General features: G+C 62.7%; 53 protein-coding genes, 1 tRNA gene and 1 pseudogene (2 of these 55 only partly in view). 23 read left to right on the plus strand and 32 right to left on the minus strand.

The window, feature by feature from the left end:
• Window positions 1–181, plus strand: the end of a protein-coding gene (locus tag ICI42_RS14415) for a lytic transglycosylase domain-containing protein (RefSeq protein WP_188165281.1). The gene continues 1,853 nt to the left of window position 1, outside the view; only the last 181 of its 2,034 coding nucleotides appear in the window; its start codon lies beyond the left edge, outside the window; the stop codon is at window positions 179–181.
• A 38-nt stretch (window positions 182–219) separates the two neighbouring features.
• Window positions 220–1,113, plus strand: a complete 894-nt coding sequence (locus tag ICI42_RS14420) for an alpha/beta fold hydrolase (protein WP_188165282.1) — start codon at window positions 220–222, stop codon at window positions 1,111–1,113.
• 102 nt (window positions 1,114–1,215) lie between these two features.
• Here the strand turns inward: ICI42_RS14420 and ICI42_RS14425 are convergent, their stop codons facing one another.
• Window positions 1,216–2,310: a porin gene (locus ICI42_RS14425; RefSeq protein ID WP_188165283.1), complete on the minus strand. Its 1,095-nt coding sequence runs from the start codon at window positions 2,308–2,310 to the stop codon at window positions 1,216–1,218.
• Window positions 2,311–2,722: 412 nt separating this feature from the next.
• Here ICI42_RS14425 and ICI42_RS14430 point away from each other — a divergent pair.
• The 11 genes from ICI42_RS14430 (at window position 2,723) to ICI42_RS14480 (ending at window position 13,490) form a co-directional block, all read left to right on the plus strand.
• Window positions 2,723–2,813, plus strand: a tRNA-Ser gene (locus ICI42_RS14430).
• Window positions 2,814–3,190: 377 nt separating this feature from the next.
• Complete coding sequence (locus ICI42_RS14435; protein WP_188165284.1) at window positions 3,191–4,258, plus strand: porin; 1,068 nt, start codon at window positions 3,191–3,193, stop codon at window positions 4,256–4,258.
• Window positions 4,259–4,418: 160 nt separating this feature from the next.
• On the plus strand, window positions 4,419–5,528 hold the full coding sequence (locus ICI42_RS14440) for a pyridoxal phosphate-dependent aminotransferase (protein ID WP_407945170.1): 1,110 nt from the start codon (window positions 4,419–4,421) through the stop codon (window positions 5,526–5,528).
• Between the two features lie 129 nt (window positions 5,529–5,657).
• Window positions 5,658–6,305 (plus strand): TetR/AcrR family transcriptional regulator, encoded by a 648-nt coding sequence (locus tag ICI42_RS14445; RefSeq protein ID WP_188165286.1) that lies wholly within the window; start codon window positions 5,658–5,660, stop codon window positions 6,303–6,305.
• A complete protein-coding gene (locus ICI42_RS14450; protein ID WP_188165287.1) occupies window positions 6,271–7,431 on the plus strand; it encodes an isovaleryl-CoA dehydrogenase in 1,161 nt (386 codons plus the stop codon). The genes ICI42_RS14445 and ICI42_RS14450 overlap by 35 nt, the downstream gene beginning before the upstream one ends.
• A 78-nt stretch (window positions 7,432–7,509) precedes the next feature.
• Window positions 7,510–8,007 (plus strand): hypothetical protein, encoded by a 498-nt coding sequence (locus ICI42_RS14455; protein ID WP_188165288.1) that lies wholly within the window; start codon window positions 7,510–7,512, stop codon window positions 8,005–8,007.
• Window positions 8,000–8,383 carry a type II toxin-antitoxin system VapC family toxin gene (locus tag ICI42_RS14460; protein WP_188165289.1) on the plus strand — a complete coding sequence of 128 codons (384 nt, stop codon included), beginning with the start codon at window positions 8,000–8,002 and terminating at the stop codon, window positions 8,381–8,383. Before ICI42_RS14455 ends, ICI42_RS14460 begins: the two co-directional genes overlap by 8 nt.
• 8 nt (window positions 8,384–8,391) lie before the next feature.
• Complete coding sequence (locus tag ICI42_RS14465; RefSeq protein ID WP_188165290.1) at window positions 8,392–9,999, plus strand: carboxyl transferase domain-containing protein; 1,608 nt, start codon at window positions 8,392–8,394, stop codon at window positions 9,997–9,999.
• Window positions 10,000–10,059: 60 nt separating this feature from the next.
• Window positions 10,060–10,839 carry a VOC family protein gene (locus ICI42_RS14470; protein WP_188165291.1) on the plus strand — a complete coding sequence of 260 codons (780 nt, stop codon included), beginning with the start codon at window positions 10,060–10,062 and terminating at the stop codon, window positions 10,837–10,839.
• Window positions 10,840–10,891: 52 nt separating this feature from the next.
• Window positions 10,892–12,829: an acetyl-CoA carboxylase biotin carboxylase subunit gene (locus ICI42_RS14475; protein WP_188165292.1), complete on the plus strand. Its 1,938-nt coding sequence runs from the start codon at window positions 10,892–10,894 to the stop codon at window positions 12,827–12,829.
• Window positions 12,830–12,866: 37 nt separating this feature from the next.
• The gene (locus ICI42_RS14480) at window positions 12,867–13,490 is read left to right on the plus strand and encodes a YitT family protein (protein ID WP_188165293.1); all 624 of its coding nucleotides are present in this window, start codon (window positions 12,867–12,869) and stop codon (window positions 13,488–13,490) included.
• Between the two features lie 192 nt (window positions 13,491–13,682).
• On the opposite strand, the gene ICI42_RS14485 is transcribed toward ICI42_RS14480, so the two are convergent.
• Complete coding sequence (locus ICI42_RS14485; protein ID WP_188165294.1) at window positions 13,683–13,949, minus strand: sel1 repeat family protein; 267 nt, start codon at window positions 13,947–13,949, stop codon at window positions 13,683–13,685.
• Between the two features lie 432 nt (window positions 13,950–14,381).
• Here ICI42_RS14485 and ICI42_RS14490 point away from each other — a divergent pair, with 432 nt between their 5' ends.
• The 6 genes from ICI42_RS14490 (at window position 14,382) to ICI42_RS14515 (ending at window position 20,173) form a co-directional block, all read left to right on the plus strand.
• Window positions 14,382–14,726, plus strand: a complete 345-nt coding sequence (locus tag ICI42_RS14490) for a DUF2147 domain-containing protein (RefSeq protein ID WP_188165295.1) — start codon at window positions 14,382–14,384, stop codon at window positions 14,724–14,726.
• A gap of 205 nt (window positions 14,727–14,931) precedes the next feature.
• Window positions 14,932–15,120: a hypothetical protein gene (locus ICI42_RS14495; RefSeq protein WP_188165296.1), complete on the plus strand. Its 189-nt coding sequence runs from the start codon at window positions 14,932–14,934 to the stop codon at window positions 15,118–15,120.
• Window positions 15,121–15,175: 55 nt separating this feature from the next.
• On the plus strand, window positions 15,176–16,681 hold the full coding sequence (locus ICI42_RS14500) for an AMP nucleosidase (RefSeq protein ID WP_188165297.1): 1,506 nt from the start codon (window positions 15,176–15,178) through the stop codon (window positions 16,679–16,681).
• 55 nt (window positions 16,682–16,736) lie between these two features.
• On the plus strand, window positions 16,737–17,744 hold the full coding sequence (locus ICI42_RS14505) for an endonuclease/exonuclease/phosphatase family protein (protein WP_230980364.1): 1,008 nt from the start codon (window positions 16,737–16,739) through the stop codon (window positions 17,742–17,744).
• 144 nt (window positions 17,745–17,888) lie between these two features.
• The gene (locus ICI42_RS14510) at window positions 17,889–19,034 is read left to right on the plus strand and encodes an alpha-hydroxy acid oxidase (RefSeq protein ID WP_188165298.1); all 1,146 of its coding nucleotides are present in this window, start codon (window positions 17,889–17,891) and stop codon (window positions 19,032–19,034) included.
• A 65-nt stretch (window positions 19,035–19,099) separates the two neighbouring features.
• Complete coding sequence (locus ICI42_RS14515) at window positions 19,100–20,173, plus strand: D-alanine--D-alanine ligase family protein (protein WP_188165299.1); 1,074 nt, start codon at window positions 19,100–19,102, stop codon at window positions 20,171–20,173.
• A gap of 20 nt (window positions 20,174–20,193) precedes the next feature.
• Here ICI42_RS14515 and ICI42_RS14520 read toward each other — a convergent pair whose 3' ends face one another.
• Both ICI42_RS14520 and ICI42_RS14525 read right to left on the minus strand, forming a co-directional pair.
• A complete protein-coding gene (locus tag ICI42_RS14520; protein ID WP_188165300.1) occupies window positions 20,194–20,463 on the minus strand; it encodes a hypothetical protein in 270 nt (89 codons plus the stop codon).
• A 62-nt stretch (window positions 20,464–20,525) separates the two neighbouring features.
• The gene (locus tag ICI42_RS14525; protein ID WP_188165301.1) at window positions 20,526–22,205 is read right to left on the minus strand and encodes an electron transfer flavoprotein-ubiquinone oxidoreductase; all 1,680 of its coding nucleotides are present in this window, start codon (window positions 22,203–22,205) and stop codon (window positions 20,526–20,528) included.
• A 276-nt stretch (window positions 22,206–22,481) separates the two neighbouring features.
• Between ICI42_RS14525 and ICI42_RS14530 the strand changes: the two genes are divergently transcribed.
• Entirely contained in the window at window positions 22,482–23,063 is a 582-nt protein-coding gene (locus ICI42_RS14530; protein WP_188165302.1) for a hypothetical protein, read from the plus strand.
• A gap of 36 nt (window positions 23,064–23,099) precedes the next feature.
• The gene (locus tag ICI42_RS14535; protein ID WP_188165303.1) at window positions 23,100–23,957 is read left to right on the plus strand and encodes a uracil-DNA glycosylase; all 858 of its coding nucleotides are present in this window, start codon (window positions 23,100–23,102) and stop codon (window positions 23,955–23,957) included.
• A 43-nt stretch (window positions 23,958–24,000) separates the two neighbouring features.
• On the opposite strand, the gene ICI42_RS14540 is transcribed toward ICI42_RS14535, so the two are convergent.
• Window positions 24,001–24,945 carry a DMT family transporter gene (locus ICI42_RS14540; RefSeq protein WP_330999179.1) on the minus strand — a complete coding sequence of 315 codons (945 nt, stop codon included), beginning with the start codon at window positions 24,943–24,945 and terminating at the stop codon, window positions 24,001–24,003.
• Window positions 24,945–27,251: a xanthine dehydrogenase family protein molybdopterin-binding subunit gene (locus tag ICI42_RS14545; protein ID WP_188165304.1), complete on the minus strand. Its 2,307-nt coding sequence runs from the start codon at window positions 27,249–27,251 to the stop codon at window positions 24,945–24,947. The genes ICI42_RS14540 and ICI42_RS14545 overlap by 1 nt, the downstream gene beginning before the upstream one ends.
• Before the next feature lie 133 nt (window positions 27,252–27,384).
• Between ICI42_RS14545 and pepN the strand changes: the two genes are divergently transcribed.
• Both pepN and ICI42_RS14555 read left to right on the plus strand, forming a co-directional pair.
• Window positions 27,385–30,030 carry an aminopeptidase N gene (gene pepN / locus ICI42_RS14550; protein ID WP_188165305.1) on the plus strand — a complete coding sequence of 882 codons (2,646 nt, stop codon included), beginning with the start codon at window positions 27,385–27,387 and terminating at the stop codon, window positions 30,028–30,030.
• 155 nt (window positions 30,031–30,185) lie between these two features.
• Window positions 30,186–32,519: a PAS domain-containing sensor histidine kinase gene (locus ICI42_RS14555; RefSeq protein WP_188165306.1), complete on the plus strand. Its 2,334-nt coding sequence runs from the start codon at window positions 30,186–30,188 to the stop codon at window positions 32,517–32,519.
• Between the two features lie 27 nt (window positions 32,520–32,546).
• Here ICI42_RS14555 and ICI42_RS14560 read toward each other — a convergent pair whose 3' ends face one another.
• From ICI42_RS14560 to ICI42_RS14685, 26 genes and pseudogenes are all read right to left on the minus strand, one after another.
• The gene (locus tag ICI42_RS14560; protein ID WP_188165307.1) at window positions 32,547–33,758 is read right to left on the minus strand and encodes an alpha/beta hydrolase family protein; all 1,212 of its coding nucleotides are present in this window, start codon (window positions 33,756–33,758) and stop codon (window positions 32,547–32,549) included.
• 244 nt (window positions 33,759–34,002) lie between these two features.
• Window positions 34,003–34,419, minus strand: coding sequence for an EF-hand domain-containing protein (locus ICI42_RS14565; protein WP_188165308.1), 417 nt, complete (start codon window positions 34,417–34,419; stop codon window positions 34,003–34,005).
• Between the two features lie 62 nt (window positions 34,420–34,481).
• The gene (locus ICI42_RS14570) at window positions 34,482–37,448 is read right to left on the minus strand and encodes a bifunctional [glutamine synthetase] adenylyltransferase/[glutamine synthetase]-adenylyl-L-tyrosine phosphorylase (protein WP_188165309.1); all 2,967 of its coding nucleotides are present in this window, start codon (window positions 37,446–37,448) and stop codon (window positions 34,482–34,484) included.
• On the minus strand, window positions 37,449–38,894 hold the full coding sequence (locus tag ICI42_RS14575; protein ID WP_188165310.1) for a sensor histidine kinase: 1,446 nt from the start codon (window positions 38,892–38,894) through the stop codon (window positions 37,449–37,451).
• Window positions 38,894–39,568, minus strand: coding sequence for a response regulator transcription factor (locus ICI42_RS14580; protein ID WP_188165311.1), 675 nt, complete (start codon window positions 39,566–39,568; stop codon window positions 38,894–38,896). Before ICI42_RS14580 ends, ICI42_RS14575 begins: the two co-directional genes overlap by 1 nt.
• 194 nt (window positions 39,569–39,762) lie before the next feature.
• Complete coding sequence (locus ICI42_RS14585; RefSeq protein ID WP_188165312.1) at window positions 39,763–41,277, minus strand: Do family serine endopeptidase; 1,515 nt, start codon at window positions 41,275–41,277, stop codon at window positions 39,763–39,765.
• Between the two features lie 116 nt (window positions 41,278–41,393).
• Window positions 41,394–41,864, minus strand: a complete 471-nt coding sequence (locus ICI42_RS14590; RefSeq protein ID WP_188165313.1) for a cytochrome c-type biogenesis protein — start codon at window positions 41,862–41,864, stop codon at window positions 41,394–41,396.
• Window positions 41,861–43,840, minus strand: coding sequence for a heme lyase CcmF/NrfE family subunit (locus ICI42_RS14595; protein ID WP_188165314.1), 1,980 nt, complete (start codon window positions 43,838–43,840; stop codon window positions 41,861–41,863). Before ICI42_RS14595 ends, ICI42_RS14590 begins: the two co-directional genes overlap by 4 nt.
• Before the next feature lie 8 nt (window positions 43,841–43,848).
• A complete protein-coding gene (ccmE, locus tag ICI42_RS14600) occupies window positions 43,849–44,289 on the minus strand; it encodes a cytochrome c maturation protein CcmE (protein ID WP_188165315.1) in 441 nt (146 codons plus the stop codon).
• Window positions 44,290–44,295: 6 nt separating this feature from the next.
• Entirely contained in the window at window positions 44,296–45,426 is a 1,131-nt protein-coding gene (gene ccmI / locus ICI42_RS14605; RefSeq protein ID WP_188165316.1) for a c-type cytochrome biogenesis protein CcmI, read from the minus strand.
• Between the two features lie 102 nt (window positions 45,427–45,528).
• Window positions 45,529–45,978: a hypothetical protein gene (locus ICI42_RS14610; protein WP_188165317.1), complete on the minus strand. Its 450-nt coding sequence runs from the start codon at window positions 45,976–45,978 to the stop codon at window positions 45,529–45,531.
• A 360-nt stretch (window positions 45,979–46,338) separates the two neighbouring features.
• Complete coding sequence (locus tag ICI42_RS14615) at window positions 46,339–47,730, minus strand: ATP-binding protein (RefSeq protein ID WP_188165318.1); 1,392 nt, start codon at window positions 47,728–47,730, stop codon at window positions 46,339–46,341.
• 13 nt (window positions 47,731–47,743) lie between these two features.
• Window positions 47,744–48,409 (minus strand): response regulator transcription factor, encoded by a 666-nt coding sequence (locus ICI42_RS14620; protein WP_188165319.1) that lies wholly within the window; start codon window positions 48,407–48,409, stop codon window positions 47,744–47,746.
• Between the two features lie 46 nt (window positions 48,410–48,455).
• The gene (locus ICI42_RS14625; protein WP_188165320.1) at window positions 48,456–48,758 is read right to left on the minus strand and encodes a hypothetical protein; all 303 of its coding nucleotides are present in this window, start codon (window positions 48,756–48,758) and stop codon (window positions 48,456–48,458) included.
• Window positions 48,759–48,833: 75 nt separating this feature from the next.
• Window positions 48,834–49,040: a hypothetical protein gene (locus tag ICI42_RS14630; RefSeq protein WP_188165321.1), complete on the minus strand. Its 207-nt coding sequence runs from the start codon at window positions 49,038–49,040 to the stop codon at window positions 48,834–48,836.
• A 17-nt stretch (window positions 49,041–49,057) separates the two neighbouring features.
• Window positions 49,058–52,890, minus strand: a pseudogene (locus tag ICI42_RS24330) (baseplate multidomain protein megatron).
• A gap of 2 nt (window positions 52,891–52,892) precedes the next feature.
• Complete coding sequence (locus ICI42_RS14640; RefSeq protein WP_188165322.1) at window positions 52,893–53,342, minus strand: NlpC/P60 family protein; 450 nt, start codon at window positions 53,340–53,342, stop codon at window positions 52,893–52,895.
• Window positions 53,339–54,229 (minus strand): DUF2163 domain-containing protein, encoded by an 891-nt coding sequence (locus tag ICI42_RS14645; protein ID WP_188165323.1) that lies wholly within the window; start codon window positions 54,227–54,229, stop codon window positions 53,339–53,341. Before ICI42_RS14645 ends, ICI42_RS14640 begins: the two co-directional genes overlap by 4 nt.
• Complete coding sequence (locus tag ICI42_RS14650) at window positions 54,226–54,873, minus strand: DUF2460 domain-containing protein (RefSeq protein WP_188165324.1); 648 nt, start codon at window positions 54,871–54,873, stop codon at window positions 54,226–54,228. Before ICI42_RS14650 ends, ICI42_RS14645 begins: the two co-directional genes overlap by 4 nt.
• Complete coding sequence (locus tag ICI42_RS14655; RefSeq protein WP_188165325.1) at window positions 54,874–55,404, minus strand: phage tail tape measure protein; 531 nt, start codon at window positions 55,402–55,404, stop codon at window positions 54,874–54,876.
• Window positions 55,397–55,576 (minus strand): phage tail assembly chaperone, encoded by a 180-nt coding sequence (locus ICI42_RS14660; RefSeq protein WP_407945165.1) that lies wholly within the window; start codon window positions 55,574–55,576, stop codon window positions 55,397–55,399. Before ICI42_RS14660 ends, ICI42_RS14655 begins: the two co-directional genes overlap by 8 nt.
• Before the next feature lie 44 nt (window positions 55,577–55,620).
• The gene (locus ICI42_RS14665; protein ID WP_188165327.1) at window positions 55,621–55,950 is read right to left on the minus strand and encodes a gene transfer agent family protein; all 330 of its coding nucleotides are present in this window, start codon (window positions 55,948–55,950) and stop codon (window positions 55,621–55,623) included.
• Window positions 55,947–56,357: a phage major tail protein, TP901-1 family gene (locus tag ICI42_RS14670; protein WP_188165328.1), complete on the minus strand. Its 411-nt coding sequence runs from the start codon at window positions 56,355–56,357 to the stop codon at window positions 55,947–55,949. Before ICI42_RS14670 ends, ICI42_RS14665 begins: the two co-directional genes overlap by 4 nt.
• A 24-nt stretch (window positions 56,358–56,381) precedes the next feature.
• Entirely contained in the window at window positions 56,382–56,792 is a 411-nt protein-coding gene (locus tag ICI42_RS14675) for a DUF3168 domain-containing protein (RefSeq protein ID WP_188165329.1), read from the minus strand.
• Complete coding sequence (locus ICI42_RS14680; protein WP_188165330.1) at window positions 56,773–56,958, minus strand: hypothetical protein; 186 nt, start codon at window positions 56,956–56,958, stop codon at window positions 56,773–56,775. The genes ICI42_RS14675 and ICI42_RS14680 overlap by 20 nt, the downstream gene beginning before the upstream one ends.
• 8 nt (window positions 56,959–56,966) lie before the next feature.
• Window positions 56,967–57,179 carry the 3' portion of a phage head closure protein gene (locus tag ICI42_RS14685; RefSeq protein ID WP_188165331.1) on the minus strand. It continues 123 nt past the right edge of the window, so 213 of the gene's 336 nt are visible here — the last part of the coding sequence; the start codon falls outside the window, past its right edge — the gene reads right to left on this strand; it ends in the stop codon at window positions 56,967–56,969.

The following is a 57,179-nucleotide window of genomic DNA, read 5'->3' on the forward strand; positions in this document are numbered from 1 at the left end:
GGTGCAGCGCTATGGCGACCCGCGCGGCAAGCCGATCGAAACCGTCGTCGACTGGATCGAACGTATTCCCTTCGCCGAAACGCGCAGCTACGTTCAGCGCGTGATGGAAAACTATCAGGTCTACAAGATGCGGCTGTCAGGCAGCGTCGATATTGCGGGCGACCTCGTCAACGGGCGGTGACCCGTTCCTCTTAGACGCTGTTGCCGATCGGAGGGACAATGACCGGCGAGCAACAGGATTTCTCGGACTTTTTCTACAAGTCCGACGATGGGTTGAGGCTTCACGCGCGGCTCTATGGCGGCGCGGCCGATGGCAGGCTGCCCGCCATCGTCTGCCTGCCTGGCCTCACTCGCAATGCGCGCGACTTTCATCACCTCGCGCTGCACCTTGCCAATGATCCCACGACCCCTCGTCTGGTCGTTGCCTTCGACTATCGCGGCCGCGGACTGTCCGATTACAGTCCCGATCCCGCCACCTATTCGGTCGCGGTCGAGGCGCGGGATATCGTCACTGGTCTGAATGAACTGGGCGTTGAGCAGGCTCAGTTCATCGGCACATCGCGCGGCGGGCTGATCATGCACATTCTCGCCGCGACGAATCCGGACCTGATGAGTGCTGCCGTGTTCAACGATGTCGGCCCCGCCCTCGAGGTCGAGGGCCTCAGGCAGATTCGGGACTATCTCGACGGCAGCCGGACGCCCAAATCCTTCGGCGAGGCAGTCGACATCCAGCGCGGCATCCATGGGGCGGCGTTTCCGGCGCTGCGATCGGAAGATTGGGAGCGATTCGTCCGCGCCATCTATCGCGACGAATCGGGCGTTCCAGTCCTGGACTACGACCCGAAGCTTGTCGCCCTGTTCAAGGCCATGACATTGGAAGGGCCGCTGCCGACGCTATGGGAGCAGTTCGACCTCATGGCCGGCATTCCTATGATGGTGATTCGCGGAGAAAATTCGCGGCTGTTGTCGGTAGAGACCGTGGCAGAGATGGAAAGAAGGCATCCAGGACTGATCGCGATCACCGCAGCCGGTCAGGGCCATGCGCCGCTGCTGGAAATGGCCAGTCATCCGGAGACTATCGGGCGATTCCTCAGAAACGCTGCGAAACTGTAGCTGTCTGTGAACTACGAATGCACCAACGACGTCGCGACAACTGGCCAAAGAAAAACCCGGCAGTTGCCTGCCGGGTTTCCGTATTCCGATCAGATGAACTGATTAGAACGAAGCGTCAAGACGGAGGAAGCCGCTGAAAACGCCATCACCATCGTTATATTCGTCGTAGGTGTCGCCATCATTGTAGTTGAGAGCGAGCTTAGCGTCGAGGTTCTCGACGATCTTGTAGTCGACGACAGCGCCGACGACCCAGTCATTGTTGCCACCAACGTCTGCGATGCCGTCAAGCAAACCATTGCTATGAGCGTCGGCGAAATACTGACCACCGGCGCCAATAGCAAGCTTTTCGTTGACCTGATACATCAGGTAACCACCAGCCGACCATTCGTAACCATCATACGGGCTGCTGATGCCAACGATTGGGTTACCAAAGCCCCAGTAGGTCGGGCCAGACTCGTAGGCTGCGAGCAGTTCGATCGTAAGAGCTTCTGTCGCCTTGATCTTGGCAATGCCCTTCAGAGCGAACTCTTCATAAGCGTTGTCATAACCAGCGAAGAGGTCAACCGAGCCCCAGCCCTGAGCGATCGAGACTTTACCAACGATGAGCGGAACGTAGTCGTAATCGTTAGACTCTTCTTCCAAGCCGAGCGAAACAGCAATGCCATTGCCGGCATCGAAGGTGTAACGGATCTGGTTGACGCGCTCACCACCGCCGGTATCAAACTCACCCGACAGATCGCCATCGAACAGGGTATCTGTGTGACCGACAAGGAGACCGCCGAGTTCGAAATAAGCATGACGCAGAGCCGTGCCGCTTTCATCGGAAGCGCCGGTCCAGTAGTCGACACCGTCTTCTTCAACCCAGCCACGCGCGTTTGCCGAGGCCTGGAACTCGATGTAACGACGGAACGTGCCGTATTCGGTTTCCGAACGCGCATCGATCTTGAGGCGCATCAGCGCTTCCTTGCGCCAGCCGTCGTCATTGTCAGCCCAGTTGATCTGGTAGCGAACGAGACCGCCGATCTTCAAGCAGGTTTCGGTACCGGGGATGTAGTAGAAGCCGGCGCCGTAGACGTCGCAAATGCGAACGTATTCCATGGGTTCCGGTTCGGCGACGACGATAGCGTCGGCAGCGCGAGCGCCGGATACTGCGAGCAGGGCCGCAGCGGAGCCGAGAAGAAGGCTCTTAATGTTCATTTTCTGACCTCCAGTCAAAAGTTCAAAATAAGGGTCCGGATAGTTCGAAATCTAAAGCCCGTCCCGGCGCCCCAAAGCCCGAGGAAAAGACAGGGAGGTGTCTCTTCCTTGAGTTCAACTTTATCCGCCCCGACCAAACGAACAACCGAAAAGCGTTGGATCGGAACCGTCGAGACCTGCTATGGAAAATCGCTGTTGCGGAAATGACACGTTTTGATGGGCCGGCTTAATCCTCTGTTAACCCTGAAGCTCCAGCGCGGTAATTTCCCGGCAAATTGATGCTCCAAGAGGAAGCTTGGCCAACCGAACGTTGCTCCTTGTTCTATTCGAACAGGAATCAGCACCGTTTTTCAGAAAACGCCGGAAACGATGTTGCTTGTGGCTCAGCTTTTCTTTATCGAGCGGACGCGACGGAGAGGTGGCCGAGTGGTCGAAGGCGCTCCCCTGCTAAGGGAGTAGAGGTCAAAAGCTTCTCGTGGGTTCGAATCCCATCCTCTCCGCCATTATTTCACTCACGTCACTCTCGCGTTGCTCAACGCCCCCACCCCAGGGACTCGGACGTGCAGTCGCGTTCCAGACTTCTCAGCAAATCGCACACCGCAAAAAACATAGCCTCCCGCCGCCGCTCATCGACCTGTTCGTAAACGCCTGGTTAACGCCACATCTCACATCGTGCTTTTTCTGCAACACAGGGCAAATAGATAGGCATCCTATCCGACTTCACGGCCGTGTGAGCATTGCGTGAAAAATGCTGGTCTGTATTCTCATCATAGGAAACGAGGGGACGCCTAGTTTGCTTTTTTCCGGCGGGGGTGTGGGACAACGCTGCCTTCAGCCAAACTGCCCAACCCTGAATTAAACTTTGACTGGAGGTCAGAAAATGAACATTAAGAGCCTGCTTCTCGGCTCCGCTGCGGCCCTGTTCGCAGTATCCGGCGCTCGCGCTGCCGACGCTATCGTCGTCGCCGAACCGGAACCCATGGAATACGTTCGCATTTGCGACGTCTACGGCGCCGGCTTCTACTACATCCCCGGTACCGAAACCTGCTTGAAGATCGGCGGTCTCGTTCGCTACCAGATCAACTGGGACGACAATGACGACGGCTGGCGCAAGGAAGCGCTGATGCGCCTCAAGATCGATGCGCGTTCGGAAACCGAATACGGCACGTTCCGTCGTTACATCGAGTTCCAGGCCTCGGCAAACGCGCGTGGCTGGGTTGAAGAAGACGGTGTCGACTACTGGACCGGCGCTTCCGATGAAAGCGGCACGGCTCTGCGTCATGCTTATTTCGAACTCGGCGGTCTCCTTGTTGGTCACACAGATACCCTGTTCGATGGCGATCTGTCCGGTGAATTCGATGATGGCGGCGGCGAACGCGTCAACCAGATCCGTTACACCTTCGATGCCGGCAATGGCGTGGCGCTTACGGTCGGTTTGGAAGAAGAGTCCAACGACTACGACTATGTTCCGCTGATCACGGGTAAGGTTGCGATCGCCCAGGGTTGGGGTACCGTCAACATCTATGGCGGTTATGACAACGCTTATGAAGAGTTCGCTCTGAAGGCCATCGCCAAGATCAAGGCGACCGATGCCCTGACCGTTGAACTGCTCGGAGCTTACGAGTCCGGCCCGACCTACTGGAGCCTGGGTTCGCCTTACAACGGCTACAAGTGGTCCGCTGGTGGTTACCTGAAGTATCAGGTCAACGAAAAGCTGGCTATTGGTGCTGGTGGTCAGTACTATGGCGACGCTCATGAGAACAATCTCAGCGCAGTCCTTTGGGAAGGCGAGAACAACTGGGCTGTTGGCGCTGTCGTCGATTACAAGATCGTCGAGAACCTCGACGCTAAGCTCGCTCTCAACTACTTCGATGGCGACACCTGGGATCGCGTAAATGATGGTGACGGCTCGTTCGCTGGCTTCCTCCGTCTCGACGCTTCGTTCTAATCAGTTCATCTGATCGGAATACGGAAACCCGGCAGGCAACTGCCGGGTTTTTCGTTTCTGGAGGACATGTTGACAGGTTAGCGTCTGTTGCAAAGATTCTCCTCTTGTAAGAGAGAGAAATCATCGCGTGCACGAGTTCTCCGCTCCAGAGTTGCCTATGATTCTCCGCCCAAAGCTCGCCCCCATCATTGACGCCTTGCCCTCCACCGTTCCGTTCGTCGGCCCCGAAGCGCAGGAGCGAGCGAGAGGCGACGTTTTCCGCGCGCGGATCGGTGCCAATGAGAGCAGTTTTGGACCGGCGCCCAGCGTGATCGCGCGTATGGCGGAAGCCGCGCCCGAGATGTGGAAATACTGCGACCCCGACAATTACGATCTCAAGGCAGCACTTGCCGCGCATCTGGGGATTTCGCTGAGCAATGTGGTCGTCGGCGAAGGCATAGACGGGCTGCTCGGGCTCATCGTCCGAATGTATGCGGGGCCAAATACGCCGGTCGTGACCTCGCGGGGCGCTTATCCTACCTTCAATTTCCATGTTGCGGGTGTCGGCGCACGGCTCGTGCCGGTACCTTTCAGGGATGACCGCGAGGATCGCGAAGGGCTTCTGGAGGCGGTGAAGCGCGAGAACGCGCCGCTGGTCTATCTGTCCAATCCAGACAATCCGATGGGGACCTGGTGGGAAGCGGCCGACATCCAGCGTTTCGCCGACTCGCTGCCGGAAACGACGATGCTGATTCTCGACGAGGCCTATGGCGAGTTGGCGCCCGAATCGGCACGACTTCCGCTCCAGGTTACTCGGCCCAATCTCGTCGTGATGCGGACATTCTCGAAGGCCTACGGGCTTGCCGGCATCCGTTGCGGCTACGCGATCGGCGAGGAAACGGTAATCGCTGCTTTCGAACGGATCCGGAATCACTATGGCGTCAGCAAAATGGCGCAAATCGCTGGCGAGGCCGCACTGGCCGACCAGGACTATCTGCGATCGGTCGTGGATCGGGTCATGGCCGGCAGAGCGCGAATCACCGCCATTGCCGAAGCCAATGGACTGACCGCCCTGCCCTCGGCGACAAATTTCGTCACCATCGACTGCTGCGGCGGGGCGGATTTCGCTGGAGCCGTCATGCAAACCCTGCTGTCTCGCGGTGTTTTCATCCGCAAGCCGATGGTGCCCGTGCTCGACCGCTGCATCCGAATCAGCATCGGTCTCGACCGCGAGCTCGACATCTTCGCGGAAGAACTGCCCGCTGCACTCAAGGCGGCGCGCGGCGGTTGAACGCCGTCAACACGGCTTTTTCTGAGTCGCCATGGCGTCCGAGAAGCGGCTGCCGCTTTGGTGCGGGTTCAAAGCTTGGGTCTTGAATGAATTGAACGTTCGTTTTATTAATGACCCAGGAGGACAAGGATGGCGCGGACGGCGGGTTCCGATGGCAGCCGAACCGAAGCGGCGATTCGCGATGCGGCGGTCGAGTTGATCGCGCGTCATGGCCACGAGGCCGTGACCATGCGGCAGCTCGCGGCACGGGTCGGTGTCCAGCCAGCAGCCCTCTACCGCTATTTCCCCACCAAGGAAGATCTGCTGTTCACGCTGATGCGCGAACATATGCAGGCACTGATCGCTGCATGGCGAAGTGCGCGTCCAAACAACGACGCTGATTCGATTGCCGCGCTTACCGCTTTCATCACGAATCATATCCGCTTTCATCTCGAACGCCGGCATGCGACGCATGTGTCGAACATGGAACTGCGCAGCCTCTCCGCCGACAGGCTCGAGACGATCCTTGCCTTGCGCAATACTTATGAGACCGCTTTGCGGCACATCCTGCGCCAGGGCGCGGATGCGGGGCTGTTCGTAATCGAAGACACCGCACTGACGGCGATGGCGATCATCCAGATGATCACCGGCGTCATCGTCTGGTTCCGTCCCGATGAGCGGCTTTCGGTCGACGAGATCACCCAGAACTATCTTGCAATGACTTTGCGCCTGACGGGAGCGGGCGCACCAGGGAGCAACATCTATGTACGACAGGACGCTGAATTTCGGACTGGGTGAGGATATCGACGGTCTGCGCGAGATGGTGCGCCGGTTCGCCGCCGAGCGCATCGCGCCGCTGGCCGCCGAGATCGACCGCACGAATGACTTCCCTGCCCCTCTGTGGCGCGAACTGGGCGAACTCGGCTTGCTGGGAATCACCGCCGATCCGGATTTCGGCGGCAGCGGCATGGGCTATCTGGCGCATGTGGTGGCGATGGAGGAAATGTCGCGGGCTTCCGCCTCTGTCGGCCTGTCCTTCGGGGCGCATTCCAATCTTTGCGTCAACCAGATCAACCGCTGGGGCACGTCGGCGCAGAAAGAAAAATACTTGCCTGCGCTGTGCTCGGGCGAAACTGTCGGCGCCCTGGCGATGTCGGAGCCGGGCTCCGGCTCAGATGTCGTTTCGATGCGGCTGAAGGCGGAAAAGCGCAACGACCGATTCGTGCTGAACGGCACCAAGATGTGGATCACCAACGGTCCGGAGGCCGGCACGCTGGTGGTCTATGCCAAGACAGATCCGGAGCGGAAGTCGCGCGGCATCACGGCCTTCATCGTCGAAAAGGAGATGCAAGGGTTTTCGGTGGCGCAGAAGCTCGACAAGCTCGGCATGCGCGGCTCCAACACCGGCGAACTGGTGTTCGAAGATGTCGAAGTGCCGTTTGAGAACATTCTGGGTGAAGAGGGCCGCGGCGTCGAGGTGCTGATGTCAGGCCTGGATTATGAGCGCACAGTGCTGGCCGGCGGGCCGCTCGGCATCATGGCGGCATGCCTGGACGCGGCTATGCCTTATGTGCACGAGCGCCAGCAGTTCGGCCAAGCAATTGGCGAGTTCCAGCTCGTGCAGGGCAAACTGGCCGACATGTATACGACGATGAACGCCTGCCGCGCCTATGTCTATGCCGTCGCCGCCTCCTGCGACCGCCAGGAGACGACACGCAAGGACGCGGCCGGCTGCATTCTATACGCTGCGGAAAAGGCAACTCTGATGGCGCTCGACGCCATCCAGCTTCTGGGCGGCAATGGCTACATCAACGATTATCCAACCGGGCGCCTGCTGCGCGACGCCAAGCTCTACGAGATCGGCGCCGGCACCAGCGAAATCCGCCGCTGGCTGATCGGGCGCGAGATGATGAATAAATCATAATGTATTTTACGTTTTACATTTGACTTTATGATTTTCTCATATTACCCATTCCATATCAATTTTGTTATGGAGGCGACAATGAATATGCTTCATAAATCGGTACGCTCAGGGTCGGCAAAAGCCCGCATCTGGCAGATTTGCGATGAGTTGATGTCCAAGAACGGCGTCATGCCTTCGGGACGCGAGGTTGTGGATATTTATATTGCCGAAGGCGGCAACGAAGGCACCGGATTCACACAGTATTCACATTGGAAGAAAGAGATGGTCGTACGGAGCGCCGATGCAGCGTCTTATGAGGACGCGTCGGATGCCGAACCCGGGTCAGCAGCTTTCCGACCCATGACCATTTCCGCAGACGGTCATCTGGTTCTGTCGCCCGAATTGCGGCGTGCGATGCTCCTGGATTCGGATGGGCGCGTCACGGTCAGTGTCGTCGATGGCGAACTCAGGGTGATTTCCCCAATGTCGGCTGTGCGGCAGCTTCAACGCCGTGCGTCCAGTCTGGTGCCGAAAGGTACGCTGGTCTCCGATGAACTGATCGCGGAGCGACATGCGGAAGCCGAACTCAATGGCTGAGGTCGTTTTTGACGCCTCCGCCGTTCTGGCAATCGCATTTCAGGAACCGGGGGCGGAGGTCGCGATAGGCAAGATGTCGGGTGCGGTCATCTCCTCCGTCAACTACTCGGAAGCCGGAGCAAAACTCATCGACAAGGGCTTTGGGGCCGACGAAGCTTTCCGCTGGCTGGCAGCGCTGCGGCTCGACGTCATCACCTTCGACGAAACGCATGCAAGGCAGGCAGCGGTGCTCCGGTCGACGACGAAGGCGCGGCGGCTTTCTTTCGCTGATCGGGCCTGCATCGCGCTGACGATCGAACGCCACGCGACCGTAGTGACTACCGATCGCGCATGGGCTGAACTCGACCTGCCTTGCGCCATAGAACTCATTCGCTAGGAACCGTAATGCCTGTCATCACATCCAGCATCCAGCCCGCCTCCGACGCATTTCGCGCCAATGCCGAGCGCATGAAGGCGCTTGTTGCCGATATCGCAGCCAAGGCGGCGAAGATCGAGCGCGGCGGTTCGGAAGAGGCGCGGGAGCGGCATGTCTCGCGCGGAAAGCTCCTGCCGCGAGAGCGGTTGGCTCAACTGCTGGATACGGGCTCGCCGTTTCTTGAGATCGGCCAGTTCGCGGCCTGGGACATGTATGGCGAGGACATTGCCGCGGCCGGAATGATCGCCGGCATCGGCCGCGTCGAAGGAACCGAGGTGATGGTGGTGGTCAACGACGCCACGGTCAAAGGCGGGACCTATTATCCGCTGACGGTGAAGAAGCATCTGCGCGCGCAAGAGATTGCCGCACAGAACAACCTACCCTGCATCTATCTGGTGGATTCGGGCGGCGCCAACCTGCCCAACCAGGATGAGGTGTTTCCCGACCGCGACCATTTCGGCCGCATCTTCTTCAACCAGGCCAACATGTCTGCGGCCGGCATTCCGCAGATTGCCTGCGTGATGGGCTCATGCACAGCGGGCGGCGCCTATGTGCCGGCGATGGCTGACGAGTCGATCATGGTACGCAACCAGGCGACCATCTTCCTCGGCGGCCCGCCCTTGGTGAAGGCGGCGACCGGCGAAGAGGTGTCGGCGGAGGATTTGGGCGGCGCGGAAGTGCACACGCGACAGTCCGGCGTAGCCGATCACTATGCGATGGACGACGAGCACGCCCTCGCCATCGTGCGCAGGATCGTCAAGAATCTGAATCGAAAGAAGGAGATAGGGCTAGCTTTGAACGATCCGATTCCGCCGCTTTATGCAGCGGATGAGATTTACGGCGTGGTCCCGCAGGACACACGGCAGCCATACGACGTGCGAGAGATCATTGCGCGCGTGGTCGATGGCTCCGAGTTCGACGAGTTCAAGCAGAACTACGGCACCACTTTGGTGACAGGCTTTGCGCGCCTTCATGGCATGCCAGTGGGCATCATCGCCAACAATGGTGTGCTGTTTTCCGAAAGCGCGCTGAAGGGCGCGCATTTCATCGAGCTGTGCTGCCAGCGCAAAATCCCGCTGATCTTCCTGCAGAACATCACCGGCTTCATGGTCGGCCGCAAATACGAGGCCGGCGGCATTGCCAAGGACGGCGCCAAGCTGGTGACAGCGGTGGCAACCGCACAGGTGCCGAAGGTGACGATGATCATCGGCGGCTCGTTCGGTGCCGGCAATTACGGCATGTGCGGCCGCGCCTACTCGCCGCGCTTTTTATGGATGTGGCCGAATGCGCGCATCTCGGTGATGGGCGGCGACCAGGCGGCAACGGTGCTGGCGATGGTCAAGCGCGACGGCATCGAACGCAAGGGCGGCACATGGAGCGCGTCCGACGAAGCTGAGTTCCGCGCGCCGATCCTGGAGAAATATGAGCGCGAGGGCCACCCGCTCTATTCTTCGGCGCGGCTCTGGGACGACGGCATCATAGACCCGGCGCGCACCCGCGAGGTGCTTGCTCTAAGCCTCTCAGCCGCCCTAAACGCACCGGTTGCGGAGACGAAATTCGGTGTTTTCAGGATGTAGCACTCGTCACAACCGAAGCGTACCATCCTTCACTTGCATCAAGAACGGGAGGAACAAGCCATGACTTCAACTCAAAGCAAATTCTTCTGGTACGAATTGATGACCTCGGACATGGATGCCGCCGAGGCATTCTACAAAGCAGTGGTCGGCTGGCAGACCGAGCCATTCCCCGCATCGGACTTCAAATATGTGATCTTCAAGCCGAGTGACGCGCCCAAATCCGGAGTTGCCGGGCTTATGGCGCTGCCGGAAGAAGCCGCGGCGAGCGGCATGCGCCCGGCATGGCTCGGCTATATCCATGCGACAGATGTCGACGCGGCAACCGAATCCCTGCGCAAGGCCGGCGGCACAGTGCACCGCGAGCCCAGCGACATCCCGGAAGTCGGCCGTTTTTCCGTGGTCGCGGATCCGCAAGGCGCAATGTTCATGCTTATGACGCCCAATGGCGAAGGTGGCGAGCCGGCGCCACCCATGACACCCGGCCATATCGGCTGGCATGAGCTCTTTGCCGGCGAGTGGTCGGCGGCCTTCGACTTCTATGCCGGCCAGTATGGCTGGACCAAGGGCGAACCGATGGATATGGGCCCGATGGGCATCTACCAGATCTTCAACATCGATGGCGAGATGGCCGGCGGGATCATGACGAAAACCGCCGACATGCCGCATCCGTTCTGGCTGTTCTATTTCATCGTCAGCGACATCGACGACGCCGCGAAACGCGTGACCGACAATGGCGGCAAGGTGCTGATGGGGCCGATGGAGGTTCCCGGCGGCGCGTGGGTCGTCCAGTGCATGGATCCGCAGGGCGCGATGTTCGCTTTGGTCGGTTTCCGCAACTAGCAAGGACTCCGCGCCAGCGACAACGCTGGCGCGGATTTCCCGAGGAGCAAATATGTTCGCCAAGATTCTGATCGCCAATCGCGGTGAAATTGCCTGCCGCATCATTCGCACCGCGCGCCGCATGGGCGTTGGCACGGTGGCCGTTTACTCCGACGCCGATGCCAAGGCGCTGCATGTCGCGATGGCGGACGAGGCGGTGCATATCGGCGCGTCCCCCGTCGGCGAAAGCTATCTAGGTGGCGATCGCATCATCGAGGCGGCGAGAGCCACGGGTGCGGAAGCCATTCATCCCGGCTACGGTTTCCTGTCGGAAAATCCAGGCTTTGTCGACGCGGTGGTCGCAGCGGGGCTGGTCTTTATCGGTCCATCGGCGGAGTCGATCCGCGCCATGGGTCTCAAGGATGCGGCCAAGCGGCTGATGGAAAAGGCCGGCGTGCCGGTTGTGCCCGGCTATCATGGCGAGGCGCAGGAGATCGTCATCCTGGCCAGCAAAGCGCGCGAGATCGGCTATCCCGTGCTGATCAAGGCGCGGGCGGGCGGCGGCGGCAAGGGCATGCGCCGTGTCGACAGCCCCGAAGACTTTTCGGACGCGCTTTCGGGGGCGCGGCGCGAGGCCAAGGCCGCCTTTGGCGACGACCGGGTGCTGGTGGAGAAATATGTCGACAAGCCGCGCCATATCGAAGTGCAAGTGTTCGGCGATAATTTAGGCCATGCCGTCCATCTGTTCGAGCGCGATTGCTCCGCGCAGCGACGCCACCAGAAGGTGATCGAAGAGGCCCCTGCCCCCGGCATGACGCCTGAACTGCGCAAGGCAATGACCGACGCAGCGGTCAAGGCGGCCAAGGCAATCGGCTATTCCGGCGCGGGAACCATCGAGTTCATCGTCGATGCATCGCAGGGGCTGAAGGCCGACAGGTTCTGGTTCATGGAGATGAACACGCGCCTGCAGGTCGAGCACCCCGTGACGGAGATGGTGACGGGCATCGATCTGGTGGAATGGCAATTGCGCGTGGCGGCCGGCGAGCCTCTGCCGAAGAAGCAGTCCGAGATCAAGCTGGACGGCCACGCCTTCGAGGCTCGCCTTTATGCGGAAGACCCGGCCAAGGGCTTTCTGCCAGCCATCGGCACGCTGCATCATCTAAGCTTTCCGGAAGGCGCTGGGATCCGCATCGAAACCGGCGTGCGGCAGGGCGACGCCATTTCTCCCTATTACGACCCGATGATCGCCAAGGTCGTTACCCATGGCCAGGACCGGCAGGAAGCGCTCGGCAGGCTGGTGGATGCCCTGCTGGCGACGAAGGTCGCCGGTTCGATCACCAATGCGCGCTTTCTTGCAGCGCTTGCCAGCGACGAGGATTTCGCCGCCGGCGATGTCGACACCGGCCTGATCGGACGCAAGCAGGAGGCACTGACCGTCTCGGCCTCACCCAGCCGCGGAACGGTGGCGCGGGCGGTGGCGACGGCGGCGGCGAATCGTTCGCTCAAGTCCGACGACCCATGGTCGGGGCTTGCGGGCTATACCCATTTTCATCCCATCGCGCGCAAAGTCGGGCTCAAGCATGGCGAGCAAGCGATCGACGCGCGCTTCACCGTCCGCCGCGATGGCAGGCTGGAGGTCGCCATATCAGACGCAGCGCCCATAGTGCTGCGCGCCGAAGAAGCATCTGACGACGCAGTGGCGCGGTGGCCGGGGCACGTCACCCTGTTCGAGGAAGGGTATTCCTTCGATTTCTCGGTCAGCGATCCGTTCGCGCGGGCGGCAGACGCGGGAGACAGCGCGTCGAGCATGCGCGCGCCGATGCCCGGCCTCGTGAAAGTCGTGCGGGCGGCCAAAGGGGATATGGTGCGGAAGGGACAGCCGCTGCTGGTGCTGGAGGCGATGAAGATGGAACACTCCATCGCCGCCAGCCATGACGGCGTCATAGACGACATTGCGGTCGAAGGTTCGCAGGTCACCGACGGGACGGTTCTGGTGCGCTTCGCGGAATAGTGCAAACTCGCACTTTGCAGCGCACAAAGGGACCACGATGCAGCCAGCCAGTCAAAACACAACCGTTGCGCGGCATCGGTTCTATGAGGACGTGCTCGCCATTTTCATGGGGACGCTGCTGGCCGCACTCGGGCTCGCTCTCTACACCCATGCCGGATTGATCACCGGCGGCTCGGTCGGGCTGGCGCTGCTGCTCAACTATGCCAGCAGCTACCCATTCGGCGTTATCTTCTTCCTGATCAACCTGCCTTTCTATTACCTCGCCATGCGACGGATGGGCTGGCCCTTCACGATCCGGACCTTCGTAGCCGTGGCTGTCCTGTCGGTCCTGTCACGCCTGACGCCGCAGTGGATCAGTTTCGGCACATTGGAGCCCATCTACGCAGCGGTTGCCGGCGGGGCGCTGATGGGAATGGGGCTTCTGGTGCTGTTCCGGCACCGAGCCGGGCTCGGCGGCTTCAACATCCTGGCACTTTACATGCAGGATCGAAACATCATGCGCGCCGGCTATTTCCAGCTCAGCCTCGACCTCGCCATCCTCGTCGTTTCGCTGTTCTACCTCGACTGGCACAAGGTGGCGCTGTCGGTGCTCGGTGCCGCCGTCCTGAACATGGTCCTGGCGATCAATCACAAGCCCGGGCGCTATGCCGGCATGAGCTGATGCAAAAAGGCCGCGCCGATCTGTTCCGACCGGTCGCGGCTCTTTTCGTTGAAGTTCTCGGGGCGCGCCCCCCGCTCCCCAAATTGCCTGCCCTGCCTGTCTTCGCGCGGCTGCTCTTGTCGGCGCCGTCGTCTTGGTCTTGGGACCGCCGTCTTCCGCGGCTTGCGTCCTTTGCTTCCCTGTTGGAAGAAATCAGTGCGCGGTCATCCATTCGCGGGCTTCGCGCAGCGCCTTGGCGATGTCGGCCTTGGACATGGTCGTGGACAGTTCGGAGCGCAGCTCCGCGGCCCGGGCAGAGCCCTTGATCGCGGCGATGTTGAGCCACTTGTGAGCAGACACCACATCGGCCTCGCAGTCGCGACCTGCCGCATACATCATGCCGAGTTCCAAAAGGACGTCTGCCTGAGCGGTGGTTCCCATGACGCCGGAACCGGCATCGAGCATTTCAAAACGTGCCATTTTCAATCCCCTGTTAGCATCCTGAGAGCGCCCCGTTTTTCGCCTTGAGGTCTGCTCGTTCGATGGTTCGAGAATGCACCAGCCGCTTGAATCCGGCGTTAAATGGCGTGCTTAACGTCAAGAAAACAAAGTACAAACAATGGGTAAAGCAAGGAATTCATTAAGGATGGAGTCCCTTGGCCACGCTGGAAACTTCAGAAGATTCGACGAAAATTTCAGCGCGGCGCGTCAATGCTTCGCTAACCACGCCGCAAGCAGATCGAGAAAGCCGGCCGACTGAATTCTGAAAAAGGAGGCGTTCCGCGCGGAGACATTTAACCGCCTCCTACCCCGCCGTACCGCTTTCGCTTTGGCCAAAGCTGGATTACGCTTACGTTTGCGTAAGGAATGGCGGCGTGCCCGCCACGCGATGCAGCTCTGGGAGGACACACTATGCTTCGCATTTTGACGATGACTTTCGCGGCTAGCCTGTTGATGGCAGGAGCGGCCCTGGCTGATCCTATCGAAGGCAATTGGAAGACGGATTCGGGCGCTACCGCCGCGATTACCACCTGCGGCAGCAGCTTCTGCATCACGCTGAAGGACGGCAAGCACGCGGGCAAGCGCATCGGCACCTTCAACGCCGACGGCGCCAACGCCTATTCGGGCAAGATCACCGATCCCGCCAACGACAAGACCTATAACGGCAAGGCCTCGCTTTCCGGCAGCACGCTGAAAATGAGCGGCTGCGTGCTGGGCGGCCTGATCTGCCGCGGGCAGAACTGGAAGAAGATCTGAGCGAGTAGCGAGTAGCGAGTAGCGAGTAGCGAGTAGCGAGTAGCGAAGGATCGACGACGGCTCCTTCGGTCAACCTAAATCCCTACTCCCTATCGGCTGCTCGCTATTCGCCCCCTTAACCAATTTGAACCCCACATGAACGGCCCCCTCAGAGCCGGTTCAGTCGCACAGGAGCATTGTGGCGAACATCGAAGGAGACAACACGATGTTCGCCCGCCCCGTTCCACTGACAACCCTTCTGCCCCGCGCTCTGCTGATCGTCCTGGCCTTGGCGGCACCGGTGCTGGCCATGCCGCATCTGGGCCGCGGCGGCGGACCGGTCACGATCGAGGCGCCGACGATGAAGAAGACCGGCATGGGTTTCGTTCTTCTCGTCAGCCTGCAGCGGAACTGAAGCGAAAGCGTTCGTCCCCCCTCCCAAGCGGCGCTGCGACCCACTATATTGGGCCATGGAAAAGCGAATCTATCCGACACCCATCAAATCCGTCGTCTCACCCGAGCGTCTTGCGCCGCAGACTTTTACAGATGCGAAGGAAGCCGTTCAGGCGCTGAAGACGCTTTACGAGCGTAACACGGCCTTTCTACGCCATGCCTTCTCCGAACTGGCGCATGGACGTGGCGACAAGGAAAAGCGCTATCGCGCCTTCTACCCCGAGGTCGGCGTGACGACGACGTCTTATTCCCAGGTCGATTCCCGGCAGGCCTATGGCCACATGCCGATCCCCGGTCATTTCACCACGACAATCACCCGCCCGGATTTGTTCGAAAGCTATCTGGTCGAGCAGCTCAGCCTGATCATGCGCAATCACGGCGTTGCGATCATCGTGGGCGAGTCCGGCACTCCCATCCCTGTGCATTTCGCCTTTCTCGAGGGCACCCATGTCGACGGCGCGGCGGCGGACCGCATCAACCGGCCGATCCGCGATCTGTTCGATGTGCCGGATCTCGACGGCACCGACGACCACATCGCCAATGGCACATTCGAATTCATCCCTGGCGAGGCGCGGCCGCTCGCGCCCTTCACCGCCCAGCGCATCGACTATTCGCTGCACCGGCTGGCGCACTACACCGCCACCAGCCCGCAGCATTTCCAGAATTTCGTGCTGTTCACCAACTACCAGTTCTACATCGACGAGTTCTGCGTCTACGCCCGCAACCTCATGGCCAATGGCGGCGAAGGCTATGAGGCCTTCATCGAACCCGGCAACATGATCACGCGCGCCGGCGACGAAGGCCCTTCGGTGGGTACCACGCCACCGCGCCTGCCGCAGATGCCGGCCTACCACCTGCACAAGCCGGGCCATGGCGGCATCACCATGGTCAATATCGGCGTAGGCCCCTCCAACGCCAAGACCATCACTGACCATATCGCGGTCCTGCGCCCGCATGCCTGGTTGATGCTGGGGCATTGTGCCGGACTGCGCAACACGCAGGCCCTGGGCGATTACGTGCTGGCGCATGCCTATATGCGCGAGGATCACGTGCTCGACGACGATCTTCCCGTCTGGGTGCCGATCCCGCCGCTGGCCGAGGTGCAGGTGGCGTTGCAGGAGGCCGTCGCCGAGGTGACGGGGCTGTCCGGCTACGACCTCAAGCGCATCATGCGCACGGGCACGGTGGCGACCATCGACAACCGCAACTGGGAATTGCGCGACCAGCGCGGACCGGTGCAGCGGCTGTCGCAGTCGCGCGCCATCGCGCTCGACATGGAATCGGCCACCATCGCCGCAAATGGCTTTCGCTTCCGCGTGCCCTACGGCACCTTGCTGTGCGTTTCCGACAAGCCGCTTCACGGCGAGCTGAAACTGCCGGGCATGGCGACCGACTTTTACAAGCGCCAGGTGGCCCAGCATCTGACCATCGGCATCAAGGCGATGGAGAAGCTGGCTGAGATGCCGATGGAGAGGCTGCATTCCCGCAAGCTGCGCAGCTTCGCCGAAACCGCCTTCCAGTAATCGGGATGCGATCAGCACACGGAACCGTCGGCGACGACTGCGGAAGACGACCTTCATGAGGTTGCTCCGCAATCTCTGCTTCCTGGCGATGATGGTGGCGTCGCTGCCGCTGGTCGCGGGCTTCTTCGGCTCCCTGCATCCAGCCTTCGACTCGTTTGCCCACTTCCGGATTCACCTCGCCGCGGTCATGATCCTGTGCGCGCTGCCCCTCTTGCTCAGCGCGCTTCGCACGGAAGCGTTGATGGCGCTGGCCTTCGGCGTCGCAGCGCTTGCGACCGTGCGCGAGGACTTTACCTTCACCGGCGCATTCCCGGCTGAGGACATAAGCTCCCAGCCCGTCTATCGGCTGATGCAGCTCAACCTGCGCTACGACAATGCAGCGGTTCAGAACGTGATGAATCTGATCGAACGGGTCCAGCCTGACGTGATCACGCTTCAGGAGGTTTCCGCAGTCTGGCGCGGCAATCTCGGGCCGCTTTCGGAAACCTATCCCTACAACCTGATCTGTCCCGCCCCGCATGGCGTGTTCGGCGTGGCAATCTTCTCACGCCAGGCTTTCACGGAAGGTGCCGAAAAACGGTGTCTGGACTACGGCCGCATGGCGGTTGCGTCTTTCGATTTTGCCGGGCGCAGCACGGATGTGGTTTCGCTGCATCTGGATTGGCCATGGCCGGCCGCTCAGTCCAGCGAAATCGACGGGCTGGTGCCCGTGCTGTCCGCGCTGGGCGAGACCGCCCTGCTCGGCGGGGATTTCAACGCCACCCCATGGAGCGCCGCAGTGCATCGCGTGGGGGTGGCCGGCGGTCTGACAACGATGCCCTCACCCGGCCCGACATGGCTTTATCGAGCCCTTCCGCCCGTCATCGACAAGCTTGGGCTTCCCATCGACCAGGTGATGAGCAAAGGCGACCTGCGCATCCGTTCGGCGCGGCTTGGGCCACGCGTCGGCTCCGACCATCTGCCTGTTCTCGTCGAATTTTCATTCGTGCCGGGATCGGCGGTACCTGCCGAGCAGGAGACATCGACCGCCACCTTCCGTCAATCCGCGGCATTGCGGAGATGACGCGTTCTTAACAGCTGCACAGCACGACGATTTCGCGATACAGACGATGGATATCGCATCGCATATTGCCTCCCAGCCGCTGCTTCCCAACAGATCGCCCGGAGACTGCGCGCGATGCGCTGGTTTGACGATTGAGAGATAAAGATGCGCCTGCAGAACTGCCACAACTTCCATGACTTCCGTCGTCTGGCCAAGCGGCGGCTGCCGGGCCCTATCTTCAACTATATCGACGGCGCGGCCGACGACGAGGTGACTTATCGCCGGAACACGACGTCCTTCGAGAGTTGCGACCTGCTGCCCAGCGTGCTGCGCGGCGTCAGCACGGTCGACATGTCGGTGACGGTGATGGGCCAGAAGCTGGCGATGCCGGTCTATTGCTCGCCGACCGCCTTGCAGCGACTGTTCCACCATCAGGGCGAGCGCGCAGTGGCGGCAGCGGCGGGCAAATATGGGACGATGTTCGGCGTCTCCTCGCTCGGCACCGTCAGCCTCGAAGAGGCGCGCAAGATCAGCAAGGGCCCGCAGGTCTATCAGTTCTATTTCCACAAGGACCGTGGACTGAATCGCGAGATGATGGCGCGGGCCAAGCAGGCCGGCGTCGAGGTGATGATGCTGACGGTGGACAGCATCACCGGCGGCAACCGCGAGCGCGATAAACGCACCGGCTTCGCCATTCCGTTCAAGCTGAACCTCGCGGGCATGGCGCAATTCGCGATGAAGCCTGCCTGGGCGATCAACTATTTCACCCATGAGAGCTTCAAGCTGCCGCAGCTCGACAGCCATGTCGACATGGGCGGCGGCACCATGTCGATCAGCCGCTATTTCACCGACATGCTCGACCCCTCCATGACCTGGGACGACGTGGCCGAGATGGTCAAGCATTGGGGCGGGCAGTTCTGCCTGAAGGGCATCATGACGGCGGAAGACGCCCGCCGCGCGGTCGATATCGGCTGCACCGGCATCGTGCTCTCCAACCATGGCGGACGCCAGCTTGACGGCTCGCGCAGTGGCTTCGACCAGCTGGCCGAGATCGTCGACGCCGTGGGCGACAAGATCGACGTCATCATGGATGGCGGCGTGCAGCGCGGCACGCATGTGCTCAAGGCGCTGTCGTTGGGCGCCAAGGCCGTCGGCGTCGGCCGCTACTATCTCTTTCCGCTTGCCGCCGCCGGCCAGGCCGGCGTGGAGCGCGCGCTGGAGCAGATGAAGGTCGAGATCGAACGCGGCATGAAGCTGATGGGCTGCACGACCGTCGATCAGCTGTCACGGGCGAACCTGCGGTTTCGCTGAGGGCAGCCATAATTAAGCCGTCCTGGTTTCCGGTCTTGGAAAGAGGATCATCACTGGAGTTTTGAATGGCACCTTCTTCGAGCAGACTGCGCATCGCCGTGCTTTTCGGCGGGCGCTCCTCCGAGCACGACGTCTCCGTCATGTCGGCGACCAATGTCATCGCCGCGCTCGATCCCGACCGATACGATGCGGTGCCCATCTTCGTCACCCGCGAAGGTCAGTGGCTGCTCAGTCATCTCAACGATGGCGAGTTGGTGCAACCCACATCCGGAACCGAGATCTGCCTCGTGCCGGGAGGACAGGGGCGGATCATGGCGATACCAGAGCATGGCGACCCCCATGACCTGCCCGGGATCGACGCGCTGTTTCCGGTTCTGCATGGCCTGCATGGCGAGGATGGCTCTGTCCAAGGCCTCGCCGCGGTGGCTCGCGTGGCACTGGTTGGCTGCGACATTCTCGGCTCAGCAACAGCGCTCGACAAGGACATCGCCAAGCGGCTTCTGATAGAGGGTGGCGTGCCCACTGCGCGGTCGGCCACCATTCACCAAGGTTCCGCGCCAGACTTCGCAGAGTTGGAAACCGCGCTCGGGCTACCGCTCTTCATCAAGCCGGCGCGCCAGGGTTCGTCCGTCGGTGTCAGCAAGGTTGCGACCCGGCAGGACTACGATGCAGCGCTCACGGAAGGCTTCAGGCACGACCGCAAGCTTCTGGCGGAAGAATTCATCCAAGGACGGGAGATCGAGTTCAGCGTGCTGGAGGACATCGAAGGCGGGCTCTATGTTTCGCGTCCCGGCGAGATCGTGCCGGCCGAAAGCCACGGCTTCTACACTTATGACGCCAAATATATCGATGAGGCCGGCGCGGCCTTGAAAGTGCCGGCCGAACTGCCTCGGGAGGTCGAGGACGCCATGCGCGAGATGGCGGCGAAAGCCTTTCGCGTCGTCGGCTGCGACGCCATGGCAAGGGTCGACTTTTTCCTGACCCCCGACATGCGGTTTCTGATCAACGAACTCAACACGATCCCCGGATTCACCGACATCAGCATGTATTCCAAGGCGATGGCGGCAAGTGGGGTCAGCTATGCCGAAATCATCGACAGGTTGGTGGAACACGGGCTGGCGCGGGCCGGACGGGAGTGACGATGGCCGAGGTCAAACCGTCAGTTTTCTGACCCGCTGCGGTCTGCCAACCGGCCGAGATGCACAACAGCTGCCGCCAGCGCAATCAGAATTGCCGGTTGGAATAATGCACCTCCTAAAAGATTGGAAAGCATGATCAGCGTATCGTCCAGTTCAAAGGAGTTGCCTATGCCAAAGCTCCGGAAGCTGGCGGTTAATGCCGTTATCACGTTAACAATCATGACAAGAATCGCCGAGACGAATAAAAAGCTTGGCGCCAGTTCGATCAACTTGGCTTCGACCTGTTTCATCGTGACCCGCATTGTTCACACGCTCTCAAAAAGAAGCCCGCTCAATGGCGGCCTTTTTGCTTTTACATGTTGACGTAGACAGGCCCTTCGCCACCTTGCGGCGGCACCCAGTTGATGTTCTGGTTGGGGTCCTTGATGTCGCAGGTCTTGCAGTGCACGCAGTTCTGCGCGTTGATGACGAAGCGCACGTCCTTGGCGTCCGGGTCGGCGGCCGCATTTCCATCCTTGTCGACCCACTCGTAGACCCCCGCCGGGCAATAACGGGTCGAGGGGCCTGCGAAGACGTCGTGCTCCGACCGCTTCTGCAGTTCCATATCCTTGACCTGCAGATGGACCGGCTGGTCTTCCTCGTGGTTTGTCGAGGACAGGAACACCGACGACAGGCGGTCGAAGGTCAGGACGCCATCCGGCTTGGGATAGGCGATCTTCTTGTGCTTGGCGGCCGGCTCGAGCGACTGTGCGTCGGTTTTGCCATGTTTGAGCGTACCGAAGGGCGAGAAGCCGAACAGCGTGTTGAGCCACATGTCCAGGCCGCCCAAGCCGATGCCGAGCAGCGTGCCGAAGCGCGACCAGAGCGGCTTGACGTTGCGGACTTTCTTGAGGTCCTTGCCGATGTCGCTGTCGCGCCAAGCGTTTTCGTAACCGACGAGTTCGTCGTTGGCGCGGCCGGCTGCAACGGCTTCCGCCACATGGTCAGCCGCCATGATGCCCGACAGCACGGCGTTGTGGCTGCCCTTGATGCGCGGCACGTTGACCAGTCCAGCCGAGCAGCCCATCAGGAGACCGCCGGGGAAAGAGAGCTTGGGCACCGACTGCCAGCCGCCTTCCGTGATGGCGCGCGCGCCATAGCCGATGCGCTTGGCGCCCTCGAAGGTATTGCGAATGGCGGGATGCGTCTTGAAGCGCTGGAACTCCTCGAACGGCGCCAGATAGGGATTCTTGTAGTTGAGGTGCAGCACGAAGCCGACCGCGACCATATTGTCTTCGAGGTGATACAGGAACGAGCCGCCGCCGGTCTTCAAGTCCAGCGGCCAGCCGAAGGAGTGCTGGACGAGGCCGGGCTTGTGGTGCTCCGGCTTGACCTGCCAGAGCTCCTTCAGGCCGATTCCGTATTTGGCAGGCTCGCGGCCTGCGGCAAGATCGTATTTCTGAATCAGCTGCTTGGCGAGCGAGCCGCGCGCGCCCTCGCCGATCAGCACATATTTGCCCATCAGCGCCATGCCGGGCGCGAAGTTGGGACCGTGCGAGCCGTCGCGTTCGACACCCATGTCGCCGGTGATCACGCCGGTAACGGCGCCCTCGTCGTTGTAGACGACTTCGGCGGCAGCAAAACCAGGATAAATCTCGACGCCGAGCGCCTCAGCCCGACCGGCGAGCCAGCGGCAGACATTGCCCAGCGAAACGATGTAGTTGCCGTGATTGTTCATCAGCGGCGGCATCAGGAAGTTCGGCAGGCGGACGGAGCCGGCAGGCCCGAGCACCAGGAAATGGTCGGCGGTGACCGGCGTCTTGAACGGGTGGTCGCTGTCCTCGCGCCAATCCGGCAGAAGCTTGTCGATGCCGATGGGATCCACCACTGCGCCAGACAGGATGTGGGCTCCGACCTCGCCACCTTTTTCAAGCACCACGACGGAAAGATCGGCGTTCAATTGTTTCAGGCGAATGGCTGCGGCAAGCCCTGCAGGTCCTGCTCCGACGATGACTACATCGAACTCCATGCTTTCGCGTTCGATTTCGCTCATGCAATTCCTCCGCACTGGCTGGCCCGGCCGGGCATCTCGCTGGCTACGCTTCAAGTATAAACAGGGCGACAGCGCAAGACATCAACGCGTCGTTTTCCATTGAAGGCCGTAATTTCGCATCCATGTCGTTCAGGAGATAGCGGCTTCGGTCAATGCGGCGGACTGTCCCAAGCAACGCAGTTTTCGATATTCGCCAGCGCCAAACTGGGCAATACTTGGAAAATGAGCCGGCTTCTCGCCAGAAAATCAGCATGTCAGTGCCCCTGGCGGAACGCCATGCGGTTGTTGGGTTTTGCCGGATTTCTCGCGGGCGCATCCGCCGCTCATGCCGAGGAAGCGCACCGGATCGTCGCCGGCGCCTATTCCTTTTCCGACGAGCTCGGCGGCTTTCGCTTGCTCTCGGTCACCGGTGACGGAACGGTAGAAAGCCCTTTTGTCATCCGCCAGGAACTGGTTTCAGCGTCTCCGGTAACGCTGACGATCAGGGCGGAACGGCCGATCCGCGCTTTCGACACCTCCGGCAGATATGCCAACGGTTTCATGCATATGCGCGTCGAACTTCTCAACAACAGCGGCCATTCCTGGATCGAGTTCGAGTTCGAACTGCAGGAGGCTGAAGGCGTGCCGAGCACCTTCGGCGACGGGCTCTCGTTCGACCAGCGACAGCGCGACGGCAGCACGATCGGCTCGGAGACCTTCGCCCGCTTCAACCGTGCCTTCGAGCCCTATGACCAGTTGCGCTTCTCGCAAGGCAAGGTCGATCCGCTGGAGAGTGCCGGGTTCCGCTTCCTGGTCACCGACTACACCCCGCGTTGGACGTTCTATCTGGTGCAGGATCCACGCATACCGTCCTCATGAGCTTGCAATGACCTGCCATCGGATCGTAAATGCGGCATGACCGACGGCTCGGCTCCTTCCTATGATCTCCGCGAACTCCTCGCCTTCTATGCTGCGGCGGGCGTAGACGATGCGTTGTGCGACGAGCCCGTCGACCGTTTCGCCGAAAACGCCCAGCCCGCTCCGGCCCCTGCGCGCAGCGAGCCGCAAATGCGTGCCGAACCCCAGAACTCCGAACGACCGAAGGCTCTGCCACCGCAGCCGGCGCCGCCGCCAAGGATGCCGCAGCGCCCCGCTGTTCCGGATGAAGGCCAGGCGGCACTGGCGCGCGAACTTGCGGCGAAGGCGTCCAGCCTCGAGGAACTGCGCGAGATTGTTTCTGGCTTCGACGGTTGCAACCTGAAATTCACCGCCAAGAACACCGTTTTCGCCGATGGCAATCCCGAGGCCGACCTGATGCTGGTCGGCGAGGCGCCGGGCCGCGACGAGGACATCGAAGGCCGGCCTTTCGTCGGCCGCTCGGGCCAGCTTCTCGACCGGATCCTTGCGGCGATCGGGCGGGATCGCACCCAGGTCTACATCTCCAACGTCATTCCCTGGCGGCCGCCCGGCAATCGCACGCCGACGCCGCATGAGACCGAGATTTGCCGGCCATTCATCGAACGCCACATCGCCTTGGTCAAGCCGAAAGTCCTTGTGACGCTTGGCGGGTCATCGGCAAAGGTGCTGCTGAATACCAGCGAAGGCGTGCTCAGGCTGCGCGGCAACTGGCGGCAGCATGTGACCGCCGAGAATGTCACCATCCCGGCGATGCCGACTCTGCACCCCGCCTATCTTCTGCGGAACCCGGCGCATAAGAAGCTGACCTGGCGCGACTTTCTTGAGGTCAAGGCCAGGCTGCGTGCCGCTGTCTGACTGCTGGAACAGAGATCGGCTTTGATCTAACGCGATCCGCGCCTCAGGGCGTGGAGGCTCGCTTGGCCGCGGTGCGGTTCTTGAGCCCGAGTTGTTGCTCGCGCCAGACAATGAAGATGCCGGCGCCGATGACGATTACCCCGCCGACGAGCATGTTGAGGGTCGGAACGTCGCCGAAGAGGAAGTATCCTGCCACGATGCCGACGATCATCGAGGAATATTCGAACGGCGCTACGGTGGATGCCTCGGCGTAACGATAGGTCTCGGTCATCAGGATCTGTGCGATGCCGCCGAGGATTCCCGCCGACACAAGACATGCCACTTGTTCAAAAGACATCGGCGCCCAGCCGAAGGGGATCGTCAAAAGGCCTGCGACGCTGGAAGTGATCGAGAAATAGAAGACGATGGTCGAGCTGCGTTCGGAATGAACCAGGCTGCGCACGAGAAGGACCGCCCATGCGGTGAGCGCAGTGGCCGAAAGCGCTGCCACAGTGCCGAGCGCTTCGCCGCTTTCCATGGTGCCGCTGGTGAACAGCGTCAGGTTCGGCCAGGAAATGATCAGGACACCGAACAGGCCGATGCCCACCGCCGACCAACGGTAGATCCGAACGACCTCGCCCATGAAGACGGCACTGAACACCACGATCAGGAGCGGCTGGGCATAGCTCAGCGTGATTGCCTCCGGCAGCGGCAGACGCAGAAGTGCAAAGAAGCTCAGCATCATGCTGGAGACGCCGACGACACCTCGTATCACATGGCTGAGCGGACGCTCCGTTTTAAACGCGTAGCGAAGCTCGCCGGCCCACCACAGAAACACCAGCACCGGCAGCGTGGCAAAGAAGGAGCGAAAGAACACCACCTGCCCGACCGGAATATCGCCCGCCGCCTTGATCAGAGACGCCATGCCGACAAAAAACAGAACCGAGGCCAGTTTAAAGCATATTCCGATAAGAGGCTGCTCAAGCTGCGGGGCCTTGATATGTTTCACTATCCCGTTGCCGTCCTGATGGCATTCCAGACACGCGCAGGCGTTGCAGGCATCTCGATATGATCGATTCCGTAGCTTCGATAGAGAGCGTCGGTGATGGCGTTCATCACAGCCGGCGTGGAACCAATCGTGCCGGCCTCCCCCGCTCCCTTTATGCCCAGCGCGTTCGTGGTGGAAGGCACATTACGCGTCTCGAAGTGAAAAAACGGGAACAGGTCAGCCCTCGGCATGGCGTAGTCCATGAAGGAGGCGGTCAGCAATTGCCCGTCCTCGCCATAGACAGTGTCCTCCGACAGCGCCTGTCCGGCGCCCTGGACCACACCGCCATGAACCTGGCCGGCAAGCAGGATCGGGTTCACCGTCGCGCCGAAGTCGTCGACGATGGTGTAGCGCTCAATGCTGGTCGCCCCGGTGGCGGGATCGATCTCGACCTCGCAGATATGCGTGCCGTTGGGATAGGTCGCTTCCTCCTGCACGAACTCGCCCACCGCCGAAAGGTCCTCGGCGTTCTTGGCGGCGCGGGCGATGGCAGCGAAATCCATGGCGCGGTCAGTGCCAACGATCCTGGCCTCGCCGTCGACCAGTTCGATGTCGGCCGCTGACGCTTCGAGTTCGTCGGCTGCGATCCGTTTGAGCTTTTCCCCAAGCGCCTCGCTCGCCCTCGAGGCGGACACGCCGCCAAGCGGGATGGAACGCGAGCCGCCGGTGCCGCCGCCGCTCGCAAGCTCATCGGTATCACCCTGGTGGACGTTGATCTGCGACAGGTCGAGGCCGAGTTTTTCGGAAACGAACTGCGCATAGGCGGTGGCATGGCCCTGACCGTTCGACTGGGTGCCGATGAACAGCGTCACGGTGCCGTCTTCGTTGAGCTTCGCATGGGCCGGCTCCGATCCGGCAAAGGCACAGGCTTCGACATAGGTCGCCATGCCAATGCCGCGCACCTTGCCGGCGTTGCGGGAGGCCTCCAGCCGTTCGTCGAAGCTTTCCCACCCCGCCCGCTCCATGGCCAGGGTCATATGGCCATCGAACTCGCCGACATCGTAAAGCCGGCCGGTGGCGGTGCGGTAGGGAAACTGGTCCGGCGGGATGAAATTGCGGCGGCGGATCTCATCCGGCGGCATGCCGAGCTTTCGCGCGCAGGCATCGACCAGCTTTTCAAGCAGGAAGGCTGCTTCGGGACGCCCGGCACCGCGATAGGCATCGACCGGGCAGGTGTTGGTATAGACGCCGGTGATCGAGACATCGAGATCGGGAATGTCGTAGACCCCGGTGGACATGGACGCCCCGATATAGGGAATGAAGGGGCCGTATTGGGAGTTGTAGGCGCCCATATTGGCCAGCATCCGCACACGAAGAGCCAGGAACCGTCCCTCCGCGTTCAACGCCATTTCCGCCTTGACGACATTGTCGCGGCCCTGGGCATCCGTCAGGAAATGCTCCGTGCGGTCGCCCGTCCATTTCACCGGCTGCCCCAGCCGTCTGGCTGCTTCGAGAACCAGCGCATATTCGCGATAGACGAACGACTTCGGGCCAAATCCCCCACCCACGTCGGGTGTGATGACGCGAAGCTTGTCCTTCGCGATGCCGAAGACCTGCTTGGTCAGAATCTTCTGCATGGAGTGAACGCCCTGCGAACCGGTGGTCAGGACGAATCGATCTTCGTCGGCCTTCCATTCGCCGATGGCCGCGCGCGGCTCCATGTAGTTGCACACCAGACGGTTGTTGAAGAACTCGATGCTCACCACCTGATCGGCTTCGAGGAAGGCCACCGTCGCCTGCTCGGCATCGCCGATCTGGTACTGGAACGCGCGGTTGCTGCCCAGATCGGGCCAGACAAGCGGCGTTTCGGGGTCGAGCGCGGACGCCGTGGCGGCAGCCGCCGGCTCGTCCTCATAGTTCACTTCGATCAGATCCGCGGCGTCATGCGCCAGTTCTCGGCTGTAGGCGACGATGAAGGCGACGGCATCGCCGACATAATGCACGCGATCTCGGCACAGAATGGGAATGTCGCGCGTCGGAGCCTCGGAGCTATCCGACTGCGCCAGTGTTACTTCGGTCTTCAGATCGCCGAGATTGGCTAGGTCTGCGCCGGTCAGTACGAGATGCACGCCTGGAGCTGACTTGGCCGCCTCCGTGTCGATGTTTGCAATCCGCGCATTGGCGACCGGTGAGCGCAGGACATAGCCGTGCAGTACGCCCTCGGGCGCTATATCGTCGGTGTAGCGACCTCCTCCGGTGATGAAGCTTTTGTCTTCGACCCGAAGCACGGAAGCGCCCATGCCGAACTTTGGAGTGGCTATCGTCACGGAATCCTCCCGGTGACCTTGCGTGGACCGCTATGAAATACGGGCACAGCACGTTTTGTCGAGCCCCGCTTTGGTGCTAAAGCTGGCCACGGACGAAATTCAGCATGCTCCAGAGACGGGAATATCCATCATAATGCGCACAGACACCGGCCAGACCTTCCGGCTGGAAGACTATCGCCCCAGCGACTACCTGATTCCCGAGACGAAGCTGGATTTCACTCTGTCGGAACACGCGACGCGTGTCGTTGCGGAACTGACCGTCTCCCGGCGCGAAGGTGTTTCCCCTACCGCGCCCTTGGTGCTGGACGGCGATGGGCTCGTGCTGAAACGGCTGGAGATCGACGGCAAACCCGTCTCCGCCGACAGCTACCACGCAACGCCCGATTCGCTTACCCTTCGCGCGATACCTGCGGCAGATCGGTTCGTTCTCACCATCGAGACCGAGCTTGCGCCGGCCAGCAACGCCGCGCTGATGGGACTGTACCGTTCCAACGGCGTCTATTGCACACAGTGCGAGGCGGAGGGCTTTCGCCGAATCACCTATTTTCTCGACCGTCCCGACGTGCTTTCGGTCTACACCGTGCGCATCGAGGCGGATCAGGCAGAAGCGCCGCTGCTTCTGTCCAACGGCAATCCGGTTGATAGCGGCTCGTTGGAAAAGGGCAGGCATTTCGCCGTCTGGCACGATCCGTTTCCTAAGCCTTCCTACCTCTTCGCCCTGGTCGCCGGCGATCTTGGCTGCGTCAAGGACAGCTACACCACCACCTCCGGACGCTCCGTCGAACTCGGCATCTATATCGAACATGGCAAGGAGAACCAGGCTGGCTATGCGATGGACGCGCTGCGCCGTTCGATGCGCTGGGACGAAGAGGTATTCGGGCGTGAATACGATCTCGACGTGTTCAACCTCGTCGCCGTGTCTGATTTCAACATGGGCGCGATGGAGAACAAGGGCCTCAACATCTTCAACGACAAATATGTCTTGGCTGCCGAGGAGACCGCGACGGACGCGGATTTCGCCAATATCGAGGCTATCGTCGCGCATGAGTATTTCCACAATTGGACAGGCAACAGAATCACTTGCCGCGACTGGTTCCAGCTCTGCCTCAAGGAAGGGCTGACGGTTTTCCGAGACCACGAATTCTCCGCCGACCAGCGCTCGCGCGCCGTCAAGCGCATTGCCGAGGTGCGGACGTTGCGCGCCCACCAGTTTCCGGAAGATCAGGGCCCGCTTGCCCATCCGGTCCGGCCGCGCCGCTATCGCGAGATCAACAACTTCTACACCGCAACCGTCTATGAAAAGGGTTCGGAAGTGGTGCGGATGATCCGCACCATCCTCGGCGCCGAGCTGTTCCGAAAAGGCATGGACCTTTATTTCGAGCGCCACGATGGCGATGCGGCGACCATCGAGGACTTCCTGACAGTATTCGAGGATGTCTCCGGGCGGGATCTGTCGCAATTCGCGCTCTGGTATCACCAAGCGGGCACGCCCAATCTGAGCGTCAGCGCCTCGCACAATCCCTCGACCGCGGAGCTGACGGTCGAAATCGAGCAGTCGGTGCCGCCGACGCCTTCGGAAAGCCGCAAGCGGCTGATGCATATCCCGCTCGCCTTCGGCCTTGTCGGCCACGACGGAAAAGACATCGCCTATGCGAGCGTCGAGGGCGCCACAGTCGAAAACGGCGTGCTGCACGTCCGCAAGCGCAGTCATACGGTGCGCTTCACGGGCGTCGAGGAAAGGCCGGTTCTGTCGTTGAACCGTGGCTTCTCCGCCCCGGTCAGTCTGTCGGTCGAGCACAAGCCCGAGGATCTGTTCTTCCTGGCTTCGCACGACAGCGACGAGTTCTCGCGCTGGCAGGCCTTCAACACGCTGCTGACGAACGCCGTCATCGCCGCGTATCGCAATACGCTCGGCGACAAGCCGCTGCATTTCGAGGAGGGGCTGCTGGAGCTGGCCGGACGCATCGCCCAGGACGAGCGGCTTGAACATGCCTTCCGCGCCTTGGCGCTGACACTGCCGGCGGAATCGGACGTTGCCCGCGACATCAGCCATAACATCGATCCCGATGCCGTCCATGCCGGCCGGGATGCTCTTGCGCTGCGCATTGCGGAAGCAAACAGCGGAGTCTTTTCAAAGCTCTACGACGACTTGCGCATGTCGGATGCCTTCACCCCCGATGCCGCAAGTGCGGGGCGCAGGGCGCTCCGCAACACGCTGCTCGACTTCCTCTCATTGCTGCCGGGCGGCGCGGTCAAGGCGCTGGACCATTTCCAGGCCGCCACCAACATGACCGACCGGGCAGCGGCCCTCGCCGTTCTCGTCCACCGCCATGGCGGCAGCGAACAAGCCCGCGAGGCGCTGGCGGCGTTCGAAGCGCGGCATGGCGCCGACCCGCTGGTCATGGACAAGTGGTTCATGATCCAGGCGACCGCCCCCGGAACTGGCACGCTGGATGCCGTTCGCGGCCTGATGAAACACGCAGCCTTCTCCATCGGCAATCCCAACCGCGTGCGCTCGCTCATCGGCAGCTTTGCCAGCGCCAACCAGACCGGTTTCCACCGTGCGGATGGAACAGGCTACGCCTTCTTCGTCGAAACCGTGCTGGAGGTGGAGAAGCGGAACCCGCAGGTGGCGGCACGGCTGGCGACGGCGATGCGGTCTTGGCGTTCGCTGGAGCTGACACGACAGGAATTGGCGCGGCAGGCCCTGCTCGCGATCCAATCCCAGGACGGCCTGTCGGCTGACTTGCGGGACATAATCGAGCGCACGCTGGCCTGAGTCTCTCTGCGGCGCTTCGACTCACGACGGGCCGATTTCGGCTCATTTGCCGAAAGACACTGGACAAGGCGAATCACATTTGATTCTTTGTTAACGAATCGGAAGTTCGGCGTTCCCGGTTCGTTAAAGCAAACTGTCGTTGAGGGAGCCACACGATGGCACAGGCGGACGCGTGGGACGCGCCCGGGGGAACGTCTGCTGCCCGCAGGAAGCGGGAGAAGAATGGCGGACTTTCCGGCAGCGCCCGCCTCATCGCGGAGCCGGCCTATCGTAAGCTTCTCGCCGCCGAGCCGCTTCTGCGCCGCTCCATCCCTTCGCTCATCATCTTCTTCCTCATTGCGGTTGCGATCGTCGGCTCGATGTCGCTGATGGCTTGGCGCGAAGAGGTCGAACGCAATGCCAAGGCCATCCTCGCTCTGTCCTCGGGCGAACTGGCTAACGGGCTGTCGGCCATCGCCAACAGCGGCACGGACCCCTTCGCCGCCAGCACCGACATGCTGGAACGCATCAGCCAGCATGGTGTGCTCAACCGCAGCCAGGTGCTCGCGGTCACCGATGCCAATTTCAAGATCATCGCCGCGAGCCCCCACTCCGCCGGCTGGGAAGGCCGCATGCTGGATGCGATGATGATCGGCGGACAACCGCTGCTCATGTTCGGCGAACGCGCCGGCGTCATGCCGGTGACCATTGACGGCCGGTCATGGTTCGCCTCCGTCGCCGTTACGGCCGACCGTAAGATCGCTGCGCTGGCGATGATCCCGAAAGACGCCGTCTTCGCCGAATGGCGCAAGACCGTTTCGCTGAATGCCACGCTGTTCATGATGACGGCAGGCATCCTGATCGTCATCCTCTACGCCTATTTCACGCAAGCCGCGCGCGCGCAGGCCGCCGACAACATCTACCTCGAAGCCCATCAGCGCATCGACATGGCGCTGGTGCGCGGCAAATGCGGGTTGTGGGACTGGGACATGGTGCGCGGCCGCATGTATTGGTCGCGCTCGATGTACGAATTGCTCGGCTATGAAGCCTGCGACAACATGCTGTCCTTCGGCGAGGTCGAGCGCATCATCCATCCCGACGACGGCAATCTCTTCGCCCTGGCGAGCCGCGTCGTGGCCCGGGAGGTCGACCATATCGATCAGGTCTTCCGCATGCGCCACGCCGACGGGCGGTGGGTCTGGATGCGCGCACGGGCACAGGTGGTCGATCCCGACGCAGCCGACATCCAGATGATCGGCATCGCCGTCGACGTGACGGAGCAGCGGCATCTGGCGCTGCGTTCGGAAGCCGCCGATCTCAGGCTGCGCACGGCCATCGAAAACATCACCGAGTCCTTTGTCCTGTGGGACGCGTCCGACCGGCTGATCATGTGCAACACCAAGTTCCAGCAGGACAACGGCCTGTCGGACTCCGATGTGATGCCGGGCATGCCCAAGACGATCATCGAGCAGCGCATGACCGCCTATGCCTCGGAGCGCCGCATCGCCAGCGCCAACGGGCCGCTCAACGGCGCAAGCTACGAGCGTCAGCTCGCCGACGGGCGTTGGCTGCAGGTCAACGAGCTGAAAACACGCGACGGCAGCACCGCATCCGTGGGTTCCGACATCACCCAGATCAAGCTGCAGCAGGAAAAGCTGCTGGAGAGCGAACGCCGGCAGATGGCGACCATTCAGGATCTCAGCCTTGCCCGCCGCGCTGAGGAAGAACGGTCGCGCGAACTGGTCGAGCTCAACCGCAAATATATGCGCGAGACTGAACGGGCCGAAGCCGCCAACCGCGCCAAGTCGGAATTTCTCGCCAACATGTCGCACGAGTTGCGCACGCCGCTGAATGCGATCATCGGCTTCTCGGAGCTGATGGAAACGCAGCTGTTCGGGCCGATGGGCTCGGCGCGCTACGAGGAATATGCCCGCGATATCAACAGCTCGGGCCATTATCTGCTTGGCGTCATCAACGACATTCTCGACATGTCCAAGATCGAAGCCGGACAATTTTCGGTCGAGCGGGAGGAAATCGACCTTTGCCCCCTCATCCGCGAAACCGTGCGGGTCGTGGCGCTGCAGGCGGGCGAAAAGAACATCAAGGTGGAGACGCAGATCGCCGACTCCATGTCGCTTTATGCGGACCGCCGCGCCATCAAGCAGATCATGCTCAACCTTCTGTCCAACGCGGTGAAGTTCACCGGCGATGGCGGCACGATCACGGTGCGCGCGCGCAATGCGTCGGGAGCGATGACCCTGAGCATAGAGGACACCGGCTGCGGCATCCCCAAGCATGCGCTGACCAAGCTGGGGCGGCCTTTCGAGCAGGTGCAGAACCAGTTCTCGAAAAACCACACCGGCTCCGGTCTGGGCCTGGCCATTTCCCGCTCGCTCGCCGAAATGCATGGCGGGGCGATGAAGATCAGGTCGACCGAAGGCGTGGGCACGATCGTCTCGGTGCGCATCCCGGTCCGCAAGGTCGCGAAGATCTATCGCAAGGCGGCGTGATCACCGGGCGGCTGAGGAAGGGCTTTCCTATTTCTCGTCGAACCAGGCTTTCCACTCGGGCACAGCCGTTGCGAAGGTTCCGCGGTGGGTGGTCTGGCCAGTGGAGACGGCTTCCACAGTGGGATTGCCCGCGCCCATCGCCTGCTGATAGCTCATCGCGATCTTGCCCACACCTACGGTGATCGCCTCGTCGGCCTCACCGTAGTAGTTGCGGACCGGCGATTTCACCACCCAACGATAGGCCGTGTTGGTCAGCATCAACCGTCCGTAAGCCGATGCGGCGAAGAACTGCGTATCGAAATACTCAGCCCGGACCAGCTTGTGCAGATCGGAGGGAATGGTGGCCGCATCGAAGGGCTCGCGCACATAAGCCTTGCGAGCCACTTCATAGACATCGTCGTTGAGCACTGACCGCGCCAGACCCGGCAGTCCATAATAGTTCTCGAAGGAAAAAGCGGTCAGAATGACGATGCTGTTCAACCACTCCGCGTCGTTCTTGCGCGGAAAATTGAAAAACCCGTTCATCAAAGCGAACAGATCGAGCGGCGCGGATGCCGTCGCCGCCGCGTTGACCTTCACGCCGGCGCTTTCGAGCTTTTCGAGGCACGCCATGGTGACATAGCCGCCCTGCGACCATCCGGCGAGGAACAGCCGGTCGCTGGAGATCTTCATCTGCTCCAGGACGCTGTTCGTCGAGGTGATCATGTCGACGCAGGCTTGCTGATGGCTGCCTTTAACCAGATAGCCTTCCGGCTCGGTGGAGATGCCCATGCCGAAATAGTCGGCCCCTATGACCATATAACCCTGGCCGGCGAACTGCGCGATCATTGCCTGGGTTTCGGGCGACTGGTCGGCGAAGGAGGGAACCTCCTGACGACCGTAGACCGTTCCGTGCTGGTAGGAAACGATGGGGAAGGACTTGCCGTCCGTATCCGGAATGGCAAGCAGACCCGACGCCACGATCGGCTTGTTCCCTTTTTCCGGAACAACCGAATTATACGTCACCCTGTAGAGCTTAACCGCGTTGCGAGCTGGAGTGTATTTGACGTCGAAACCCGAAAATTTCGGCATTTCGGCCGTTAGAATCTGGTTGAGTCGGTCGACATCCCAACGCGCGAGAAATTCATATGTGATGCCCGACGATACCTGCACTGGATTGCTCTCCTCCGCCATCGCCGCAGGGAGCGCCCCGTAAAGTACGCCGCAACATAAAGCAACGGTACGAACGATATTCGACATCACGCAAACCTCTACCCAAAGAGACAGCAAAGCGGATCGTCATGATCGCTTTCGCATCTCGTCCGGAAGTCTATATCGGACAGGTAAAAAACTCGTGATAGCCGGCGCCTTGCAACGCCGTCACCGGCGCTGGATGGTCGCCCCGGTCGCAAGCCGAAAGACTAGGACCCGGGGCGTTTATAACTACGATCTGATGTTAGCGCTGTTTCCGCCACTCTGGACGCGGAAAGCGTTCGCGTGAGGGTCAGCCCTTTTTCCGCGCAGGCATCTCGTCGGCGACGATCTTGCCGTCGCTGTTCTTGTCGAGCCGGGCAAAGATCGCCTTCTGCTGCGTCTCGATTTCGTCCTTGGTCAAGCTGCCGTCCTTGTTGGCGTCGAACCGCGCCATCATCCGATCGGCTATGCGTTGGGCGCGGCCTCTGTGGATCGTTTCGACCAGTTCTGCGACCGTGACCTTGCCATCATTGTTCGCATCTGCCTTCGTCCAGCGCTTGTTCATGGCAGCGGCGAATTCGTCGAAGGTGATGTCGCCGCTGGCATTGGCATCGACGCGCACGAAGCGGTTCTTGCCTGCGGCTTGGGTCGTCTGCGCTTGAGGCGCGGCATTGGCCACCGCGCCGGACAGCGCCAGAAATGCCAGAGCGATACTTGTCTTCTTCATGGTCTTCTCCTGTTGCACCGTTACCCCCGATGCTTTGGAGCGCAGCCGGCCGTCCCATCGGCCTATCTGCGCTTCGGTCGAAGCAGTGTGTCGAACGTCTTGCGGACGTCCTTGGCCGTCTCCTGCACATGGGCCTCCAGAACCCCGAAGTCGGGAAGGTCGGTGGCTGCCAGAAGCAGATCCGCCAGTCCCGGAGGAAGATCCTCCCTTTCGAAGGCGCCGGTAAGGCAAAGACGCATCATCTGCGTCAATGCCGAATAAAGCGCGTATGCGTCTTGCAGGGCTTGCCTAATTCCAGCGTCTGCGAAATCCGGTTTCAGCCGAGCCAGCACATCCGCTGTGGATGTTGAACGCGGCCCGGCTTCCAATCCGTCGCCGAGGACCGCAACCTGGGCGATAAATTCGAGATCGATGAGACCGCCGCGCATGAGCTTGATGTCCCACGCGTCGCGCGGCGGCTTTTCCGCATCGATCAGCGCACGCATGTCGTGCGCTTCCTTGGCCAGTTTGACCGCATTGCGCGGCAGAGCGATGATTTCGGCGACTTCCGCTTCCACGATGTCGCGCAGATCCTTGTCGCCCGCCACCGTCCGCGCGCGCGTCAAAGCCATGTGCTCCCAGGTCCAGGCATCCTCGCGCTGATATTTGCGGAAGGCCTCGAAATGCGTCGCCACCGGCCCCTTGTTGCCGGAAGGCCTGAGCCGCAGATCGAGTTCATACAGCACGCCCTCGGCGGTGGGCGCGGAGACGGCGGCGATGAGCCGCTGGGTCATGCGGATATAGTATTGCGATGGCGCCAGCGCCTTCTCGCCATCGGATTCCTCCGCATCGGCATCATGGTCGTAGAGCAGGATCAGGTCGATGTCGGAACCGGCCGTCAGTTCGCGGCTGCCGAGCTTGCCCATGCCCAGAATGGCAACACGCCCGCCCTTGATCCGGCCATGGCGCTCGGCGAACTCCGTCAGAACCGCATCGAGTGCTGCTCCCACCGTCAGATCGGCCAGGTCGGAAAAGGCCTTGCCTGCCCGCGCCGCGTCGATCGCGCCGGCAAGCAGCCGGACGCCGATGAGAAATTTCTGCTCGGCAGCGAAGATGCGCAGCCGGTCGAGGATTTCTTCGTAAAGCTTGCTGTTTTCCAGAAAGGCCGCCAGCCGACCCGCCAGATAGGCCCTGTCCGGAAGTTCGGACAACAGTGCTGGGTCAAGCAGCCCGTCGAAGACATGCGGCCGGCGCGTGATGACTGCCGAAAGGCGCGGCGCCGCGCCCATGATGGTGGCCAGCAGCTTCAGCAGTGCCGGGTTGGACTGCAGCAGCGAGAACAGCTGGATGCCCGCCGGCAGGCCGGACAGAAACGCGTCGAAGCGGATGATCGCCTCGTCGGCCCGGCGCGTCGCGCCGAAAGCCTGCAGCAGCGCCGGCGTCAATTCGGTAAGCCGCTCGCGCGCTTCCGCCGACTGGGTGGCGCGGTAGCGACCGAAATGCCAACCCCGGATCACCCGACAGATATCGCTCGGCCGCTCGAAGCCCAGCCCCTGCAAGGTCTTCAGCGTGTCCGGATCATCCGTTTCGCCGGTGAAGACAAGGTTGCCGATGCCCGACGACAGTTCGGGCGCGGTTTCGAACAGGGCGGCATAGTGCCCCTCGACTTCCAGCAGCGATGTGCGAAACGCCGCCGAAAACATCTCGGCATTGTCGAAGCCGAGCATATGGGCAATGCGTTCGATGCCCGCGTCGTCTTCCGGCAGGGTGTGGGTCTGCTCGTCGGCCACCATTTGAACCGCATGTTCGACGCGGCGCAGGAACCAGTATTGGCGGGCGAGTGCGTCGCGCGCTTCCTCCCCGATCCAGCCGAGTGCTGCGAGCCGCCCAAGCATGGCAACCGTTTCGCGCCCGCGAAGCTCGGGAAAACGGCCGCCGGCAATAAGCTGCTGGGTCTGCACGAAAAACTCGATCTCGCGGATGCCGCCGCGCCCCAGCTTGACGTTGTGACCCTTCACCGCGACCTCGCCATGCCCCTTATGGGCATGGATCTGGCGCTTGATGGAATGCACATCGGCAATCGCCGCATAGTCCATATATTTGCGCCAGACATAGGGCAGCAGTTCCTTCAGGAATGCCTCACCCGCGGCGATGTCACCTGCCACCGGCCGCGCCTTGATCATCGCCGCGCGCTCCCAGTTCTGGCCGCGGCTTTCATAATAATTGAGCGCGGCCTGCACCGGGATGGCCAAAGGCGTCGAGCCCGGGTCGGGCCGCAGGCGCAGATCGGTGCGGAAGACGTAACCGTGCTCGGTCCTGTCCTGCAGGATGCGGGCGAGGCGTCGGGTCAGCCGCGCATACATATCCGTGGCCTCATAGGGATCGAGAACCGCCGATGCTTCCGGCTCGAAGAAAACGATGAGGTCGATGTCGGAGGAGAAATTGAGTTCGTGCGCACCCAGCTTTCCCATGCCGAGCAGAATCCAGCCAGATCCGGCCGAGGGATTGGCGGTGTCGGGCAGCTTCAGCTTGCCCTGCGCATGGGCATCGAGCAGCAGGAACTCGACCGCCGCCTTGATGCAGGCCTCGGCGAGCGCGCTGAGACGCCGAACCGACATTTCAGCCGTCGCCGTGCCGGCCAGATCGTCGAGCGCGATCAGGAAATGCGCCTCGGCTTTCAGCAGGCGCAGCTCCTTCATCATGGTGTTTTCCGTCGCGCTCTCGCGCTGCGGCGTGGCGGCGACAGCCTTCAGGATTTCCTCAAGCCTTTGTTCGACCGTGCTATCGAACAAGACGTCCAAAAACTCGGGCCGCCGCCGCGCGGCGTCATGCAGAAAGCTCGAAAGGTCAAAGACGGCTGCGAGGAAATCCTTCTCCGCTCCCCCGCCGGCAAGCAAGGCGGCAACCCGGTCGAGACCGGCTTCGGATGCAGTTTGCGCGAGGTCCTTGAGATTGCCGTCCGCCTCGGCCGCATCGAGCGGCTTGAGCGCAAGAACAGGCTGCAGCTTCCACCTGCTCGCCTTGCTTTTCCGTCCGGCCGACGCGTTCATTCAGACACCCTTCATCGCGGGCAAATTCATCAGCACCAGCAGTCCCGGATCGGCGGGCTTCAGCTCGATCCTGCCGCTGTGGAATTTCATGATCGCCGTCGCCAGGCTGAGCCCCAGGCCGGAGCCCGGCTGCGAGCGGCTCTGCTCAAGACGGACGAACCGTTCGGTGACCCTCGCCCGGTCGCTCTCGTCGGGAATGCCGACGCCGTTGTCGGCAACTTCGAGCGAAATCCGGTCGCCGTCGCGTCGAAGGCTGATGCGGGCTTTCGGCGCATCGACGCTGCCGGCGGAATATTTGATCGCATTGTCGACCACATTGGACAGCGCCTGCGCCAGCAATTCGCGATTGCCTTCGACATAAACGCCATCGGAAATCTGACTCTCCAGTTGCACGCCGCGCTCCTCCGCCACGGCATCATAGAGCTCGATGACATCGCGCACCACCGCCGTCAGGTCGACCTTTGCTAACGGCTCGGCGGAGTAACCCGCCTCCAGGCGTGAGATCATCAGAATGGCATTGAAGGTGCGGATGAGTTGGTCGGACTCGGCAATCGTGCCTTCCAGCGCCTCGCGATAGTCGACCGCTTCGGCGTCGGCCTTTGCAAGCGTCGCTTCGGCGCGGTTCCGCAGCCTGGTCAGCGGCGTCTTCAAATCATGCGCGATGTTGTCCGAAACCTGCTTGAGCCCTTCGTTCAGCTTGCCGATGCGCCCCAGCATGGTGTTGAGGTTTTCCGACAGGCGGTCGAACTCGTCACCGGCGCCGCTGACCGGCAACCGCCCCGCGAGATCGCCGTCCATGATGCGCTGCGAAGCCTCCGACACCTTGTCGATGCGCTTGAGCGCCCGGCGGCCGACGAAATACCAGATCAGCAAACCGCCGAACGCCATCATGCCGAGCGCCAGCATCAGGGATCGCTGGATGACGCTTCGGAAGCGCTCGGGCTCGCCCAGATCGCGGCCGACGAGCAGGATCATCCGGTTGGGCAGCCGGATGACCAGCGCGATGGCGGCATGGCGCTTTTCCGAAACGGCGGGCTGTGCCGCACCCTCTTCGCCGGAGCGTTCGGAACTGTCGCCGAACCGCTCATAGGAAAACGGCCGCGCCGTCCAGCCTTCCGTCTCGATCACGCCCGGCTCGATACTCGCGACATTGCCGGAAAGAATCCCGCCATTGGGGTCGGCCAGAAGATAGAGATTGGCGCCGGGTTGCCGCGCACGTTGGCTGACGAAGCGCACCAGAAGCGGAATGCCGCCGCGCTGATAAGCGCCGGCTAGCCCCTGAACCTCTTCGTTGACCGTCTCCTGCGTCTGGGCGATCAGCATGCGCTCGGAAAATCCGCTGATGTAGAACACCAGCGCCACAGCGCAGATCATGAACAGCACGAGATAGAGCGCCGACAGCCTCGCAGCCGTCGTCCTCATGATGGCGGGCAGCCGCAGCGCCATCAATTCGCCCTGAGCATGTACCCTGCGCCACGGATCGTGTGCAGTATCGGCTTGTCGAAGCCCTTTTCGATCTTGCCGCGAAGCCGCGAGACATGAACGTCGATGACATTGGTCTGCGGATCGAAGTGATAGTCCCAGACATTCTCGAGCAGCATGGTTCTGGTCACCACCTGGCCGGCATGCCGCATCAGATATTCGAGCAGGCGGAATTCTCGCGGCTGCAGGGTAATTTCGCGTCCGGCGCGTTTGACCGAGTGGGACAGCCGGTCGAGTTCGAGGTCGCCGGCGCGGTAGACCGTTTCGGCCTCACGCGCCGACCCGCGACGGTTCAACACCTCGACGCGGGCGAGAAGTTCGTTGAAGGCGTAGGGTTTGGTCAGATAATCGTCGCCGCCGGCCCTCAACCCGGTAACCCGGTCGTCGACCTCGCCAAGCGCTGAAAGGATCAGGACGGGCGTGGTGTTGCCGCGAGAGCGCAGGCCGGCGATGACGGACAGTCCATCGCGGCGGGGCAGCATGCGGTCGATGACCATCACGTCGTATTCGCCGCTGTCGGCGATGAGGAACCCGGTCTCGCCGTCGCCGGCGACGTGAACCGTATGCCCGGCTTCCCCGAACGCCCGTTCGAGATAGTCCGCCGCTTCGCGATCGTCTTCGATAACAAGAATCTTCATGCGACCGTTATAAGCGATTTTTTCAGAGGCAGCGGAATCCAAAAGCGTGGGCCGCTGGATATTTGCGGCAGCAGGCGATGGGAACCCGCTGCCGCGAAACCGGAATGAAAAAACTGACAAATCCATCCCGGTTTCAACCGTTCCGAAGGGGCCGCTCGGGGGTAGTGAGACGGCCCGGAGGAACAGTTCTCCTGTTAGCCCTGGTTCACCGGCAGCGCGACGAAGCGGTTGGTGTCGTCGCGAGAGATCTGGAACAGAACCGCCTTGCGGCCTGCCTTCTCGGCGCTGGACAGCGCGCTGCTGATGTCGGACGACCGCTTCACTTCCTGCGAGTTCACCGCGGTGATCACATCGCCGGCCTGGATGCCGCGCTCGGCGGCGGCGCTGTCGGGATCGACATCGGTGACGACAAGACCCTTGCCGTCATCCGAACGCGTGACCGTCAGGCCGAGATCGGCCAGGGAGGTCGCTTCCGAGGGGGCTGCGTCCTGGTTCGCGGCTGCCTTTTCGACGCCCGGCATCTCGCCGAGATCGACCTTGACCGACTTGGTCTCGCCGGAACGCTGGATGGTGACGTCGACGGCCTTGTTCGGACCGACTCCCGCTATCAGGCGAGCCAGTTCCTTAGGCGAAGCGACCTCCTTGCCATCGACGGCGGTGATGATGTCGCCTGCCGTCAGGCCGGCCTTCTCCGCGGGGCTGCCATCCTGAGCGCTGGAGACGAGCGCGCCCTTTTCGCTCTTCAGCCCGAGCGATTCGGCGATCTCGGCCGTCACCGGCTGGATCTGGACGCCCAGCCAACCGCGCTCGACATTGCCGGTGCTGATCAGTTGCTTGGCCACCTGGTTGACGGTCGAAGCCGGAATGGCGAAGGCGATGCCGACATTGCCGCCCGACGGCGAGAAGATCGCCGTGTTGACGCCGACGACCTGTCCGTTGAGGTCGAAGGCCGGACCGCCCGAATTGCCACGGTTCACAGCCGCGTCGATCTGCAGGAAGTCGTCATAGGGACCTGCGCCGATGTCGCGGCCACGGGCCGAGACGATACCGGCCGTCACCGTGCCGCCGAGCCCGAACGGGTTGCCGACGGCCACGACCCAGTCGCCGACGCGGACCTTCGCCTCATCGGCGAAGTCGACATAGGTGAACTTGCCGTCCGCATCGACCTTCAGCACGGCGAGATCGGTGCGCGGATCGGTGCCGATCAGCTTGGCGTCGAGTTCGCGGCCGTCATCGGTGACGACCGTGAAGGACGAGCCGCCGTCGACGACGTGGTTGTTGGTGACGAGATAGCCGTCTTCGGAGATGAAGAAGCCGGAACCCTGCGCCACCGGACGCGGCTCCTGGTTGCGGCGGCTCTGGCGGCGCGGGCCGTCCTGGTCAGGACCGCCGAATTCGCGGAAGAAGCGCTTCATCGGGTTGCTGTCGGGCAGATCTTCCCAGCCGCGCGGTCCGAACTGTGAACCGCCGCGGTTGGCGGCGGCCTCGATTTTTGCTTTGACCTGGACGCTGACGACGGCGGGCGAGACCTTTTCGACGACATCGGCGAAGCTTGGCGCCTGCGGGGCCTGGACGCGTACGGCATCGGCAAGCACGGGGCCGCTGACGGTTGCGAGCGCACCGACGCCAATGCTGCCGGCAATCGCTATGGAGGCAGCGGCGGCGAGGAGACGGGTCTTACGGGAAAGCGAAGTCTTGGACGTGCTCATGTCTTAAATTCCTCTGAACAAGAAGCGCTTGGTTCGCGCCCTTGGATGCAGAGATAGAAGACGTCACATTACCGGGCCATTTCCGGGGAATGAAACTTTCGTAATGTTGAACTCCGTCAGTCGTCTCGGCCGACAATCTTGTTCAGCGCCGCCTGCTCTTCGTCTGTCAACGCCTCCGGTTGCAACCCTGCTTTCCGCCGACGCAAGGCGGTCAGCATGAAAAACCCGCCGCCCAGCAGAAAGATAACCGGTGCCGCCCACAAAAGTCCGTTGCGCAGGTTGAAGCGCGGCTTGAGCAGAACGAACTCGCCGTAGCGCGAAACGATGTAATCCATCACCTGATCGTCCGTGTCGCCTGCGACCAGCCGCTCGCGGACGAGAACACGCAGGTCGCGCGCCAGTTCGGCATCGGATTCGTCGATAGACTGGTTCTGGCACACCATGCAGCGCAAGTGCTCGGACAGCGACCGCGCCCTCGCCTCCAGCGCCGGATTCGCCAGCACCTCGTCCGGCTTGACCGCGAAGACAGGTTGCGCCGTCAACGCCACGAGGCAGAGCGCCAGAAACAGATGGGCAAGCCTGCTCATGCCGCTGCGGCCGCCTTGCCGGGCTTGCGCCGCGCCGGTGCGCCGACGCGCAGGCGACGGTCCATCAGGGAGGCGGTGCCGCCCGCCATCATGACCAGGGCGCCAAGCCAGATCAGCGTCACCATCGGCTTGTACCAGATGCGGACCACGGCCGCGCCGGCGCCGGTCTCGTCCCCGAGCGAAATATAAAGTTGGCTGAACCACAGCGTCTTGATGCCGGCCTCCGTGGTCGGCATTTGCCGGACCGGATAGAAGCGTTTGGCGGAAACAATTTCGGCAACCGGCGCCGCCGCCTCGTTCAGGAGCGTGAAGATACCTTGGTCCTCGGTGAAGTTCGGACCGCGAAACGGCCGAAGACCCTCGAAGCGGATGGCGTTTCCGGCCACTTCGACAACCTGCTTGGGCTTCATCACCAGAATAGCCTCGGTCTGGAAGGACAGCGCGCCGACTAGCCCCAGCGTCGTGACGCCGAGGCCGAGATGCGCCAGGCTCGTGCCGAAGACCGAGCGCGGCAGGCCGCGCAACCGGCGCCACAAGACGTTGGCATCGACCGAACCCAGCCCTGCCTTCAAAGCCAGATCGGTCAGCGCGCCGATGATCAGCCACACGGCGAGCCCGATGCCGACCGCGGCCAGAACCGTTTCGCCGTCGACCACGATCATCGTGCAGATCATGGCGAAGAGAGCCGCCCCTGCGGCAGCCATCAGCCTTTGCCCAGCCGCCAGCGCATCGCCGCGTTTCCAGGCGAGAAGCGGCCCGAGAGGGACCACCAGCAGGAGCGGCAGCATCACAGCGCCGAAAGTCAGGTTGAAGAAGGGCGCGCCGACAGAAATCTTGTCGCCCGAAATCGCCTCTACCAGCAACGGATACAGCGTTCCGATCAGCACGGTCGCCGTCGCCGTGGTCAGGAACAGGTTGTTCAGCACCAGCGCGCCTTCGCGCGAGATCGGCTGGAAAATCCCGCCCTGCGTCAGGCTGGACGCGCGGAACGCAAACAGCGCCAGCGAACCGCCGATGAACAGCATCAGGATACAAAGGATGAAGATGCCGCGGCTCGGATCGGTGGCAAACGCATGGACGGATGTCAGCACGCCGGAGCGCACGAGGAAAGTGCCCAGCAGCGACAGCGAAAAGGTCATGATGGCCAGAAGCAGCGTCCAGATCTTCAGCGCCGAACGCTTTTCCATGACGATCGCGGAATGCAGAAGAGCCGTGCCCGCCAGCCATGGCATGAAGGAGGCGTTTTCGACAGGATCCCAGAACCAGAAGCCGCCCCAGCCGAGTTCGTAATAGGCCCAGTACGACCCCATGGCGATGCCGCCGGTCAGGAAGATCCAGGCGGCGAGCGTCCAGGGCCGCACCCAGCGCGCCCATGCGGCGTCGATGCGGCCTTCGATCAGCGCCGCCACCGCGAACGAAAAACTGATGGAGAAGCCGACATAGCCGAGATAGAGCAGCGGCGGATGGATCGCGAGACCGATATCCTGAAGGATCGGATTGAGATCCTGCCCTTCGAACGGTGCGGGCGAAAGCCGCAGGAAGGGGTTGGACGTCGCCAGGATGAAGAGCAGGAAGGCGGTGCCGATCCAGCCCTGCACGGCAAGCACATTAGCCCGCAGCGTGGGCGGAAGGTTGCCGCCGAAGGCTGCGACCAGCGCGCCGAAGAAGGTGAGGATCAGCACCCACAGCAGCATCGAACCTTCGTGGTTGCCCCACACGCCGGTGATCTTGAACAGCATCGGCTTGGCCGAGTGGGAGTTCTCCCAAACATTCGCCACCGAGAAATCGGATTGCGCATAGGCGACGGTCAGTGCGGCAAACGACAGCAATGTCAGGGCAAAGCCGGTGACGGCGGCGGTGCCGCCAATCTGCATCAGCCGCGTATCGCCGACGCGGGCGCCATAAAGCGGGACGACCGACTGAACGAGCGCCAGCGTCAGGGCAAGCACAAGGGCGAAGTGACCGGTCTCGACCATCGGTGTTCCTACTGCGTGCTTTCCTGCCAGACACCCTTTTCCTTGAGGCTGTCGGCCACTTCTCGCGGCATGTAATTCTCGTCGTGCTTGGCAAGCACGCTGTCGGCCTTGAAGGTGCCGTCCGCCTCGAAGCTGCCTTCGGTGATCACGCCCTGATCCTCGCGAAAAAGATCGGGCAGGATGCCGGTATAGCGAACCTTGACCGAGGACCCCGTGTCGGTGACGCTGAAGGCGACATCCGTCCCCTGTCCCCGCACGATGGTGCCTTTTTCGACCAGCCCGCCAAGCCGGATGCGCTGTCCAGGCTGAAGATTGGCGGTCTTCAGATCGTCAGGCATATAGAAATAGGAAGCCTTCTGCCCCAGCGCGTAAAAGGTCAGGCCAGTCGCAGCGCCCAGAAAGGCGAGAGCGCCGAAAATGATCGACAGGCGTTTTTGCTTGCGTGTCATGCGACCTTACTCCGTCGCAACGAGGTTGAGGGTGGAGGCGAAAGCCGCGACCTTGCGGCCGCCCTCGCTATCGGCCCCGAGTGCTGCGAGCGACCGCTTCAGCGCGTCGCGCGCCTCGTCCGGTTTGCCGAGCACCATGTAGGAGCGGATCAGCCGCATCCAACCATCCGGATCGGCGGCATCCCGTCGCAATTTCTGGTCGAGGCTGGCGACCATCTGCTCGATCATCGCCGTACGGTCCGCGCCGGACAGGTTTTCCGCTGCCTCGATATCGTCGTTCGAGGGTCCGGGGGCCGCGTTCTGCGGCGCGGACGCCGAGCGTTGCTGCGTTGCCGCGATGGCTTCCTGCGCAGCAGCCTGCCAGGGCGAATCCGCCGGCACAATCTGGCGCATCTGCTGCCAGGCTTCGACGGCCTCGGCATGCTTGCCTTCCTGCGCCAGCGCCATTGCCAGGTAATAACGCGCCTTGGGAAAGTCCTTCTCGATCAGCAACGCCCGTTCGAACGCGGCCTGCGCGTCGGCCGAGACCAGGCCGCCTCCCTCGTTGACGATGGCCTCGCCAAGGCCGGCCTCCCGTGCGGCAGTCGCGCCAGCAAGCCGGATCGTGTTGCGATAGGCGGTTACGGCGTCGCCGAAGCGTCCAATGCGCATATAGATCGGCGCCAGCACTTCCCAGCCGCGCGCATCGTCTGGGTTGGATGCAAGATGGGCTTCGGCGCGACCGACCAGTTCCTCGACCGAATTGTCGCGCGGCTCTTCGGCCAAACGCGCCGCGAGCGGCTGCGACGGCACCGAAGGCGACCCGATGCTGCCATAGACGCCCCAGCTGATGAGCGGCACGGCAAGCACAGCCAGGGCACCCAGCCACCGCGCCGGCTTCGAAACGGGAGCGCTCGCAGCCTTCCGCTGCTCGGCGTCTATCCGGATGATCCGCCGACCGATCTCCGCGCGGGCCTGCTCGGCTTCCTCGCGGGCGATCAGCTTGCGCGCGACGTCGCGATCGACCTCGGCCAGTTGGTCGCGATAGACTTCCATGTCATGGCTGCCCGTTTCCGTCTCGGCCTTGCGCGCCAGAGGCAGAAGGATCGCGAAGCTCGCGCCGAACGTCAGCAGGGCGGCAATGATCCAGAACAGCATGCGCATCTCTTAACGGCGACGCTTCGGCCTGCCAATGTCGGCAAGCTGCGGCTTATTGCCTGTCCTGCAAGGCTTTTTGCCGATTTCAGGCCCAGATAACGCTTAATTGAGCAGCGACCAGCTGCCATCCGGGTTGCGGCATGCCGTGCCGCGTGCGGTGGAAACCGCCGCCGCCGTCGAGTTGACGGTCTGGGTGTATTGCCGGCAATCCTGCGAGCCGACGCGATAGGGCTGCAGCGCAACCACCTGTCCCGTGCGTCCGGACGATCCCGACCATGTCACGGGCTGGCTGGCCTGCGCATATTCCAGCGCCCGATACTCGGCGGCCAAGGCCGACCGGCGATCCGAATCGTTGAGCCCGCTGCCGATCTGGCCGCCGATGAGCCCGCCATTGAGCGACCTGATGATGCTGGCCGAGACATTGCTTTCAGCGGTCTCACCGCCCGGCGTCAGCGCGCCGACCACGCCGCTGCCACCGCCGCCGGTCGTGCTGCAGCCGGCAAGGGCAAGCACAGCAAAAGCCACAGCGATCTTGATTTTAACTGCCGTCATCGGTGTCGAACTCAAGGGTCAGGACCTGTTAAGATGGTCGAAATGGTGTGCGGCCATTTGGCCGGATACAAGAAGCGGAGGCGAAGGAAATGTTGACCATTTTTTAGCCTTCGCGACGCAGTTGCCGGTCAAATGGACCACATCCTCCGGACGCCGAAACGGCTGTGACCTGCGGCGTCGAACCGCTCGGCCGGTGGATAGACATCGACCTTCCCGCTTCTCCGGGCATCTCTTTGCCGTTTCAGGCGCCATTTCGATCATCTTAATAGGTCCTGACCCTGGTCCGTCATGGACATGATAGAGGTTACATCAGCTGTTTGACCAAACATTGGCTGCTTAGAGCCCAAAACCCCACCATTTTCAATGTCCGCCTTTCAGCTGTACCGTGGCTTTCAGCCCTCCCAACCGCGACCGGTCCAGCGTCAGCACGCCGCCATATTCCTTCACCAGGTCGCCGACGATCGCCAGGCCAAGCCCGGTGCCGGGCTTGGTCTCGTCCAGCCGTCTGCCGCGCTGCAGAGCCTCGCGGGCTTTTTCCTCGGGAATGCCCGGCCCATCGTCCTCGATGACGATGGAAAACAGCGATGCGCCTTCCGGATCGTCGTCGATGGCGACCGACACCGCGACCGCGCTCTTCGACCACTTCATGGCGTTTTCGAGGAGGTTGCCGACAATCTCCTCGAGGTCCTCGCGCTCGCCCGCGAAAATCACGTCCGCGACCGGCATTTCGAAAGATAGGTCCTTGTCGGCGCTCAGCTTCCTCAGAACCCGAACCATGCGCTCCATCAGCGGACCGACCGGCGTACGGTACACCACGCTTTCGCGTTGCGCCGCCATGCGCGCCCGCTGGAGATAATGGTCGATCTGCTTTTGCATCGCCGACGCCTGATCGACGATCAGATCGCCCTGCCTGCCGCCCAGCGCCCTGCCCTCATTGAGCAGCACCGCAAGCGGCGTCTTCAGCGAATGCGCCAGATTGCCGACCTGCGTCCGCGACCGTTCGACTATGCGCCGGTTGTTCTCGATCAGCGCATTGGTCTCGTTGGCGAGCGGTTCGATCTCGACCGGAAACTTGCCGTCCAGCCGCTGCGCCGTTCCCTCGCGAACCATGGCCAGCGCGCTGCGCACGCGGTTCAGCGGCCGCAGGCCCAGCAGGATGGCAACGGCGTTGATGGCGATCATGCCCAGCCCGAACAGCGACAGGTAGAAGGCCAGACGGCCTTCGAACACTTCGATTTCCGACTCCAGCTCCGAGCGGTTTCCCATCACCCGAAAGCGGGCGATGTCGTTTTGCGCGCCCAGAACGAATTCGCTTTCCAGCACCTCGATCTCCTCGCCGACGATACCCTCGGTGCGATAGCTGCGCTGGAACTGCCGGTTGAAGGCGACCTCGCCCGCTCCCGGCGACAGGATCGGCTCGGTCATCGAAGACGAGCGCAATTGCCCCGTCAGATCGGGCGATACCGGATCGACCGACCAGTACCAGCCGGAATTCGGCTCCGAGAAGCGTAGGTCGCCGAGATCGGGAGAGCCGATCAGCGCGCCGCCGTCGGAGACGCTCACCGATCCGATCAAATTGAACAGATGCGCCGACAACAGGCTTTCAAAGCCGCGCTCGCTCGCCTGGCGGTAGAGCGTGCTGATGACGGTGAAGATGACGAAAAACGCCACGATCGCCCAGACCGTGGAAAAGGCGATGACCCGAAAGGCCAGCGAGCGCGGACCGAGATTGAAGGAAAAGGACCGCCACACCGCGCCCGACCGGTCAGGCTTGCGGTTCGCGCATGCGATAGCCCATGCCGCGCACCGTTTCGATCATGTCGATGCCCATCTTCTTGCGCAGGCGGCCGACGAAAACCTCGATCGTGTTGGAATCGCGGTCGAAATCCTGATCGTAGAGATGCTCCACCAGTTCCGTGCGGGACACCACCTGATCCATATGGTGCATCAGATAGGCGAGCAGGCGGAATTCGTGCGAGGTCAGCTTCAGCGGCACGCCGTTGACATCGGCCTTCGAAGCCTTGGTGTCGAGCCGCAACGGCCCGCATGACAGCTCCGACGACGCATGCCCGGCAGCGCGCCGGATCAAGGCGCGCAGCCGCGCCATCACCTCCTCGATGTGGAATGGCTTGGCGACATAATCGTCGGCGCCGGCATCGATGCCGGCAACCTTGTCGCTCCACCGGTCGCGTGCCGTCAGCATCAGCACCGGCATCTTGCGGCCGTCCCGCCGCCAGCGCTCGACGACGCTGATGCCATCCATCTGCGGCAGGCCGATATCGAGGATCACGGCATCGTAAGGCTCGGTATCGCCGAGGAAATGCCCTTCCTCGCCGTCGAACGCCTTGTCGACGACGTAGCCCGCATCGACCAGCGCTTCCGAAAGCTGCCGATTGAGTTCCTTGTCGTCCTCGACCACCAGAATTCTCATGCCGTCTTCATCCCGTTCTGCGTGCTGTCCAAACCGTTCTATGCCGTCAGTTCGCGGGAACCACGAACTCGGCGCGGCGCGGCCGCTCGCCGTCCCGGCCAGGCACGAGCACGACGATGACGCAGACGGTCTGCCCGCCCCTGTTCTGGGCGGTGGCCCGGGCGAGCTGGCCGCCATTCTGCGCGGCGACCTGTTGGCCGATGGCGTAGCAGTCGCCGGCAACCTGCACGACGAACTCCTGAGCCTGGGGCTTGGCCGGCATCGGTGCGGCGAAGGACTGGGAAACGGCCAGTCCGCCGACACAGGCAGCGGCAATCGCGCGGGTGAGGAAGGAGCGAAGCGTTTTCATATCCAACGTCTAACCTATCCCCCCTGAACATGAAATGAACGCATCGCGCAGACGTCCTTCATAAGCCCCTCAGAGTCACCCGATCCGGTCGCGCGCGGTGATGCGCCCCCAGATCGCGATGGCCCCTGCAACGGCGACCACCGCCTGCATGGTGGCATCCGTCAGCATCGACTGGTCCGCCCCGTCCACCGCCATTCCAAGCACCCCCATCGCGCCGATGACGAGGCTGACGATCGAGGCCCAGATGGTGCGGGAAACGTACCAGGGTTTCAAGTCGTTCATGGCTTTTCCTTTCGTTCTCAGACAGAAATCCGCAACGTGGCCGGCAAACCCCAGCCCACCGCTGCACTCCATTGCTCGACGGTCACCAGGGCTTCGTCGGCCGCGAAGAAATCCGCACTGACTTCGGCGGCGGCATAGAGCCAGGACGGCTCGGTCACCACCGCCGACCGTTTCAGCGAGCCGTCCACCGTCGCGACGGACACGCGGTACTCCTCGCGCACCTCACCCAGCGAGATCTCGGCGGCAGTCCAGTTGTCGGCATCGACGCGGCTGCGCCTGATCCAGCGGAGTGCGATGCCCCCGCCGGCCTGCGGTGTCGCGGAAAGATGTACTGGCGCCAAAGGCATCGACGCCCGCAGCCCGCCGGTCTGGGCTTGTGTGACGAAGTGGCTGCCGTCGACCGGCATACCCGCCGGACCGATACGCCAGTTCAATTCAAGCCCGACTTCCCCCGCCTGCAATCCGGCCGGCGCGACGGCATCGTCCAGCACCACGACATCCGCGCCAGCCGATGCACCGGCAGCCATGGCGTCCTCGGTTCCGAGCTGACCGCGCAGCAGTCCGGTGAGTCGCCAGATGCCCGGCATCACCTCTTCGGCGTGCTCGAACTGCAGCACTTCCCAGATGCCGTTCACTGCCCTCACTGCCAGGGCGTTCGCGCCATTGAGAAGCTGCGCCCGGCTGACGCTCGAAAGCTCCGCGTCGTACATCTCCACCGTTAGCGCAGCGGATCGATCCGGTCGCCCCGAAAACAGTCCCGGCGCCAGCGCTTCCGTCAGCCGCCCGACGCCGGCCTTGCGCGTCACCTGTCCACGCACGGTGAAACCGCTCGTCTCCGGCGACACCAGAACCGCCTGCGTCCGCCAGGGCCGCTGGTGGATCGCCAAGCGAAACTGGTCGAGCGGCTCGTCCGACCCCGCGCCCAGCGGCAGGTCGAGGAACAGCACATGCGGACGCCCCGCGAGAACGGTCGGCGCTGTCGCTCCGGCTTCACCGGACATCCAGGGCACCGGCGCGGTCCGCACGATCTCGCTCGCCTGGATTCTCCGCGTCAGGCCGTCCTCGATCTGGGTGACGAGAAAATCGCGTCCGTCCAGCCGTCCCGGCAGCCGCACCAGCGCACCGGGCACGAGGTCGTCGCGCGGACCCGCAATCGCGAAATTCAGTTGCTCGCGCCGCGCGCGGTTCCGCTGCAGCCACTCGTCGGCAAGGACCGCTGCCTGTCCAGCCTCCAGTGTTCCAGGAAGGCTGAGGCCTGCCTGCGCGCCGGTCAGCGCGACACGCCGGCTTCGGGCGGACCCCGCCTGATGGTCCTTCATCGGGTCGCGAAAATTCAGGATCGCCTCCACCGGCAGGTCGCTGTCGGCCACGCGGCTCTGCTCCAGTATGGTCGCGTCGCCCTCGGCCACGAGTTCGTCGACCTCGACCGGCTCGCCCGCGCTTGTCGCCTGCCGGAACAGCAACCCCTCCGGCTGTTCCAGAACGGCCAGGTCGAACAGCTCCTGCAGCGGCTCCAGCGTCGCGCGCACCGAGCTCGCATCGCTGACGACATAGCCCTGCACCGTGCCTTCGACGCCGCTCACATCTGCCTTGGGCAAACCGTGATCTGCCAGCACGGCATTGATGACATCGCCCACCGCCACGCCCGATGCCCTGCCATTGAGCCAATGGCCGAGCTGCCAGTTGCCCGCATCCGCCCAGCTGTCCTGCAAAAGTGGAAAAGCTGGAAACGGCCGCGCATCCCAGGCCCAGATGTAGCAGCGCGAGGCCTCGACCATGCGCCCCGCATAGACGTCCGAAGCCGGGTTGGCGGCATCGGAAAATCCGTCCGCCGCAGCATCCCAGCGGCCGAGATGCGCCTGGAGAAACCGTTGTGCCGCCGTATCGCTGCGGCCGCCGCTTGAAAAATACGGAACGGCGTTCTCGACCGACTTCGGGTCGGGGAACACATTGGGCTGGTTCGGGCCTTTGTCGACGGCGGGACAGCCGAGTTCGGTGAACCAGATCGGCTTTCCCCTGGGTTGCCAGGCTGTCGGCAACGCGGCCTCCACGCCGCTATTGCGGTCGTGATGCGGGTTCGACCACCAGTTCACCAGATCCTTGTAGCGATAGACCCACGGCTTGCCATAAGCGCCGTCGCTGATCGCGCTGCGCTCGCGGTCGAGCCTTGCTTCCGCGCTCGCATAATACCAGTCAAAGCCCTCGCCGCCGGCAATTCCCGCCTTAAGCCCCGCCAGATCGTAGGGCGAAGCGAAACCATCGGGGTTGCCGTCGGCATGGTCGGCATCGCGCCAGTCCGACAGCGGCATGTAATTGTCGATGCCCACCGCATCGATTTCGGGATGCGACCATAGGGGATCGAGGTGAAACACCACGTCGCCGCTGCCGTCCTGCGGATGATGGCCGAAATACTCGCTCCAGTCCGCTCCATAGGTCAGCTTGGTCTGCGCGCCCAGAATCCCGCGCACGTCATCCGCCAGCGCGCACAACGCCTCCACGACGGAAACGCGCCGGTCTCGTCGCGCAGCGTCGTCAGTCCGCGCAGTTCGGTGCCGATCAGGAACGCGTCGACCCCGCCCGCCGCCTCAGCAAGATGGGCGTTGTGCAGCACGAAGCGGCGATAGCCCCAGTCGCCCGACCCCGAGCCGCAGAACGCCTCGATCTGCTCGCGCGCCAGCGCTGTCTTGTCGGTACTTCCCGGCTGCAAAGGCGCGGGATCGCAGGTAATGCGCCCGCGCCAGGGATAAGCCGGCTGCGCGCCCCCGCCGTATGGGTCCGGCAAGGTGGTGTCCGCCGGAACATCCATCATGATGAAAGGATAGAAAGTAACCTTCAGACCCCGCGAACGGATTTCGGCGATGGCCTGCTTCACGCTCTGGTCGGACGGCGTGCCGCCATAGGCGGGCCCGCCGTCATGCGTCGAGATCAGATCAGCGGTCGCCCGGCCCAGACCCGCGACATGCCACGCTTCCGACATGCCGCCGCTGCGCGTCGTCACCGCCGGCCGTATCCGGCATTCGCCGGCGCGCAGGTCGTTGCCGAACCACGACACGACCAGAGCGACGTGCTCCAGTTCGGGACACAGCATCTGCAACTCGTCCAGCGACGCGGCGATATCAGAACCCGCATGCAGTACATGCCGGTTGACGGCCTCGCTCTCGCCGGGCCGGATTTCCTTTTCCACCACGCTGGTCGCCAGCCCGTATTCGGTAGCACCCGGGATCAGGCAGACCGCCTTGATCTTGCCCGGCACTGTGCCCAGCGGGCGTAGCACTTCGAATTGCAATTGCGGCAGCCGGTTGCCGAACGGCCCGATATCGAGATTGTCGACCACCACATAGGCCGTGCCGCGATAGGCCGGCGTGTTGCCCGCGCCCTGCTTGGCCTCAATCAGCGGATCGGCAAGCTGGTCTTCCGCTCCATTATAGACCCGCAGCTCGATGGTCGTGAGGTCGAGCTCCTTGCCATCCGCCCAGGCCCGGCGAATGCCAGCCACCTTTCCCTCGCAGAGCGAGAAGGCGGCATTGGCGAAATAGGAATATTCAGTGACTTTCGGCCCGAACTTGCCCTGCCGGCTGGTTTCCGAAACCTCCTGGAACCGTGTCGCCCAGATCAAGGTGCCGCCCAGCCGCGCCGTACCATAGATGCGCGGCAGCGAAACGCCTTCCTCGGCGGTGAACGGTCGCGCTCCGGTCAGGCGCGGACCTTCGATGCGCTGCGTGCCGGCGATCAGCGCGCGGTCGAGCATATAGCCGGCCACCGCGCCGGCGGCGGTGCCGATGGTCGCGCCGATGGGGCCGAGCAGGCCACCGATATAGGCACCGGCCGCCTGCAGCAGGATTGTCGCCATGGTCAGTCTCCGCCAGGAAGCGAGGGAAAGGAAAGGACGGCTGCGATGCGCCTGCGCCAGCTGGGCACCAGTGGCGACGCCACGACGCCGACGCGCTCATAGGCATGGATGAAGCGGCTCTGTCCGGTGAAAATGCCCGCATGCCGCGCCGGCAGATGCGGCCGCCAGCGAAACAGCAGCAGGTCGCCCGGTGCCATCTCCGCCACCGGCCTTTCGATGAAATGCCGCCTGCAGGCGTCCAGCAGGCTGTCGCCGCGTTCGCCGTCAGCCCAATCCGCCGCGTAGTTCCGTGGCGCTTCCGGCACCGAGCCATAAAGTCCGCGCCAAACCCCCAGCAGCAGGCCGATGCAGTCGCAGCCGACGCCTCGCATCCGCCCCTGGTGACGGTAGGGCGTTCCGATCCAGCGCTCCGCCTCGGCGATCACCGCGCGTGCCGTGACGCTATCGCTCATGGCACCACCGGCCCGCCGTCGAACAGGCCATTGTCGGAGACATAGCCATAGGCTGCATCGTTGCCGGGCAGATGCGGAAAGCCCCTGAAGTTCAAGGCATTGGCAAACTTCGCCTTGCATGTGGCGAAGCTCTTGTCGCAGCCGGCCTCCAGCGTGAACGCATCTCCTGCCTCCGCCCCACGCAGCGCTTCGGGCGGCAGAACCAGCACGACGCCTTCGGTGCCTGTACGATGATGCACGATCCGAAACATCCGCCCCGTCTTCGCACCGGAAGTCCATGTCAGCCTTCCATGGCTGAACCAGCCCGGCTCGAACGTCTCGATGCCTTCGACCACAAGCGTGTCGACGCCCTGCACGGCCACCACCGTGCCCGCGCCCGAAAATCCGTCCCGCGCCAGAAGGAAGCCGCAACGCGCATCGCCCAGTTCCGCATCGCAGCGGCGGCTGATGATGCGCCCCTGCGGCTGGTCCAGCGTGTGCGAAGCGCTCTGCAACTCGGCCACGAAGCTGGTGTCGCTGCGCACGATCTTGCCGATCGCAGCCTTTCGGATCACGGCATGAACGCCCGGCTCGCGCCAGTCGACCAGCAGCGTCTCGACCACAGCACCGTCGTAAAGGCCGGCGGAAACGTCCTCGTCGCGAATGCGCTCCGACGACAGTGCGCCCTCGATGTCCTGCGTGTCGACCGCCATGCCGAGCGTGTCGCGTGCCTCGCTCGCGGTGAACCCGCTGGCCGGCTCATAGGCGAGACCGCCGATCTCCAGCGTCCGGTCATGGTCGGTGAAGCCGATTGCCAAGCCGTCGCTGCGCGTCAGTCTCCAGCAATGACACAACGTCGTCACCGCGCCGGCCAGATGTGCCGACAGCGCCTCCGGGTAGCGGCTCACAGCAGCACCTCCACCAGCGGGATCGATGGGATTTGGCCGGCGCGAAACGCCGTCAGGCTGAGCGTCAGTCTCTCGATGTCGAACCGCACCGGCACATGAAACTCGTAGCCCGCCGTCACCGCAGCGCCCGCGCCCGGCACATGGCCTGCGGCAAAGACGATCTCGCCGCTCGCCCCGTCGAAGCTGAAAGCAAAAGCCGGCCGCTCGATGCCGCCCACCGCCACCTTCAGCGTCGGCAGCACCGGCTTTGCGATGGTTCGGCTGTAGGCGTCGTCGCCTGCGCCATAGGTCTTGACCAGCTTGAAGCGCACCCGCGCGCCATCGCCGGTGCCCAGCGCCTGATCGGTGGCGGCAGGGGCCTGCTCCGGCGGGCACGACTTCATGTCGAACGGATCTCGAAACCGGAACGCGTGCAACGAACCCCGCCGCGCCTCGAAAAACGCCAGCACATCGTGCAGATCTTCCAGCGACCGCACCCCGGTTCCGGCGTCGTAGAACCGCCGGGAATCGGCGAAGCGCGCATTCCGCTTCTCGCGGCCGGAGGTCAGCGTGACGATCTCGTTGCGGCGCTCAGGCCCTCCGGTCGCGCCGAAGGAGATGCCGAGCGGAAAGGCAACATCGTGGAATTCGGAAAACGCGCTCATTCAAAGGCTCCGCGATCCGCGCGACACCGCTCGCGCCAGCATGCCGGTGATCTGCGCCTCCGATTTGCGGAAGGACGACGCATCCTGGGCGGTGACGTTGAAGACGATGCTCATCGGCCGTGCCGGTGCTGACGTCGCGACGCCCAGACTGCCGTCCGAACCGCGCTGCAACGGCAGGATCGCTTCCGATCCCGCTTCGCCCATCAGGCCCATGCCGCCTTGCATCGGGAAATAGGTCGGCGCCGAAACCACCCCGCCCTTGGCGAACGGCATCACCGCGCCGACGACGCTCGACAGCAGCGAACCCACCAGCGACTGCAGCGGCTTCAACCCTTGCTCCAGCGCCATGCCGGCAAGGTTCAGGCCGAGCCGCCGCAACACATCGTCGAGCTCGCGCCCGCTGATAGCCGCACTTTTCAGCGCACCGGTCAGCTGCGCGCCGAAACTGCTCGACAGCTTTTCCAAGTTCTGCAGCGCCGCCTGGAACGGCGCCGTATCGGCCTGGATCGAAACGGTCACGTCTTCAGCCATGCTGGTCTCCTTGTCTGTCGGGATAGCTGCGCATCAGCGCATCGAGCGCCTGCCGGCTCGGGCCTTGCGCCCGCGCCGGCATCAAAATGCTCGCCGCGCGTTCGAATTCGCGCGGCGTCATGCTCCAGAACGCGCTTGGGGAAAGCCGCAGCAGCCCGAGCCCAACCGCCATGACCCGCTCCCACGGAAAGGCAGCCGGCGCGGGTGCTGCGGCATTCAAGGGTTTTGTGGGGCAGCCCCGCCAAAGGTCGCGGTCAAAAGCTCTGCGGCGATTTCGGCAAAGCCGGCCGCCCCGCGCTCGGCTCGCATGGCAGCGACCTCCCGGTCGGAGACATCGGCGCCGGCGCCGCGCAGGCCCGCGCCGATCAGCCGGATCAGGTCGGTCGCCGACAGTTTTCCGCTCGAAAATCGTTGCACCAGCGCGCTCAGATCGTCGGCGGCATAGACTGTTTCCAGCTCCGCCAGCGCGCCCAGCGTCAGGCACAGCCTGCGCGTCTGCCCGTCGAGTTCGGCTGCGATCTCGCCGCGCCTGCGGTTCGCGCTCATGGCGCCACCGTGAAGCTGACGACGCCCGCCGACTCCAGCGCGATCTCGAAGGTCAGTTCGCCGTCATGCGCGCCGGTATATTCCAGCGCCGTGATCTGGAAAGGCCCCTCGACCGCGCCGAAGCCCGGCACCACCACCTGCCACGGCACGAGCTCTCCGGCGAAGAACCGTGTCCGGATCAGCCCGTCGGACTGCGCGTCCTTGAAAATGCCCGCCCCGCTCAGGCTTGCCCGCTGCACGCCGCTGCCCGCCAGCAGTTCGCGCCACCGGCCCGCCGAATCCGCGTCGGTCACGTCCACCGTCTGGCTGTTGAAGGCCAGCCGTTTGGTCCGCAGCCCCGCCACGGTCAAAAACGCCGCCTCATGCTGGATCTTCAAGAGAAGATCCTTGCCCTTCTGTGCGACCATTGCCGCCTCCTTGGTCTGTTGGGTTTATTCCACAGGCTCGGTCACGGCGCGGAACCGGACGACGCCGCGCGTCGCCAGGAACCGGTCGTCATAGGCCGTCTCGCTGCCGAGAAAACTCAGGCTCACCAGATGGTGGCCGTCGAGCGGCAGCGCTGCGTCGTCCAGGCATGCCGCGACCGCATCGGCAATCGCCAGCGCCTGCTTCTTGCCCTTGCCGCGCGACCAGCAATGCAGCGTCAGAAAATGCTCGCTGCCCCGCTCCGTCGCCGTGCTCCAATCCGTCGTCGAGATGCGCCCGAAGGTGACGTATGGAAACGCCGCATTGTCGGGCGCAGCGTCATAGATGCGCGCGCCGCCCAGCAACCCACCCAGCGTGGCATCGCCGCTCAGCACTGAGAACACGGCCTTTTGCAGTTCACTCGTCCCCGAAATCATCGAAGCTCTCCGGCAGATTGCGTTGCGTTGGGCTGCGCTCCCAGATGCTCGAGCCGTCCGCCCAGAATTTCGGGCGCGGACGCCGGCGCTGCGTCTGGACATCGTCGGCCAGCGCATGCGCCTTGCCGCGCAGAGCGCTCAACAGCCCGTCCAGGGTCAGTCGCATCGTCGGCTTCACAGACCCTGCTCCTTGACGCGGCACACCAGATAGCGGCCCGTCTCGTCCGGATCGTGCACGGTGAGGATGGGAAACAGCCGCTGCCCTTTGCGGAACCGCATGCCGCTCGCCACGCCCTCGCGATGGCGGATGGTGATGCGGTGGGTATAGGTCTCCAGCGTCTGGTCGGCGCCGAAGCGGCTTTCGGCCGCCACCGGCTCGATATGGCC

The organism is Oryzicola mucosus, assembly GCF_014534685.1.
Classification (GTDB): Bacteria; Pseudomonadota; Alphaproteobacteria; order Rhizobiales; family Rhizobiaceae; genus Oryzicola; species Oryzicola mucosus.

Coding starts and splice junctions, on each gene's coding strand:
- ICI42_RS14420 (WP_188165282.1), top strand. CDS start 220: ATGACCGGCGAGCAACAGGATTTCTCGGACTTTTTCTACAAGTCCGAC.
- ICI42_RS14425 (WP_188165283.1), bottom strand. CDS start 2,310: ATGAACATTAAGAGCCTTCTTCTCGGCTCCGCTGCGGCCCTGCTCGCA.
- ICI42_RS14435 (WP_188165284.1), top strand. CDS start 3,191: ATGAACATTAAGAGCCTGCTTCTCGGCTCCGCTGCGGCCCTGTTCGCA.
- ICI42_RS14445 (WP_188165286.1), top strand. CDS start 5,658: ATGGCGCGGACGGCGGGTTCCGATGGCAGCCGAACCGAAGCGGCGATT.
- ICI42_RS14450 (WP_188165287.1), top strand. CDS start 6,271: ATGTACGACAGGACGCTGAATTTCGGACTGGGTGAGGATATCGACGGT.
- ICI42_RS14455 (WP_188165288.1), top strand. CDS start 7,510: ATGAATATGCTTCATAAATCGGTACGCTCAGGGTCGGCAAAAGCCCGC.
- ICI42_RS14460 (WP_188165289.1), top strand. CDS start 8,000: ATGGCTGAGGTCGTTTTTGACGCCTCCGCCGTTCTGGCAATCGCATTT.
- ICI42_RS14465 (WP_188165290.1), top strand. CDS start 8,392: ATGCCTGTCATCACATCCAGCATCCAGCCCGCCTCCGACGCATTTCGC.
- ICI42_RS14470 (WP_188165291.1), top strand. CDS start 10,060: ATGACTTCAACTCAAAGCAAATTCTTCTGGTACGAATTGATGACCTCG.
- ICI42_RS14475 (WP_188165292.1), top strand. CDS start 10,892: ATGTTCGCCAAGATTCTGATCGCCAATCGCGGTGAAATTGCCTGCCGC.
- ICI42_RS14480 (WP_188165293.1), top strand. CDS start 12,867: ATGCAGCCAGCCAGTCAAAACACAACCGTTGCGCGGCATCGGTTCTAT.
- ICI42_RS14485 (WP_188165294.1), bottom strand. CDS start 13,949: ATGGCACGTTTTGAAATGCTCGATGCCGGTTCCGGCGTCATGGGAACC.
- ICI42_RS14490 (WP_188165295.1), top strand. CDS start 14,382: ATGCTTCGCATTTTGACGATGACTTTCGCGGCTAGCCTGTTGATGGCA.
- ICI42_RS14495 (WP_188165296.1), top strand. CDS start 14,932: ATGTTCGCCCGCCCCGTTCCACTGACAACCCTTCTGCCCCGCGCTCTG.
- ICI42_RS14500 (WP_188165297.1), top strand. CDS start 15,176: ATGGAAAAGCGAATCTATCCGACACCCATCAAATCCGTCGTCTCACCC.
- ICI42_RS14505 (WP_230980364.1), top strand. CDS start 16,737: ATGAGGTTGCTCCGCAATCTCTGCTTCCTGGCGATGATGGTGGCGTCG.
- ICI42_RS14510 (WP_188165298.1), top strand. CDS start 17,889: ATGCGCCTGCAGAACTGCCACAACTTCCATGACTTCCGTCGTCTGGCC.
- ICI42_RS14515 (WP_188165299.1), top strand. CDS start 19,100: ATGGCACCTTCTTCGAGCAGACTGCGCATCGCCGTGCTTTTCGGCGGG.
- ICI42_RS14520 (WP_188165300.1), bottom strand. CDS start 20,463: ATGAAACAGGTCGAAGCCAAGTTGATCGAACTGGCGCCAAGCTTTTTA.
- ICI42_RS14525 (WP_188165301.1), bottom strand. CDS start 22,205: ATGAGCGAAATCGAACGCGAAAGCATGGAGTTCGATGTAGTCATCGTC.
- ICI42_RS14530 (WP_188165302.1), top strand. CDS start 22,482: ATGCGGTTGTTGGGTTTTGCCGGATTTCTCGCGGGCGCATCCGCCGCT.
- ICI42_RS14535 (WP_188165303.1), top strand. CDS start 23,100: ATGACCGACGGCTCGGCTCCTTCCTATGATCTCCGCGAACTCCTCGCC.
- pepN (WP_188165305.1), top strand. CDS start 27,385: ATGCGCACAGACACCGGCCAGACCTTCCGGCTGGAAGACTATCGCCCC.
- ICI42_RS14555 (WP_188165306.1), top strand. CDS start 30,186: ATGGCACAGGCGGACGCGTGGGACGCGCCCGGGGGAACGTCTGCTGCC.
- ICI42_RS14560 (WP_188165307.1), bottom strand. CDS start 33,758: ATGTCGAATATCGTTCGTACCGTTGCTTTATGTTGCGGCGTACTTTAC.
- ICI42_RS14565 (WP_188165308.1), bottom strand. CDS start 34,419: ATGAAGAAGACAAGTATCGCTCTGGCATTTCTGGCGCTGTCCGGCGCG.
- ICI42_RS14570 (WP_188165309.1), bottom strand. CDS start 37,448: ATGAACGCGTCGGCCGGACGGAAAAGCAAGGCGAGCAGGTGGAAGCTG.
- ICI42_RS14575 (WP_188165310.1), bottom strand. CDS start 38,894: ATGGCGCTGCGGCTGCCCGCCATCATGAGGACGACGGCTGCGAGGCTG.
- ICI42_RS14580 (WP_188165311.1), bottom strand. CDS start 39,568: ATGAAGATTCTTGTTATCGAAGACGATCGCGAAGCGGCGGACTATCTC.
- ICI42_RS14585 (WP_188165312.1), bottom strand. CDS start 41,277: ATGAGCACGTCCAAGACTTCGCTTTCCCGTAAGACCCGTCTCCTCGCC.
- ICI42_RS14590 (WP_188165313.1), bottom strand. CDS start 41,864: ATGAGCAGGCTTGCCCATCTGTTTCTGGCGCTCTGCCTCGTGGCGTTG.
- ICI42_RS14595 (WP_188165314.1), bottom strand. CDS start 43,840: ATGGTCGAGACCGGTCACTTCGCCCTTGTGCTTGCCCTGACGCTGGCG.
- ccmE (WP_188165315.1), bottom strand. CDS start 44,289: ATGACACGCAAGCAAAAACGCCTGTCGATCATTTTCGGCGCTCTCGCC.
- ccmI (WP_188165316.1), bottom strand. CDS start 45,426: ATGCTGTTCTGGATCATTGCCGCCCTGCTGACGTTCGGCGCGAGCTTC.
- ICI42_RS14610 (WP_188165317.1), bottom strand. CDS start 45,978: ATGACGGCAGTTAAAATCAAGATCGCTGTGGCTTTTGCTGTGCTTGCC.
- ICI42_RS14620 (WP_188165319.1), bottom strand. CDS start 48,409: ATGAGAATTCTGGTGGTCGAGGACGACAAGGAACTCAATCGGCAGCTT.
- ICI42_RS14625 (WP_188165320.1), bottom strand. CDS start 48,758: ATGAAAACGCTTCGCTCCTTCCTCACCCGCGCGATTGCCGCTGCCTGT.
- ICI42_RS14630 (WP_188165321.1), bottom strand. CDS start 49,040: ATGAACGACTTGAAACCCTGGTACGTTTCCCGCACCATCTGGGCCTCG.
- ICI42_RS14640 (WP_188165322.1), bottom strand. CDS start 53,342: ATGAGCGATAGCGTCACGGCACGCGCGGTGATCGCCGAGGCGGAGCGC.
- ICI42_RS14650 (WP_188165324.1), bottom strand. CDS start 54,873: ATGAGCGCGTTTTCCGAATTCCACGATGTTGCCTTTCCGCTCGGCATC.
- ICI42_RS14655 (WP_188165325.1), bottom strand. CDS start 55,404: ATGGCTGAAGACGTGACCGTTTCGATCCAGGCCGATACGGCGCCGTTC.
- ICI42_RS14660 (WP_407945165.1), bottom strand. CDS start 55,576: ATGGCGGTTGGGCTCGGGCTGCTGCGGCTTTCCCCAAGCGCGTTCTGG.
- ICI42_RS14665 (WP_188165327.1), bottom strand. CDS start 55,950: ATGAGCGCGAACCGCAGGCGCGGCGAGATCGCAGCCGAACTCGACGGG.
- ICI42_RS14670 (WP_188165328.1), bottom strand. CDS start 56,357: ATGGTCGCACAGAAGGGCAAGGATCTTCTCTTGAAGATCCAGCATGAG.
- ICI42_RS14675 (WP_188165329.1), bottom strand. CDS start 56,792: ATGATTTCGGGGACGAGTGAACTGCAAAAGGCCGTGTTCTCAGTGCTG.
- ICI42_RS14680 (WP_188165330.1), bottom strand. CDS start 56,958: ATGCGACTGACCCTGGACGGGCTGTTGAGCGCTCTGCGCGGCAAGGCG.